Here is a 41832-nt window from a genome sequence, read left to right on the forward strand (position 1 = left end):
CAAAGATCATGTCATTGATTTTTGGGTCAATTATATTATGATGTTTCTCATCGTTGCTGTTCTTTTATGGCTGATTCATAAATTTCCGAAGCGCTGGTGGTTAGCGGGCTGGGCTTTATCTGTGCCATTTACAATTTTTTTAACGTTTGTACAGCCTGTTTTAATTGATCCGTTATACAATGACTTTTCTACATTACAAAATAAAGACTTAGAGGAGAAGATTTTAGCAATTGCTGACAGAGCACATATTCCAGCTGAACATGTATATGAAGTGAATATGTCTGAGAAAACGAATGCGCTAAATGCATATGTAACGGGAATTGGCTCAAATTCCCGAATTGTATTATGGAATACAACGCTCCAGCAACTGAAAGATAAAGAGATTTTATTTATTATGGCTCATGAAATGGGACATTACGTTATGAAACATATATATTGGGGCGTGGCAAGTTATATTGTATTAACATTTATAGGGATGTATTTGATTTACCGTATTATAAACATGTGTGTACGGAAATGGGGAGACACATTACAAATTTCGAAAGTAGCATGTTTCTCCATTCTACCATTGTTTTTCCTGATTTCTTCCGTATTATCTTTTGCGGTGAGCCCGCTATCTAACTATGTATCTCGTATAGAAGAGCGAGCGGCTGATCAATATGCGTTAGATATGACGAAGGATGGAAAGTCTGGGGTAAAAACATTTCAATATTTATCAAAAACAGGATTAAGTCAAGTGAACCCGCCGGCGTTAGTGAAGTTTTTCTTATATACACATCCGCCGATTTTTGAGAGAATTCATGCGTTTGAGGAGTATGATAAGCAGAAGAAATGAGGAGCAGCGAGTGAGCTGCTTCTTTATTTATGTGAATATAGAATCAAAACCTTTCTTTTTGGATGGGAGAGAGGATCCGCTCATGCGTAGAAGCGGTCAGAGCCTTTTTTAGCCCCATGCCGTGTGAAAACAGAATGAGAAGACGAGTGTGGGACTAAGCTTCCTTATCATAAAATACAACCAAATGATGTGTGGGTGGATGCCTCTAATTCAAAACTCTATAACACATTACAACAAAAACCTGTAAATGGACGTTGGAAAAGCGCTGAAAACATGAATATTCCAGCATATGACTATGGTTTTGTGATCGACTATAATACTGAACGTACTCCAGGTAAAGGGAGTGCAATTTTCTTCCATGTATCTAATACATGGACTGCTGGATGTACTGATATATCTAAACAAAAGGTGATTGATATTTTAAAATGGCTCGATCCAGCTAAAAAACCAGTCATCATCCAAACTCCAGAGAGTGAATTGGTTAATTATTAAGATATATCAGATTACATACATATAAATAATACTAAAATAACACCACAACGCTATATGTGTCGTGGTGTTATTTTGTTTTACTCATTTTATCCCACTATTCGCAGGAAATAGGACCCGCTGGTTAAAGCTTCACTTTATTTAAGAATATGTTTCTTGCGCCAGCAGTTGAACTAATTTTAGGGAGCAGAATTGGTTAGCATTATGGATATTCAAGTATCTTTATATGTCTTTTTTTACATTTTATTCCTCGTAGTGTAAAATGAAAATTAAGAATATTAAGGGAAACAGAGCGGAGATGTATGTTTCAAATTAATGGGGGTTGTTTATATTGTTTCAAAAGAGCATGACAAATATGTTATTCCAAACAAAATCATTGCCAGCTATAAAAATGATCATATCGATGTCTATTTTTGGCTCCATCGGATTTTTTTCAGTGAAAACAAATTTACCATCATTTGAATTGGTATTTGTTCGCTGTATTTGTGCGACTATATTTTTAGCGTTATGCTGGCTTGCGACAGGGCAGTTTAAAGAAGAGAAGTGGAACAGAAAAGAAGTACTACAAATACTAGCTTGCGGCGTTTTTCTTGTTTTTAACTGGGTGTTTTTATTTAAAGCTTTTGAGGTCATGTCAGTGACGATTGCGATCTCTGTGTATCATCTTGCACCAATTATCGTATTAATGATTGGGAGTGTCGTGTTTAAAGAAAGATTAACAATGTTATCTATTATTTCGATTCTGATTTGTTTTGGTGGCACTGTGTTAGTCGCAGGTGTGGATGGGAGTGTCTCTATAGAGAAACTGATGTCTTCCGGGATGGTTTGGGCACTTCTTGCAGCGTTGTTTTATGCATTTACCACTTTATTGGGGAAAGGGATTAAACAAACAAGTGCATATGCGATGACATTTTTGCAAACTTTTTTAGGCATATTTCTATTATTACCATTTGTAGACTTTGGAGAATTTCAAGGTTTGACGCAAAGTAATTGGATTGCAATTATAGCAACAGGACTGATTCATACTGGTTTTGTTTATTATTTATTTTTTGATAGTTTACGAGATTTACCAACACGTTTAATTTCCATATTAGTCTTTTTAGATCCTGGAGTGGCTATTTTACTTGATACAGTATTTACAGGGTTTCGTCCAACTACAATGCAGATAGTAGGAATTATCCTTATTTTTGTTGGTATGGCATTTACTTTTCGGAAACCGAAAGCAGGAAAAAAAGGAGCAAATAGAGAAGCTTCCTAGTAAGAGGCTTACATACAATTCGAATTTCTAACATGGATAGAGAGCGAAACTGCTCTCCTTTAATCGTGAAGCTCACAATAATAGATGTTACAGATTGTTCGCTTTATCATATGGTTTGGAAGTGCATCATATGTAATATAGATAATCAGATTCAGTCTATTATTTTTCTATTTTAAAATAGAATTGAAGGAGAGAGAGCCATGAAGAAGAAAATATTTCGTGCAATGGCTGTAGTGGGGATTATGAGCAGTATGTTTGTAAGTGCAAATGCGATGTCTGTAAAAGCAGAAGAATATCCAGAGATGAAGGTATTTGAAGATGTCCCACAAAGTCACTGGGCATTTGATGCGATTTACGATTTATCCTATCACAACATTATTGAAGGATATGGAAATAAAAGGTTTGGTGTGGGGGATCCGGTGACACGTGAACAAGTAGCGGCCGTCATTTATCGTACGCTAAAAATAGAAAAGCAAGGTGCATTGAATAATCCATATAGAGACCTTCATACAAATTCAACAATGTTTTTAGAAGAAATTTTGGCATTAACAGAGCGTGGAATCCTTAAAGGGGATGAAAGTGGTAACTTCAGGCCAAAAGCATCATTAACTCGTGCAGAAATGGCGCAAGTTCTTACGAGAGCATTTGAATTTGAGATAAAGCAAAAGCATACGTTTCGTGATGTACCGAAAAATTTCTGGGGGACAGATGCGATTAGTGCCCTGCAATCAAACAACGTTGTATTTGGAACAGGGAACGGGAAGTTTGAACCAGGAATGACTGTAACACGTGAACAATACGCACAGTTTTTATACAACGGAATTATTAATTATCATTTGAAGGAAGAACAAAGTGAAAAATAGAGTAGAAGAGAGTTCTCTTCGTTACTATAAAAAAGCACAATGATAGAATCGTTGTGCTTTTTGGTTTTTTAAAAGAATAACAGGATTTTAAGGTGTATTTTATATTTATAACGGATATTTTGTTGAAAACTGCCTGTTTTGTTGGTTTTTCATCAAAATAATCATTTTACATTAAATTTATTATCAATCTACTAAACAAAACATAAGGTGTAATATGATTCACAAAGTTGTCACTACTAATATAAAAAACTATATTGTGTCTGTTTTGTTAATTATTTATAGTAAAGTGAAAATACATATGCATAGGGGGGCAATTTTGTGAACAAAAAGTTTTTAAAAGTCGTAACATCATTAACAATTATGGGTGGCGTTTTGTTAAGTACAGATAGTGCTATTGCAAAGGCTGAAGAGAAGGTAGTCCAAAAAGCAGATCAAATCGTATTTAATGACGTTCCAATGGGACACTGGGCATACGATGCGATTTATGATCTAGCAAATGAAGGAATTATTAAAGGGTATGGAAATGGAAAATTTGGTTTGGGAGATAATGTAACGCGTGAACAAGTAGCTGCATTAATCTATCGTATTTTTGAGATAGAACCACAAGATGAATATGGTAATCCGTATGGAGATATTGATGAAAATTCAACAATGTTTCCAGAAGAAATTTTAGCTTTAACAGAGCTAGGAATTTTTCAAGGGGATGAAAATGGAAACTTTAGACCGAAAGCTACATTAACGCGTGCAGAGATGGCACAAGTTATTACGAATGCTTTTGAATTAGAAGTGAAAGCTCCACATAACTTTACTGATGTTCCAGCGGGCCATTGGGCAAATGATGCAATTAGCGCAGTACAATCAAATTACATTGCACAAGGGGTTGGAGAAAGGAAATTTTCCCCAAGTATGAAAGTAACGCGTGAACAATATGCGCAGTTTTTATACAATGCAATCATAAATGATCCTTCTGCAGAATAAGGAAAAGTGAATGTATAAAAAAAGGCAGGTGTTATATAACACCTGCCTTTTTATTGTATGAAAAAGTGAATAAAATCAATGTTTCACAAAAAATAAGTTAAATTTTCAAAAAACTCCTTCCTTTTCTGGAAATTTGTTATATAATATAAAACATAAAATCAAATCTGTTATAAAACAGTTTTAAAAAGGAGATGCTAATATGTCGACGCAAACTTCACGGGTTACATTCGCTCTAGAAGTATTACCGGCGTATGGAGAAATTTTGACACCGGAAGCGCTCACTTTTTTAAAAGAGCTGCATGAGAATTTTAATACACGCCGTAAAGACTTACTGCAAAAACGTGTGGAAAAGCAAAAAAGAATTGATGCAGGGGAGTTTCCAAGTTTTTTATCAGAAACAGCGCATGTACGTGCTGGAGATTGGACGATTGCCCCGCTCCCAAAAGATTTAGAAGATCGCCGGGTGGAGATTACAGGGCCAGTCGATCGAAAGATGGTCATTAATGCTTTAAATTCAGGTGCACATCTCTTTATGGCAGACTTTGAAGATTCGAACTCACCGACGTGGCACAATGCGATGGATGGACAGATTAATTTAAGAGATGCAGTGAGGGGAACGATTTCATATAAGAATCCTAACGGCAAGGAATATCGTTTAAATGATAAAACAGCTGTACTTATCGTTCGTCCACGCGGTTGGCATTTAGAAGAGAAACATGTGTTAGTTGCTGGGGAAAAGATGTCAGGTAGTCTTGTTGATTTTGGTTTGTACTTTTTCCATAATGCAAAAACATTATTAGAAAAAGGAAGCGGGCCATATTTTTACTTACCAAAAATGGAAAGCTATTTGGAAGCGAGATTGTGGAATGACGTTTTTATTTTTGCACAGAAATATATCGGGATTCCGAACGGGACGATTAAAGCAACTGTATTATTAGAAACCATCCACGCTTCTTTTGAAATGGATGAAATTTTATATGAGCTTCGTGACCACTCAGCAGGACTAAATTGCGGGCGTTGGGATTATATTTTTAGCTTCTTAAAGGCTTTTCGTAACCATAATGAATTTTTACTTCCAGACAGGGCGCAAGTTACGATGACAGCACCATTTATGCGCAACTATTCCTTAAAAGTAATTCAAACGTGCCATCGCCGGAATGCACCAGCAATTGGTGGAATGGCAGCGCAAATTCCGATTAAAAATAATCCGGAAGCAAATGAAGTTGCTTTTGAAAAAGTTCGTATGGATAAAGAACGGGAGGCTTTAGATGGACATGATGGGACTTGGGTTGCCCATCCGGGACTTGTACCGGTTGCAATGGAAGTGTTCGATCACATTATGAAAACGCCGAATCAAATTTTTAGAAAGCGGGAAGAGATTCATGTGACAGAAAAGGATTTGTTAGAAGTACCAGTGGGAACGATTACAGAAGAAGGACTTCGCACGAATATTAGCGTTGGTATTCAATATATTGCGTCGTGGTTGAGCGGCCGCGGGGCAGCACCAATTTATAATTTGATGGAAGATGCAGCAACGGCAGAAATCTCACGTGCGCAAGTATGGCAATGGATTCGTCATGAGGGCGGGAAGCTGAATGACGGTCGTAAAATTACATTTACATTAATGGAAGAATTAAAGGCTGAAGAGCTAGCGAAAATAGAACGAGAGATTGGTAAGGAACAATTTGAGAAGGGTAGATTTGTAGAAGCAACAAAATTGTTTACTGATTTAGTGCGTAATGATGAGTTTGAAACATTTTTAACATTACCGGGTTATGAGATTTTATAAAAAAGAAAAGGGGATGGAAGAGATGACAAACGAAAGAATACAAAAGTTACAAGAAAGCTGGGAGTTAGATGAACGTTGGAAAGGGGTAACGCGTCCTTATTCTGCTGAGGATGTCATTCGTCTTCGAGGATCGATTGATATTGAGCATACATTAGCACGTCGCGGGGCGGAGAAACTTTGGCAATCACTTCATACAGAAGATTACATTAATGCGCTTGGTGCGTTAACAGGAAACCAAGCGATGCAACAAGTAAAAGCAGGATTAAAAGCAATTTATTTAAGTGGTTGGCAAGTGGCAGCGGATGCCAATCTATCCGGGCACATGTATCCAGACCAAAGTTTATATCCAGCGAACAGTGTACCAGCTGTTGTAAAACGTATTAATCAAACATTGCAACGTGCGGATCAAATTCAGCACATGGAAGGCAGTGGTGATACAGATTATTTCGTTCCGATTGTTGCCGATGCTGAAGCGGGATTTGGCGGACAATTAAACGTGTTTGAATTAATGAAAGGTATGATTGAAGCGGGTGCATCAGGCGTGCACTTTGAAGATCAATTATCTTCAGAGAAAAAATGCGGACATTTAGGCGGAAAAGTATTACTACCAACGCAAACAGCGGTACGTAATTTAATTTCTGCGCGCTTAGCTGCGGATGTAATGGGGACGCCAACAATTATTGTAGCAAGAACGGATGCGGATGCGGCTGATTTAATTACGAGTGATATTGATCCAGTTGATCAAGAATTCATTACAGGAGAGAGAACGCCAGAAGGATTCTACCGAACAAAAGCAGGGCTTGATCAAGCGATTGCGCGCGGTTTAGCATATGCGCCGTATGCAGATCTTGTTTGGTGTGAAACATCTGAACCGAATTTAGAAGATGCGAAACGTTTTGCGGAAGCAATTCATGAGAAATATCCAGGGAAATTACTAGCGTATAACTGTTCGCCATCCTTTAACTGGAAACAAAAATTAGATGAAAAAACAATCGCAACCTTCCAAAAAGAAATTGCTTCATACGGATACAAATTCCAATTCGTAACACTTGCAGGATTCCATGCATTAAACTACGGCATGTTTGAATTAGCACGCGGTTATAAAGAACGCGGCATGGCAGCATATTCTGAACTGCAACAAGCAGAATTTGCAGCAGAAGAGCACGGCTATTCTGCAACGCGTCATCAACGCGAAGTCGGAACAGGCTATTTTGATGAAGTAGCACAAGTGATTACGGGCGGAACATCTTCCACAACGGCTCTGAAAGGGTCTACGGAAGAGGCGCAGTTTACGAAATAGGTGAAGAAGTGGGTGTCTTTTAGGGGCACCTGCTTTTTTAGGTGGAAGAGGGCATCCGGCCGTGCATAGAAGCGGTCAGATCCTTCTCCTGCCCCACGCCAAGTGCAAACAAACAGAGAAAACAAGTGCAGATGAATTTTTGTTCTGCGTAGTAGCGGATTATATGTCGAAAGATCAAAATGAATGTATATAGTGAGGAGTACCAAAAATTAGAAAATTAGATTTTCAAAAAATATTGTACATTCTATTTTAAGTATGCTATGATTATCTCAGTTGAATAACTAAATCAAGCAATCCATATATTATCAAGTGCTGAAAACGAACGAGAAAAAGTATGTGAGAACTGTTTTATGTTTCGTATTTGATAATGTGTGGATTCTTTTTTTACGTATGAAGACTAAAAAAAATGTATATTTTCTTAGGAGGAAATAATTATGACAGTAACAGGACAAGTAAAATGGTTTAACAACGAAAAAGGTTTCGGTTTCATCGAAGTTCCAGGCGGCAACGATGTATTCGTTCACTTCTCTGCAATCACAACTGAAGGTTTCAAATCTTTAGAAGAAGGCGAAAAAGTTAGCTTCGAAATCGAAGATGGCAACCGCGGACCTCAAGCTAAAAACGTTGTAAAACTATAATTTTATAGTACGTGATAAAAAAGGATGGCTTATGCCATCCTTTTTTTGTGCGCTTAGGGTTGTTTTACTATGTTACAAATATTTCAAAAAGAAAAGATTGTATTTTTCTACAGCATTACATCTTTTTAAGTTAAGAGAATAAGTGGATTTTATGCGGATATTTATATGAAGAAATATGATAGGTTTTTAAAGTTTTATAAGAAAATGTAAAATATTTGAAAATATGAACAATTCCGGTCTTTAAATGGTACAATTATCCATGCAGCTGCTATTATGAATTGTAAGAAAAAATAATGAAGGAGCGAGTGTAGGATGGGTGAACAAGTAGAACGCTATGTCGAAAACTATGTCGTAAATAAGAAAACTATGGCCTTACTTCCAATTATTTTAAGTGAAAAACGTATTGTAACACGAGTGGTTGAAGTCGAAGACTCTTTTTTTATGTATCAAAAACCTCTTGATATTGTAGAACAAAGTTGTCGCAAGCACGGATCTAGTTTTTTAGGTAGAAAAGACGGCACAAAAGAATTGACACGTATCACGCACAAAGCACCCATTGCAATTAGTCCGACAGATCAGCTTTACTTTTTTCCTACGTATTCTTATTCTAGAAAGGAATGTGCATGGTTGTCGCACTTTCATATTGCAAATAATAAAGAACTAGCAGATGGTAACTTAATCATTCGATTCATTAATGGTCTCGCAGTGAAATTAGAAATATCAAAGAGCAGTTTTGAGAATCAACAAAACCGAACCGCAAAACTTCGGACAGAGTATGAGGATCGGAAAAATAAGCAAGGTAGGCTTCAGTTTAAGCAAGTTGATAAAGATGATGAATCTACACTCAAGCCTGCTTATGAAAAAGCGTATCTTGTGAAAGAAGAAGACATCTAATAAGAAAAAGGGTGGATAATCCATCCTTTTTTTATTTCTCAATATATAAATACGGATTGGAAGACCAATATAAAACCTTTCCTTTTGGGTGGGAAAGAGGATCCGCTCATGTACAGAAGTGGTCAGAGCCTTTTTTAGCCCCATGCCATGTAAAAACAGAAGGAGATAATGAGTGAAAGTCTCTTTCTGTTCTTCAGAGCCACAATTTATATGTTTGAAAATCAAAGTGGATTTATATATGTAAAATCGTGTCAAATATTGTTAGATTATCATACAATAATAATAAAGGATTTTTACATAAAAATATGGAACTTTAATAAATACATCTCCATATGTCGTATCTACCATTTCCTCTTTCCAATAAGCAATGATAAAGTAGGGGTAGGAATATAGCAAAGGGGTAAATTGTAGAATGGATTTTCAAACAATCAAAGAATACTTTTCAGAAGAAAATATGGAGCAAATTGTAACAAGTTATCGAGCATTTGGACCGCTCCTCGGTATTGGTTTGCCGATGATAGAGGCGATTATCCCGGCACTGCCACTTATTTTATTTGTGATGGCGAATGCAGTTGCTTTCGGGTTATGGCTTGGATTTTTGTATTCGTGGCTTGGGTCGGTTCTTGGTGCATTAATTGTATTTTCGGTTATTCGTCGGTTTGGACGAGGGCGGTTCTTCTCGTTTGTGAATAAACATCCGAAAGTGCGCAAAGCGATGGGATGGATTGAACGAAAAGGATTCGCACCTATTTTTATCTTATTTTGTTTTCCTTTTACGCCGTCTGCACTTATTAATGTTGTGGCGGGCTTATCACGTATTAGCAGAAGACAATTTGTGTTAGCACTAGCGCTTGGAAAGTTAGTCATGATTTTTATTTTAAGTTATATTGGGCATGATTTAACTTCTTTTATTTATAAGCCTGTGAAAACAATTATTGTGATAGGTGTTATTTTTATTTTATGGTATGTCGGTAAGAAGATTGAAGTAAAGCTAGAACTACATTAAGACTATTCTTCACTGTAAGTAAGGCTCCATTATAGAAAAGGGTGAGGGGAGAGGCAGATGAAGCGAGCTTTGAAAAAAGAAGGTCTAGAATGGATGAGGACAATCCTTATAGGCGTGCTATTAGCTGTTTTTTTTCGAACGTTTTTCTTCTCAACGTATGTTGTAGAGGGGAAGTCAATGATGCCGACACTTCAAGATGGAAATATGCTCGTTGTGAATAAGGTTAGTTATCAAGTTGGAGATTTGAACAGATTTGATGTTGTCGTGTTTCATGCGAATAAAAAAGAAGACTATGTAAAGCGAATTATTGGTTTACCGGGTGACCAGATTGAATATAAACATGACAAATTGTATATAAACGGTCAATTTATTGATGAGCCTTATTTGGAAACATATAAGAGAGAAGCGGAAGGCCGGCAGTTGACAGGTGATTTTACGTTAGAAGAATTAACGAGAGAAAAGGCTGTTCCAAGGGGATATATTTTTGTGATTGGTGATAATCGTCTCGGTAGCTGGGATAGCCGGCATTTTGGCTTTGTGAAAGCAGATACTGTTGTCGGGAAAGTGGACTTACGTTATTGGCCGATTAATGAAGTGCAAACGAACTTTTCAAAGGGAAAATAAGGGGGAAAAGACAAACAAAACAATTTTTGTTTGTCTTTTTGTTGTGGAGGGAAAAGATAAATGAAATTTTACCCCGCATTAACGGGCAGTAAGATCCCCTCCTCAATATTCAGAGAGAAACGAGGGCGATAGGTAGGAGAACAACTGCTCGTAAATGCCCGATTGGTGAAGGTTAATAATCAGTGGGGAATGAAGAAAATCCCACTGATTAAAGTTTCACTTTATCGGGGCAAATTCAAATATATCGACCGTTTCTCAACATATGTCGGCGATTTTTCAATATATCAACGTTTCGACAAGGAATATCGACCATCCAGCAAAAAACGACAAAAAACAGGAGCCAGCAGGATCCTATTTTTTTGTGTTATAATACAAGGATGATATCAAACTAATGTTCGTTATGTCAGTGAAAGGTGGGGATTACATGTCGCTTCGATTTGTGATTGGACGAGCTGGAAGTGGAAAAAGTACATTTTGTTTACACGAAGTACAAGAAGAGTTAAAACAGCGTCCAAGAGGCGAAACCATTTTATATCTTGTCCCGGAACAAATGACGTTCCAAACGCAACAAGCATTAATAGGGAATGAAGAAGTTAGTGGCTCTATCAGGGCGCAAGTATTTAGTTTTTCAAGGTTAGCATGGAAGGTTCTGCAAGAAGTTGGTGGCATGGGCCGTCTTCATATTGATGAGGCGGGCGTACATATGCTACTGCGCAAAATTGTAGAATCGCGTAAAGAAGGATTGTATGTGTTTCAAAAAGCAGCAGAACAAAATGGCTTTTTTGAACATTTAGGCGGCATGATTGCCGAGTTTAAACGTTACAATGTCACACCATCGAATGTATATGAGATGTGGCAACAGTTAGATGCTCATAGCAAAGGCGATGAGCAAAAGTTATTAGCAAATAAAATGTACGACCTTCAGCTTTTATATGATGATTTTGAACGTGCTTTAATTGGTAAATATTTAGATTCAGAAGATTACCTGCAGTTGCTTGTAGAAAAGCTTCCGCAGTCTGACTATGTAAAAGGTGCGGAAATTTATATAGATGGGTTTCATTCGTTTTCACCGCAGGAATTAGAGATTATAAGGCAGCTTATGATTTGCGGAGCAAGAATAACAGTTACGTTAACAGTAGATGAAAAAACGTTAGCGCAACCAGTAAGTGAACTAGATTTGTTTTATCAAACGGTACTTACGTATGAAAAGGTAAAACAATTAGCGCGTGAGGAAAAAGTTGCGGTGGAAAGTACGATTTCGATGAGAGAACAGCCACGTTTTCTTTCACCGGCACTAGCTCATTTAGAGGCTGAGTTTGAAACTCGCCCGTCTAAGAAGTTTCAAAGTGAACCAGATATTACATTATATACAGCGGCAAACTTGCGAGCGGAAGCTGAAGGAGTGGCCCGTGAAATTCGTAGACTTGTTGCGGAAGAGGAGTATCGCTACAGAGATATTACGGTTCTTCTTCGCAATGGAGAAAGTTATTATGATGTCATGAAAACGTTGTTTACTGATTATGATATTCCGCACTTTATTGATGAGAAGCGTCCGATGTCACATCATCCACTTATTGAATGCATTCGTTCTGCGCTAGAAGTCATTAGTGGGAATTGGCGTTATGATGCGATTTTTCGCTGCGTAAAAACGGAACTGTTATACCCGCTAGATGTGAGAAAAGAAGTAATGCGTGAAGAAATGGATGAGTTTGAAAATTACTGTCTAGCATATGGCGTACAAGGAAAGAGATGGACGGCAGATGAACCGTGGACGTATCGTCGTTATCGTTCGCTAGACGGAGTAAATGGAATGCAAACAGATAGCGAACGTGAAATGGAAGAGAAAATAAATCGCCTTCGTGACGTGGTAAGAACACCAATTATTCGTCTGCAAAAGCGTTTAAAACGTGCGAATTCGGTAGTGCAAATGTGTGAAACGGTATATTTATTTTTAGAAGAAATGGATGTTCCGAAGAAATTAGAAGATTTACGTATGCGTGCAGAGGCAGAAGGGAATTTCCTATTTGCGAGTGATCATGATCAAGTATGGGAAGAAGTCATGAATCTTCTCGATACATTTGTGGAAATGCTTGGCGAAGAAAAGATGTCTCGTGCAATGTTTATCGATGTAATGACAACTGGACTTGAGGCACTTCAATTTGCCAATATCCCGCCTTCTTTAGATCAAGTACTCATTGCAAATATTGATCGCTCTCGCTTATCAGATATTCGCGTTGCTTTTGTAATTGGTGCGAATGAAGGGATTATTCCAGCAGCCCCTTCAGATGAAGGGATGTTATCAGATGAAGAGAGGGAACTTCTCGCCACAGCTGGTGTAGAATTAGCGCCAACAACAAGGCAGACTTTATTAGAAGAGCAATTTGTTATTTATCAAACAGTAACTCGTGCATCTGAGAAGTTATATATTTCTTGTCCACTTGCGGATGAAGAAGGGAAAACATTACTTTCATCTAGCTTTATTAAGAAAGTGAAAAGAATGTTTCCGTCTGTCAAAGAGGTATTCATAACGAATGATGTGAATGATTTGTCTCGTCAGGCGCAAATTTCGTATGTAGCAACGCCAGAGGTTACCTTGTCGTATGTAACGCAGCAATTACAAAACTGGAAACGATATGGTTTTGAAGGGAACCTTGATTTTTGGTGGGATGTGTATAACTTCTATGTGACCTCGCCTGAGTGGAAACAAAAAAGTACTCGCGTATTATCTAGTTTATTTTATCGGAACCGCGCGCAGAAACTTAGCCCCGTTGTAAGTAGAGAGCTATACGGAGATAAAATTAAAGGAAGCGTCTCTCGTATGGAACTATTTAATCGCTGCGCGTATGCTCATTTTGCGCAGCATGGATTATCGCTAAGAGAGCGTGATATTTTCAAATTAGATGCACCGGATATCGGCGAATTATTCCATGCGGCATTAAAGAAAATTGCAGATAAGTTACTCAGAGAAAATCGCACTTGGGCTGATTTATCGATAAAAGAGTGTGAGCATCTTTCTGCCTTAGTAATTGAAGAAATTGCACCGCTATTGCAAAGACAAATTTTATTAAGTTCAAATCGGAATCATTATTTAAAACAAAAACTGCAGCAAATCATTTTCCGTACATCACTTATCCTTCGTGAACATGCAAAGTCTAGTAGATTCGTGCCAGTTGATTTAGAGGTTCCATTTGGTATGGGCGGCACAGGTTCACTTCCGCCGATGGAGTTTACACTCGCAAACGGTGTGAAAATGGAAGTCGTTGGCCGCATCGATCGCGTAGATAAAGCAGAAGATGAAAACGGCACGTTCCTTCGCATTATTGATTATAAATCGAGTACAAAAGCTTTAGATTTAACGGAAGTGTATTACGGTTTAGCACTTCAAATGTTAACGTATTTAGATGTTGTTATTTCAAATGCGAATACGTGGATGAAAAAGGATCAGGCGGCACTGCCTGCTGGAGTCTTATATTTCCATATTCATAACCCAATTGTGGAGATGAAAGGCGACGCCTCGGAAGAAGAGATTGAAAAGGAAATTTTAAAGAAATTTAAAATGAAAGGTCTTGTGCTAGGAGATGCCGATGTTGTTCGTTTAATGGACAATAAGCTAAGTACGGGAAGTTCAGATATTATTTCTGCCGGTTTGAAAAAAGATGGTAGTTTTAGTGCGCGTTCTAGTATTGCAAGTGAGCAAGAATTTACAACCTTACAGCAATATGTGCATCATACATTTGAAACTATCGGAAAAGACATTACAGAAGGAGTCATTGATATCGCGCCGTATAAAATGGGGAATAAAGCAGCTTGTACATTCTGTAATTTCCGCTCTGTTTGTCAGTTTGATGAATCACTGGAAGATAACAAGTTCCGCACATTAAAAGATATGAAAGATAGTGAAGCGATGGAAAAAATGAGAGAGGAGGTTGGCGGCGAATGATAGAGAATTGGCCACAAAAGCCTGAAGGTAGTCAATGGACAGATGATCAATGGAAGGCTGTTGTCAGAGATGGCCGTGATATTTTAGTCGCGGCGGCAGCTGGGTCGGGAAAGACAGCTGTACTTGTAGAAAGAATAATTCGCAAAATTATTAATGCCGAGAATCCAGTAGATGTGGATCGTTTGCTTGTCGTAACATTTACAAATGCAGCAGCGCAAGAGATGAAGAACAGAATTGGTGAAGCGTTAGAAAAAGTATTAATTGATGAACCAGGATCACAGCACATTCGGAAACAGCTCAGTTTATTAAATAAAGCATCGATTTCAACCATTCACTCGTTCTGTTTACAAGTTATTCGAACGTATTATTATATGCTTGATGTCGATCCGCGTTTTCGCATTGCAAACCAGACAGAAAATGAATTATTAAAAGAAGAAGTATTAGATGACATTTTAGAAGAGGAATATGGAACAGAGGGAAATGATATTTTCTTTGAGCTCGTTGATCGCTATACGAGTGACCGAAGTGATGATGATTTGCAGCGTATGATTTTAGCGCTTCATACAGAATCGAGGGCACATCCAAATCCAGAGAACTGGTTGGATAAGCTTGTTGAAGCATATGATGTGGAAGGAAAGTCGATTGAAGATTTAGCGTATGCGTCTTATTTATTAGAAGATGTGAAATTTCAGCTAGAAACTGCTGAAAAGCATGTTCAAAAAGCAATTGAACTTGCTATGCTTCCAGACGGGCCAGCACCGCGTGTTGAAACGTTGCAGGCAGATCTTGTTTTACTTGGAACGCTATCTAGTGCAGCTCATCAGTCTTGGACAAGTGTATATGAAGCGATGCAAAATGTTTCCTGGCAAACGTTAAAGCGCATTAAGAAGAGTGACTATAATGAAGAGATTGTCAAACAAGTAGATTCACTTCGAAATAAAGCAAAAGATGAAGTGAAAAAACTACAAGAAGAATTATTTAGCAGGAAACCAGAAAGCTTTTTACGAGATTTTAAGGAGATGCACCCTGTACTAGAAAAGCTTGTCCAGATTGTAAAAGTATTTACGGAGCGCTTCCAAACGATCAAGCGCGATAAAGGAATGGTTGATTTCACCGATTTAGAGCATTTTTGCTTACAAATTTTAAGTGAACGTACAGAAAATAGTGAATTGCGACCATCACCAGTTGCAATGCAATATCGCAATAAATTTGCTGAAGTACTTGTCGATGAATATCAAGATACAAACTTTGTGCAAGAATCGATTATTAAGTTTGTAACGAAAGACTCTGAGCAAGAAGGTAATCTGTTCATGGTCGGCGACGTGAAGCAATCTATATATCGATTTCGATTAGCAGAGCCTGGCTTATTCTTAGGGAAATATAAACGTTTTACGCCTGAAGGAATAGACGGCGGTATGAAGATTGATTTAGCAAAAAACTTCCGTAGTCGTCATGAAGTGTTAGCGGGTACGAACTTTATTTTTAAACAAATTATGGGCGAAACTGTTGGGGAAATTGACTATGATGCTGACGCTGAACTAAAGTTAGGTGCAAGTTACCCAGAAGGGGAAGATGTAGCAGCCGAGCTGCTATGTATTCATCAGTCTGAGGGGGAAGAATCAGCAGAAGGAGAAGACGGTGTAGAAGTAGAAAAAGCGCAGCTTGAAGCACGCTTAATGGCGCAAAGAATTAAAGCGATGGTTGATTCAGGTTATGAAGTATATGATCGTAAAACAGATAGTATGCGCCCGGTAAAATATCGTGATTTTGTCATTTTACTTCGTTCGATGCCGTGGGCCCCTCAAATTATGGAAGAGTTAAAGTTGCAAGGTATTCCTGTTTACGCTGAGCTGGCGACAGGTTATTTTGAAGCGACAGAAGTGACCGTTATGATGAATGTGTTTCGGGTAATTGATAATCCGATGCAAGATATTCCGCTTGCGGCTGTACTTCGTTCCCCAATTGTTGGATTAAACGATGAGGAACTTGCGATGCTTCGTGCTCATGAAAAGAAAGGTTCGTTTTATGAAGTGTTGCGTTCCTTCTTACAAGGAGCACCGCTTGAGGAAGAGATAGAATTACACGGAAAACTACAATGGTTCTATAACCTTCTGCAAGGATGGCGTGAATTTGCACGTCAGCAGTCACTTTCTGATTTAATTTGGAAAGTATATCGTGAGACAGGCTATTATGACTTTGTTGGTGGTCTTCCGGCGGGAAAACAACGCCAAGCAAATTTACGTGTATTATACGACAGAGCAAGGCAGTATGAAGCAACATCTTTCCGCGGATTATTCCGTTTCCTTCGTTTTATTGAGCGTATTTTAGATCGCGGAGATGATATGGGAACAGCGAGAGCGCTTGGTGAACAAGAAGATGTTGTGCGAATTATGACGATTCATAAAAGTAAAGGGTTAGAGTTTCCAGTTGTATTTGTAGCGGGGCTTGGGCGCCGTTTTAATACACAAGATTTAATGAAGAGGTTCTTACTGCACAAAGATTTCGGTTTTGGATCGCAGTTTATTGATCCTCGTAAACGAATTAAATATACGACGTTATCACAATTAGCTATTAAGCGTAAAATGAAGATGGAATTGATTGCGGAAGAGATGCGCGTATTATATGTTGCTTTAACGCGTGCGAAAGAAAAATTGATTTTAATTGGTACAGTGAAAGACAAAGAGAAAGAAATTGAAAAGTGGCTTGATGCAAGGGAGCATACAGATTGGTTGTTACCAGATTACGTTCGTGCGGGAGCATCTTGTTACTTAGACTGGATTGCACCGTCACTATATAGACATCGTGATAGTGAGATGCTTCTTGAACTTGGACAAGGAAATATACCAAATGAAATTTATGAATACGGTGCGAGCTGGAAAGTGGAAGTCGTTGATGGTAGAACTTTGCTTGCACCTGAACCAGTGCAAGAAGAAAAGCAAGAATTGTTAGAAGCGCTTCGTGAGAAAAAGTCGGTTCCACTAGAAAGTGAACGAAAAGAAGAAGTGTATGCCCGTTTAACATGGGAATATGCGCATAAAGGTGCAACAGCGCACCGGGCGAAGCAGTCTGTTACGGAGATAAAGCGGAATTATCAATCGGAAGATGGAAGTGATAATACCTTTATTAAAAAACTTCGTTCTCCTATAAAAACGCGTCCTCGTTTTATGGAGAAAAAGGGATTAACCTATGCCGAACGAGGAACAGCTGTCCACGCCGTTATGCAGCATGTTAATTTACAAAAACCGATTACACCAGAAGTAATGCAAGAACAAATTGCGGAAATGGTAAATAAAGAATTACTGACATTTGAGCAAGCAGAAGAAATTGCGATTGATCGCATTGTAGCCTTTTTTGATACAGATCTTGGTAAGCGTGTGTTAGCTGCGAAAAGTGTAGAACGTGAAGTACCATTTACGATGATGCTTTCAGCAGAAGAGGCATATCAAGATTGGCAAGGTCAGACCAAAGAATCTGTACTTGTCCAAGGGGTTATTGATTGTATGATAGAAGAGGAAGATGGGATTGTATTAATTGATTTTAAAACAGATACAATTGAAGGACGTTTTCCAGGGGGATATGATCAAGCAAGACCTATTTTAGAAGAGCGTTATAAAGCACAGCTTTCGTTATACGCGAAAGCACTAGAGAAAAGCTTGCATCATCCTGTAAAAGAAAAATATTTATACTTCTTTGACGGAGGGTACATACTGCGTATAGAAGATAGTATGTGATGTAAAACAAATTTGGCTACAAGCTCAAATTTATATACATCTATTTTAGATTTCGATATATACGCCGCTCACGTGAAGAAGAAAAGGTGGCGCCCTCGTTTTTTATTTGGAACGGAGCAGGAAAAGGGTCTGACCGCTTCTATGCATGGCTGGATCCTCCCTCCCACCTAAAAAGAAAAGGGTTTATATCGGTTTTTTAACTTGCGAAAAGTGTACAAATAAGAAAATGAAACAAACGAAAAAAAGTAGGGGGCTTCCTCCTACTTTTTTTCATGCTGTTCCCGCCTGATTTTGATCCGCAACATCTGAATCGAATGTATTCGTTGCACTGACACCGTTAAATGTATTGACTACAAAACCAACATTGGATGCTCCTGAACCGTTATACGCCTTTGTATTTTCTTTTGGAGAGACATTATAGAAGTCACCTAAGTTAAAAGAGCCATTACTATTTTGAACAACGAGATTCCCAACGACAGAGGGCATGTGATTCACCTACCTAAGCACTTTTCTTTAACATTACTATATGATTTATTCGTTGAAAGGTTCATCTGTAATATACTGGCGGATTTGGTGAATGCGTGAATTATTAAATGCATAATCAACTGATCCAATTTGAAAGCAAGCGGAATTTAATAAGGTACGAACTGTAACATCACCTACTTCAATAAAGGGACATTCATTTATAATATTCATTTTGACATCCGTTGACCGGGTAGGGATTGTGATTTCATCATCTGTAAAGATTTTATAAGCTTCCAATTTCCCTTCACCTTTTAAATAGTAAGGAATTTCACGGTGTACAACAAGAGCTCGGCTTATTAATTCCATCTGATTTGCATCGCCAATTTGAAAAACCCCAGAAGCCCCCATAGAGACAATATTTGTCTGATGAACAACTGAAATGTGTCGAAGCATGGAGAGACCTCCTTAACTTGGCGTAGTAGGCACTTCCGTTACAAGTGGTACAAATGCACCTTCAATAAGAGATTCGAAAGGTGTATCGAGAATAGAAGAGAGAATTAAAAGGTTCGCATCACCAATTAAAAAAAGGGCAGATGAAGAAACCCCGTTCATTTTGATCTGCCCAACCTTTATTTCACGATTCACAACGGTAAAATTCATACATATTTACTCCTTTCGGAAGTTGCTAGGAATGTGTTGAATAAAGGAAAGGAATGCTTTATCGATATCTTGTTTCATAGCTTGAATAATTACTTCTTTCATATACTGAGGATTTGATGTAATGTCCTCATACGGCTGTACTTGTGATAAATAATAAGGGAGGCGATGTTCCATTTGTTTTTTTATATCGTCAATCATCATTTGTCGATACATATCATCAAGTGGTGTTCGCTCTTCATGTTCAAAATGAAGAATTCTGCTGTAGGCTTCTTCATCTAAATAGCGATGCATCTCTTGAATAATATCTTGATAAAAATCAGGGTTTGTTTGTGTTTCTGGATTTACTTTTAATGTTTCGGTATCTACTTGAAAATCTTCAATTTGTTGATCTGTCGTAGCGAATGGGTTTAAGCCGATATTTAATGTGCCATTTAAGTTCTCCACTTTTAGTTGATCGAATTTATATTCTACTTTTCCTATAGAAGAGGAGGGACGGCTTTTTAGTTCATCAAGCTCTTCTGTTAATGTCCGTACTTGTTCTTCTAATGCACGGATTGTTTCTTGCTGTTGTTGAAGAACTTGTTGAAATTGTTGTAGGTAAATGTATATATCTTGATTCACTATGTGAAACCTCCTTTTCAATAGGGAGGGTGTGTATACTTGCTCTATATGTTTATGATAAAAGTGGCTTAAGAAGAACTCATCATCGGTTTAATAGAAATAATTTGTCCTTTGGCTGTTAAGGGGCGAAGTGGCTCTGTAAATCCCCCGGTATTGGAAAGCTTAGATAATGCTTTAATGCTACCGGCAGTTCCAATTTGAAAAACGGAAGATGTTGTAATACTTTCAATTTTGATGTTGTTAATGATAATACTTTGCTGTACATAAAAGTTCACTTTTGATTCGCCTCCTTTAGGTTGATCCAATTATAGCTTGATCGATGACGTCTGTATCATTAACTGTCGTCGTATTTTGATAATTGTATACCGAAACATTTTCACCTACATTAAAAGAACCAGCTCCTGCAAAAGCACGAGAATAACTAATTGGTCTGATTGCAAATACATCTCCAATATGAAAAATACCACTTGATCCAATATTAACAATATGAATATGTCCAACCATTGCTGGCATAGCAAACACCTTTCATAAATGAAATTTTTTATTGCGGGTATCATGTATGTTCAATATGAAAAATAAATATTCTTTTCTATTATTGTATGGGCGTTTTCATTAAAATGTGTTTTTTATTTAAAATAAAAGACACACACTTCAGTGTGTGTGTTTGTCTATCGTATAAGTTGGGGCTAAACCTTCTTGCAAAAGCCAAACCACATTTAAGAGCCTGTCCAGTTCTTGGCTACAATTCACTGTTTTTTGAGAAGTTATTCCATAGCGCTCAGCAAAATACATCATTTTTTCACGTTTTTTTTCAATCGCTTGCTCAAACATAGAATAATCGGCTCCATCTCTTTATAAATTTTTATGTATATATGTAGTACATATTATACAAAAATTCCATAAAAAAGAAATACATTCGATAAAAAAAGTAAAAATTCTACATTTTATTCCAAAATAGTATTTGACGTTGTAAAAGATAAAGAATTTTGTAAAAATTAAAATGGATTGGCAGGGTTTTTTTGAAGGAATGCGAATACAATTACAGTGTATGAGTTTTAGGATGGAGAGTGGAAATAGTGCGATTTGTGACGGTGAAGAAGGAAGAAAAAGTATTTGTTGGTATTGTGGATGAGCACGAAGAAACGGTGCTGCATATGAGAGAAGCACAAAGGCAAAAAGGCGAAAAAATTACAGTTCCTATTACAATGTTAGAGTGTATCGAACAAGGAAATGCCTTTATTGAAAAAGCAAAAGAAATTGTAAATTGGGCAAAAGAGAATGAAACAACGGCATATTATCCCCTGCAAGACGTTAAAATATTAGCACCTATTCCAAGGCCGAGAAAGAATATTCTTTGCGTCGGAAAAAATTATCGTGATCATGCGATAGAAATGAGCGGGGAGGAATCGGTTCCGAAAGATATCATGATTTTTACAAAGGCGCCAACGACAGTTATTGGGAATGGAGAAAAGATCCATAGTCATCCGCATGCAACGAATGAACTAGATTATGAAGGTGAGCTCGCAATTGTAATTGGAAAACGTGGAAAACAAATTGCGAAAGAGAAGGCGCTTGAATATGTTTTCGGCTATACGATTGTAAATGACGTAACGGCTCGAGATATTCAAAGAAAACATAAACAATTTTTCTTAGGAAAAAGTTTTGATACATTTTGTCCAATGGGCCCATATTTAGTTCATAAGACGGGAATTGAAAATCCCAACAAATTAAACATTGAAACAAAAGTGAACGGGGAAGTTCGTCAAACTTCAAATACTGCAAATATGATGTTTTTGGTAGAAGATATTATTTCTATCGTAAGTAAAGGGATGACGTTAGAGCCTGGGGACATAATCGCGACTGGAACACCAGCTGGAGTTGGAAAAGGATTTACTCCGCCAAAGTTTTTACATGCTGGTGATGAAGTGACAATTAAGGTACAACATATTGGAACACTTCAAAACGAAGTTAAATAGTAGTTTCTCTATTTGGCTCATCCCTATATTATTTGCGTTTCATAATGCTGAGGAATATTATTTCTTTCCTGAAATGAAATATTTACAGCCGATTCGTATGGAAGAGAATGTGGGACAAAAACAATATTTTTTCATGGCGTTATGTATATTAACAACTATTGTTTTTCTTCTTGTATGTATTCATTCTATATGTAAAAAGAAAGTCACACTTTATATATTACTTGTTATGCAAGCAATGATTTTTATGAATGGATGGTTTCATGTAGCCGGGGCGATTGTAATAGAAAGATACGTTCCAGGATTGATAACAGCGTTGGTATTGATTATACCGTTTTCATTGTTTTGGTTTCGGGAAGGGATAAGAAGTGATTGGTGGAAATTGAAACATGTGATTGTCTCCTGCGTAGTAGGTGTATTGCTTCTACTTCCGGTTATCGTTGGTATATTACTTTTCTCAAAAGTGATTGTTTCATAAAACAAGCTGCCTTTTACGAGGCAGCTTGTTTAAATTAAGATAATACCGCTTTAATTTTTTGGAATGCCCACTCTAAATCTTCTTCAGAGATTACAAGAGGTGGTGCAATGCGGATTACATTTTCGTGTGTTTCTTTACATAAAAGACCAGCTTCTTTTAATTTTTCGCAATATGGACGAGCAGGCTCGTTCAATTCGATGCCGATAAATAATCCTTTACCGCGGATTTCTGTAATCATTGGGTTATCAATTTCTTTTAATTGTCCTACTAATTTTTCTCCTAATTGAAGAGAGCGCTCTGTTAATTTTTCATCTTCTAATACTTCAAGAGCTGCGATAGAAACAGCACATGCAAGTGGGTTACCACCGAATGTAGAACCGTGAGAACCTGGCTCGAATACGCCTAAAATATCGCGGTTTGCAGCAACGCAAGAGATTGGGAATACACCGCCGCCAAGTGCTTTACCAAGTATGTACATGTCAGGAATTACATTGTCCCAATCACATGCAAATAATTTACCTGTACGACCTAAACCAGTTTGGATTTCGTCAGCTACAAATAAAACATTCTCTTCTTTACAGATATCATATGCTTCTTTTAAGAATCCAGCTGGTGGAATGTTAATACCTGCTTCACCTTGAATTGGTTCTAAAATAAATGCAGCTGTATTTGGGGTAATTGCTGCTTTTAATGCGTCTAAATCACCGTAAGGAATTACAACAATGCCAGGAAGCATTGGTCCGAAGCCGCGCTTGTATTCTTCGTTGGATGACATGGAAACAGCGCCCATTGTACGACCATGGAAGTTATCTTCACAAACGATAATTTCAGCTCTATTTGCTTCTACTTTTTTCACATCATATGCCCAGCGGCGTGCGGTTTTGATTGCGGTTTCAACAGCTTCCGCACCTGTATTCATTGGAAGTACCATATCTTTATGTGTTAATTTCGCAACTTTTTCGTACCAAGGACCTAATTGATCGCTATGGAAAGCACGAGAAGTTAACGTAACACGATTAGCTTGTTCGATTAACGCATTAATAATTTTCGGATGGCGATGTCCTTGGTTTACCGCAGAATATGCACTAAGTAAGTCCATATAGCGATTTCCTTCAGGATCTTCTACCCAAACACCTTCCGCTTTAGAAATAACGATTGGAAGCGGATGATAGTTATGTGCACCGTATGTGTCTGTTAGTTCGATAATATCTTTTGTTTGAATCATGATTGTTCCCCCTTTTGTTATTACAAGAAGTTTGTAAATACTCTAAATATTATATCATTTAAATTGGAAAAAGCGAAACATTTCCTAAAAAAGAAATGGTCGTGGTATCATATAAAATGAGAAAGTGTGAAAAAGAGGAGGTAGGGATTCATGACACACATGCATATTACAGCGTGGGCATTAGGGCTTATTTTATTCTTTGTGGCGTATTCGATGTATACGGCAGGGAGAAAAGGTAAAGGCGTACATATGGGGCTTCGTCTTATGTATATCGTCATCATTGTAACAGGTTTCTTACTGTATCAAGGCATTATGAAAACAGCAACAGGTGACATGCACATGTGGTATGGCCTAAAAATGTTAATTGGTGTTTGGGTTATTGCTGCAATGGAAATGATTCTTGTGAAAACAAGTAAAAACAAGAAAACAGGGGCATTCTGGGGTCAATTTATTATCGCACTTGTCGTTGTATTATATCTTGGATTACGATTACCAATCGGATTTTCGCCGTTTGCGTAAAAAGAAGCCATCTTATTTTTCTGTATAGAAGAATGAGGTGGTTTTTTGTTTCCTTTGACAAATTACAGTACAAAGAAATTGTAACAAAATAAAGAGAATCGCTTATCTATATTCAATGAGCGATTCTCTTTATTTTATTATTATGTAGCATCTACATGTAATTCCTCACCATTTGTTTTTATAAACTTAAATATATTCTTATTACAAGTGGAAGAACGAACGTAATGATGGTGCAGCGAGCAAATCATCTCTTCGTTATCAAATAAGAGAAGGTTTACACCTTCACAAGGCTCTTCTTTCGGTTGAAACGATAAGAAATTATGACAATAGATACAATCATATAAAGAATAATTGAATGACTGCAATGTTTCTGCAAATAATGAAAAAGTGGAATCAGGTAGTTCTTCTAACCATTCATGATAACTGAGTAGCAGTTTTTTACGAATTCGTATCATCTCACCATTTTGCAATGGATGATGTTCATTTGCGATTTGCAATATATCCTGTTCGTAGAATCTTGCCGGTAGCCAATTGTTGTTATATAAAACTTCAAATCCATCTTCAATAATATCATCAAGCAAAAATGCTTCATCATTTTCATCGTCAAAGAATATCCATTCATTGTTTATATATTCCACATTCCCAATTGTATGAGCACGTGGCTGGTTATACAAAATATGTTTGCGTTGTTTCATTCGTGATTTCTCCTTTTATCAAAGTACTTATTCTTGTTATGGACAGTTCAGGCATTCTTTATAACTATGGAACACCTAAAGAAAATTGGGCATAGAATAAAAACACGTTTCATACAGTGAAACTTCCATCAGTGGGGTGCTTTATCCCCCGCTGATGGTTAGTTGAACCAATCGGGCATTAACGTGCAGTTTCCCCGTTCAGCCTCTTTGGTCTATTCGGATTTTGAACGGGGATTACTGCACGTTAATGCGGGGTAAAGTTATACGGATATAAGATAGGAAGGATGATTGATATGTGCGGGATTACAGGATGGATTGATTATAAGCGGTCGTTAGAAGGTGAAAGAGAGACGGTTACGAAGATGGCAGAAACACTTGCGAAGAGGGGGCCAGATGATACGAATGTCTGGGTAAAAAGGCATGTTGCTTTCGGGCATAAACGGTTAATTGTAGTTGACCCTGAGGGCGGGAAACAGCCGATGACATGTAGGTGTATGAAAGAAGAAGAGAATTATACAATTTGCTATAACGGGGAGCTTTATAATACAGAAGATATTCGTAAAGAATTACTGCAAAGAGGCTATACGTTTAAAGGGCATTCTGATACAGAAGTGTTATTAGCATCTTATATAGAGTGGAAAGAAGAATGCGTCGATCATCTAAATGGGATATATGCATTTGCGGTTTGGGATGAGAAAAAAGAACAAGTATTTATTGCAAAGGATCGACTAGGGGTTAAACCATTATTTTACAAATATGATAATGGCAGATTATTATTTGCATCGGAGTTAAAAGCTATTTTAGCTCATCCAGATATAAAGACAGAAGTAACGACAGAAGGACTTTCAGAAGTATTTGGATTAGGACCGTCTCGAACACCTGGACATGGTATTTATGCAGGAATTCAGGAACTTCGTCCGGGGCACGCTCTTACATTTTCAAAAGATGGATTATGTATATGGCGCTATTGGAATGTTGAGAGTAAAAAACATGAACATTCATTTGAAGAGACTGTAGAACACACGCGCTTTTTACTCCAAGATGCGATTACAAGACAATTGGTTTCAGATGTACCATTATGTACATTTTTGTCAGGCGGGGTAGATTCAAGTGCCATTACTGCATTTGCAGCAAAGGCATATGAAAGAGAAGGAAAAGGGAAGTTACACACGTATTCGATTGATTACGAAGATAATGAGAAATATTTTAAAGCGAACGCTTTTCAGCCGAATTCGGATGCGCCATTTATTGATTTGATGACAGAAACATTTGGTACGATTCATCACCGCTGTGTGATTTCCAACGAACAGTTAGCCGAATATTTAACAGAAGCGGTACTCGTGCGTGATTTACCTGGTATGGCAGATATCGACTCTTCATTATTATGGTTTTGCCGAGAAATTAAACAAGATTTTGTCGTTGGTTTGTCGGGCGAATGTGCGGATGAAATCTTTGGCGGTTATCCGTGGTTTTATCGGGAAGATGATTTGCAATCAAGTGCATTTCCATGGATGCGTTCGACAGAGGCGCGTGAGCAACTTCTGAAAAAAGAATGGCGTAATAAATTAAACTTAAGGGAATATGTACAAAGGCGCTACGAAGAATCTATACAGGAAGTACCGATTTTAGAAGGAGAAAGTGCAATTGAAGCAAAAAGACGGCAACTATTTTATTTAAATATGGTTTGGTTTATGACAACATTATTAGACAGAAAAGATCGGATGAGTATGGGAGCGAGCTTAGAAGTACGTGTTCCGTTTGCAGATCATCGCCTTGTCGAATATGCGTGGAATATTCCTTGGGAAATGAAAATGTATAAAAACCGCGAAAAAGGTCTACTGCGTAAGGCATTAGAAGGGGTATTACCAAATGATATATTATATAGAAAGAAAAGTCCGTATCCGAAAACGCATAATCCGCATTACACAAAAGCAGTAACTGTGTGGTTAGAGGATTTACTAACAGATAAAAATTCTATTTTGCATGAGTTGTTTGATAAACAGCAATTACAAGGATTAATCCAATCAGGTGGGAGTGCATTTCAAACACCATGGTTTGGTCAGTTGATGACCGGACCGCAGCTATTGGCGCACTTAGCACAAATTCACGTTTGGTTTAAGGAGTATGGGGTGAATATTAAAGAATAGGGAAAAGCGGCTTACAATTATTGTGAGCCGCTTTTTTTCGTTATTTCACTTGAATATAAACATATTTATTATATTTTCCATCCTCCGTCGTTGCAGTTAAAACAACACGTCCAGGTTTCAATCCTTTTGCATAAGTTGCACCATTTTGATTTTCAAGTGTAACGATGCTCGAGTCGCTACTTTTCCATGTTATTTTTTTATTTGATGCATTCTCAGGAAGAACAGAAGCAGATACAGGTTTGGAATCTCCTTGTGTAAGTTGGAAAGATCGTTCATCTACTGTAATTCCTGTAACAGGTACATGATTTAGCCCAACAGTTACTTTACATGTTGCTACATATTCACCAGTAGCAGTTGTTACAGTGATTGTTGTTGTACCAGCTTTTTCAGCAGTGATAATTGCCTTGTCATCCGTTGCTTTTATTGTTGCGATAGTTGGATCATCACTCTTCCAAGTCAATTTTTTATTTGTAACATTAGGATCAATCTTTGCGGTAATTTCAAACGATTCTCCTTCTTTTAAGGCATGTTCGGACTCACTAAGTTTAATACTAGTTGAGAATGTTTCTAATAAATTTTCAGGCGCTTTTGCATCCCAAGTTGTTGGTTTATTTGAGCGAAGTGCTTGCGCTACAATCGCTGCTGTATCCATATTTGTCATTGGAGCAGTAATGGTTGTTTTAGCTGGAATTCCAGGACCATTTGCTGCCCAGAAAATCGTTTTTTCTTCAGGAGATTCTCCGCCGTGACCGTAGCCTTTCCCGCCGTGATCTGTCGTCATAATAATAAGGCTGTCTTCTAGTAAACCAGCGTCACGAATTGCATCTAATACGATACCTACATTTTTATCGGTTTTTTCAATTTGTTTCATATATGCCGGGCTTCCATAACCTTGAGAATGACCAGCGCCATCAATATCATCAAAATGAATGAATGTGACTTCCGTATCTTTTCCGTCCGTTTTAATATAATTTGCGATTTTTGGTGCCAACTGATCATCTCGAACAGACTCTAAGTGAGCGCCTACGGATTGTTCGATAATCCCTATATTAATTGGACTCCATGCAGAGAATGAAGCTGTTTTTACATATGGTCGTTCTTGTTTTAGTACTTTCATAAATGATGGATAAGGTGAGTTTTCAGGATACGCTTGGGACCCTGCGGTTGTATTATTGATATTTGTTTTATCAGGTGTTACCCCATGCAAGATTCCGCCCCAGTTTTGAGCGCTAATTGTTGGTGAAAGAGCTTGAGCGTTATAAGTGCTTGCGCTGCCCTCAATAAAACTTTTAATGTTAGGAGCATTCGCATCTTTGACGGCAATCCCAGCTCCGTCTAACCCAATAATAAAGACACGTTTGTACGGATAATTTGTAGATTGTTTTAGTCGTTCCTCAAGAGGGAGGGTATCTTTTTCATCAATTTTTCCGTCTCCATTTAAATCAGCGTGCTTAATTTCATTCCAGTTTTGACTATTTTCATCTGATCCGATGTATTGTTTTACAAAGTTTACATCACTTTGTTCAAGCAAGCCATCCCGTGTTACATCTAAAGAATTTGAAACAGTTAGTTCTGCATTTGCGACTTTTTTTCCGTCTTCAGAAAGAGCTTGAATTGTTGTTTTCCCTATGCTTTTTCCAATTACTTTTACTTTTCCATCTATCGTTTCAACGTCTGCGATGTCTTTATTGCTGCTTGTCCAAGTTACATTTTTATTTGTTGCATCGGACGGCTTGATGTCGGCTTTTACATATGTGTAACCATCAACGTTTAAATGAATAGTCGGTTGATCAATTGAAATGTCAGTAACAGAGATAGGAGGAGCAGACAGATACATCTTTTGAACATCTTCAGCTGTTACTGCCTTTTTTAGAATCGATACTTCATCTAATGCCGCATTGAAGTTATTGCCGAATAAGTTTCCTTTGCCATCGACACCGATTTTTGTTGTGTAATTCGTATCGATTGTACCTTTCATTTTACTAATATCAATTTGTTTTTCTAACTTGCCATCTTTATAAATCGTTGCATATCCATTACGATCATGAGAAATCACAATATGATGCCAAGCATTATCAGCAACATTTGGGATAGAAGCATCAAGACGAGAGCTGCCAGATGTTTTGAAATTCCAAAGGAGAGCTTTATCCTTTAAACCGATAAACCAACCTAAGTTCCCGCCGCTTTGCCAATCTTTATTTGAAATGATAGCAGGATCAGCGTTTACACCTGAAGAGTTCACCCAAAAGGCTACTGTGAAATTTGTACTTTCTCCAAATTTTAATTGCGTTGTATCCCCTAAGTCGATGTAAGAAGCGTTTTTCTGTGATGTTGATTTGAAGTTGAGAGCTTTATTTACGCGCCCATCTGTAAAAGAAGGGCTTCCATTTTTATATGAAATACTATGATTGGAAGCGGAACTATCATTTAGATTTTCTTCAAATGATAGCTTCATAATTTCCTCAGAAAGGTGTTCTTGTTGCGCTTGCATTGCTTGATTAGGTGCTTCTGCTAAAACGTTAAATGGAATTGTAGTGGATAGGATTGTACTCATTGTAAGGGTAGAAATCAGTGCTGCTTTTTTAATAAAAGGCTGTTTCATTATAATTCCTCCTCATATGCTTGTTAGAATTCAACGGTTATCCGTTTGCTTTTCTAAGTTACATAGTAAAGTGCAAATTTTGAGGAATCATAACTGCAATATTGAGAATTTTTTAAGGTGATGTGAAGTTCCACAGTTATTGGGAGAACATATATTTATCAAATTAAGAATTATTTTCATTTGACAAATTTGTGGCAGGGTAGATTTAGAGAATGTTAATTCTCTATCTATTTTTAATCACCTAAAACATAGCGTCTGTAAAGGTTTATTAAAATGAAAGTGTAACGAAAAGATAACTTTGATTACCATTAAACGATTTTTATTTCGTGATAATTAAAAATATTTCATTTTTGTTACAAAAATGTATTGATTATATTAAAACATCGTAATATAATTCTGGTTGTGGAAATAAAATCTAAAATTATTCATTATTTGGGGGATATGGAAAATGAAGAAAACCATTTTACCAGTTTTAATGTCTGCAATGTTTGTAGTTCCTGCAGTATCTCATGCTGAAAACCAAGAAGCTGTAAAACAACTTGCTCCAAAAGCAGAACAGGCAATGCAGAAAACAGGTTGGGTAAAAGAGGGGAATACATGGTATTTCTATGATCAAAATGGCGTGAAGAAAACAGGTTGGTTAAGTGATGGGGGAAAATGGTACTACTTTGATGGAAACGGAAAAATGAAAACGGGTTATATTGTAGATCAATATGAAGGTTACTTACTAGGAGCAGACGGTGCGATGTATGCCGATAAAGGTTGGGTTCAGTATGGTGGAAAGTGGTATTATGTACATCAAGGTGGAAAGCTACACCACGGATTACTTGAATATAATGGGAAAACTTATTTTTTAAATCCAGATAATGGGGAAACGTTTACGAAAGCTTGGATTGGAGAATATCGTACAGGTAACTATTTTCTCGAAGATGGATCCATGGCAATAGGTTGGACTTTAATTGATAATAAGTGGTACTACTTTAATGATAAGGGGCTTAGTTATAATGGTTGGCTAAACTATAAAGGAAGCTGGTACTACTTTATTGGTGGTAAGATGCAAACAGGTTGGATTGAAGATAATGGGAATTGGTACTATATGAACGCAGACGGAACGATGAAAACAGGGTGGTTAAAAGATAAGGGTACGTGGTACTACTTAAATGCAAATGGCACAATGAAAAGCACAGCAAATGGGTGGAACGAAGGTTGGTTAGATGAAGGAGGAAAGCGTTACATCTTTGATGACAGTGGTGCTATGCGGACAGGGAAATTAGCTGAAGGCGGTACTAGTTGGCACTTTAATTCAGATGGCTCAATGGTAACAGGATGGAAACAACTAGACGGTGAATGGTATTACTTTGATGATGAAACTGGTGCAAATAAGCAAGGATGGTTTAGTTATAATGGAAAGTGGTATTACTTTTTTGATGTGATGCAAACAGGATGGCTACAAGAAAATGGTGAATGGTATTATTTACAGTCTAGCGGTGCAATGGCAACAGGTAAACATTTCATTGATGGAAAATGGTATTCATTCAAAGATAATGGCGCTATGATGTAACGAAAGTTTTTTATGAGTATGTAGGATACTAGATACATATTTTAAGAGATTTTTACAATGAAAGAAGACACTCTCACAAGTGTCTTCTTTATTCTTTTCTATGAATCTATAGAAAAGAAATAAAAAGGGACAGACCTTCCAAGGAAAGAGATCTGTCCGAGAGTAAATATAGTGAATGAATCAATTCCTCATTTAGCAAACACATGATTACCGATTACTGCAACGGTTTGACGCGTGGTAATCCATTTGTCAGTAGAAGTTTTTGGGTTATAGAAATAAAGCCAATCAGAATTACTTCCTTTCGTAGAGATTGCTTCCTCTACTGCCATTCTTGCTTCATGGGTTGCTGGTTGATTAATCCTTCCATCTGTAACTGGAGTAAAGGAATAGCCATATTTAATAGGTTCATAAATTACATCGGTAATTGTATTTGGAAATTCTGTTGAATTAACGCGATTTAATATAACTTTTGCCACTGCAACTTTCCCAGCGTAAGGCTCTCCTCCGGCTTCGGCAGTAACCAAACGAGCCATTAAGTCCATTTCTTGTTCTGAAATGCCTGTCGTAATGATTAAGTGTTGACCTGCATAAATTCGGTCACCGTTTGTATGGTTAGCTTGTTTAATTGCTTGTATGGATACATTGTATCGTTTTGCGATAGCTCCTAATGTATCTCCTCGTTGAACCTGATAAACAGCTTGAGCTGAATGATTGGAAGCTGCTACATCTTTTTGCGGTGTAGATTCGCTTGATGAAGGCGAGGCTGGAATGGTTAACTGTTCTCCAATATAAATTCGATCATTCGTCTTATGATTTGCTTGTTTCATTGCCTGAACTGAAACGCCATATTGGTTACTAACATCCCAGAGAGTGTCATTCTTTTTAACAGTATAAATCGTTGCGGCATCGGCCGTTCCTTGATTAGATACAAGTGTAATTGTTGCAGCAGATATAGGCAGCAAATGTTTCATCTTATGTAACTTCATTTGAAAAAAACCTCCTGAAAATCGTTGAGATATCCTTATTTTGAATATAAATTCATAAACTAGTATAATTATTGCTAATTTATGGTTAAGTCATTTATATACTAACAAATTGAAAGAGTATCGTCATTAATTGTATATCAATATTTAAACGATATACTTGAAGTCGAATATTGCAATGGAATTATATACCACTAATTATTTTTATACATCTTTCATTCATTTTATTGTGATTTTATAATATTAAACTTAGTAAGTCTTACACCATAAGCTTTCGTAGCTGCACCTAAGGAAAGATGCAATATATGCGGAAACTTTGTGTCTCTATTCATTAATCCGCCGCTTTGACGATTGGTCGTCTTGTATAAGGGCGCTACCGGACTTTTATATTGTTGTATTCTTTTGTTGAACGAGAGGAACTGTTTTTATTAGGTCAGAAATAGTAGAATCCCCCATCTCAAGATTATGTAGAGGTGGGGATCAACTGTCCGTAAAAGCCCAATTGGTGAGGGTTAATAATCAGTGAAGGGGGAGGACCCCCCACTGATTAAAGTTTCACTTTATGTTAAAATCAAATAGCAATCGTGCGATAAGGGGATAGTGAAGCGCACATCAAAGTATAAATATCAAACTTGGAAAAATTAAACAAATCAATCTTCGATAGTTAGTAGGGTGTTGAAAGGGAAAATAAGTTCAACAGAAAGGAGACATTTTAATATGACGATTTCAGAAAAAAATGTAAGGATTTGCGATAAAGGGCACAAATATTATAAAAGTAGCGATTGTCCAACCTGTCCGATTTGTGAGCAAGAACGCAAACCTGATCATGGATTTCTTTCTTTACTATCGGCACCAGCAAGAAGAGCGTTTGAACACAATGGAATTACTTCTTTGCAACAACTATCAACATATAGTGAAAAAGAGATTTTGCGATTTCATGGTATGGGACCAGCATCTTTACCTAAACTGAGAACTGCTTTGCAGGAAAATGGGTTATCATTCAAAAATTAAATATCAAGAACGATTATACTTACGGAAATGTAAGATAGTGAAATAAGACATATGAGTAAAACGCCTGGATTTAGTTAAATCCAGGCGTTTTTGTATGAGTAGTATGCACCGATAGCACTCCTGTATCATATTCGTCTTATATAGATCGAAGCAAACCAGAATATGAAAAGGTATTAAATAAATTGTCAAATAAAATTCATAATCATATTATAAAAAATACTTATTTAGAATTATTATTTTGACGTACTCATTATCAATTGTTATACTGGAAACAAATGTTCTTGAAAAAGATTCTCATTTCTGATATTGAGGTGAATATAGATGAATAAGAAGAAAATAGGTTTACTTGTGATGGCGTATGGAACGCCAGAGTCATTAGAAGGTGTGGAGGCATATTATACGCATATACGTCACGGTCGTAAGCCATCTCAAGAAGCACTTGATGATTTAGTGGAGCGCTATAAAGCGATTGGTGGCATTTCACCGCTTGCGAAGATTACAAAGGAGCAAGCTAGAAAGTTAACAAATGAGTTAAATAAGTGTTTTTCAGAATTTGAATTTGTATGCTATTTAGGATTAAAGCATATCGCACCTTTTATTGAAGATGCAGTAGAAGAAATGAAACAAGACGGTATTGAGGAAGCAATTAGTATTGTGTTAGCACCTCATTATTCAACGTTTAGTATTAAAGCGTACAACGAACGTGCCCGAAAGGTTTCTGAGAGTATAAATGGTCCCGTTATAGAACCAATTGAACAATGGTACGACGAACCAAAATTTATTGCTTATTGGGCAAATGAAATCAAAGAAACATTTACTAGAATTGCAGATAGGGAGAAAGCTGTTGTCATTTTTTCAGCGCATAGTTTACCAGAAAAAATTATTGCGGCGGGAGACCCATATGTGAAACAACTGCAGCATACAGCAGATTTAATTGCTAAGGTAGCAGGTACCCAGCATTATACAATCGGCTGGCAAAGTGCAGGAAATACACGGGATCCATGGATTGGACCGGATGTACAAGATGTAACGAAAGATTTATATGAAAAGCATGGTTATGAATCTTTTGTATACTGTCCTGTCGGATTTGTAGCAGAACATTTAGAAGTGCTGTATGACAATGATTATGAGTGTAAAGTTGTGACAGATGAATTAGGTGTATCCTATTTCAGACCAGCTATGCCGAATGCACAAGACTCATTTATTGATTGTTTAGTAGAAATTGTTTCCAAAAAAGTGAATGAAATAATTGACAAAAAAGCAATTTTGAACAATAATTAATTTATAATAATTTTAAATAAGTAATTATTATCATAAAATAATAGGAGGTTCCCCCTGATGAATCCAAATAATCGCTTAACAACAAACCAAGGTGCTCCAGTAGGAGATAACCAAAATTCGCGTACAGCTGGTCGCCGTGGACCGGTATTATTAGAAGATTATCATTTAGTAGAAAAGCTTGCTCATTTTGATCGCGAACGTATTCCAGAGCGTGTCGTACATGCGCGTGGTGCAGGTGCTCATGGTGTTTTCGTAACCAAAAATAGTATGAAAACATATACGAAAGCAGCATTTTTGCAAAACGCGGGAACAGAAACGCCTGTATTTGTTCGTTTTTCAACAGTTATTCATGGTCAAGGTTCTCCAGAAACAGCTCGTGACCCACGCGGATTCGCTGTGAAGTTTTATACAGAAGAAGGAAACTATGATATCGTTGGTAATCATTTACCTGTTTTCTTCATTCGTGATGCAATTAAATTCCCCGATATGGTACATTCTTTAAAACCAGCACCAGATACAAATATTCAAACGCCAGATCGTTACTGGGACTTCATGACATTGTCTCCAGAGTCTACACATATGATGACATGGGTATTCTCAGATTACGGTACGCCAGCAAACTATCGTCAAATGGAAGGATTCGGAGTACATTCATTTAAATGGATCAATGCAGAAGGAAAAATTGTTTACATTAAATATCATTGGAAACCACAACAAGGTGTTCGTAACTTAAATGCAAAAGAAGTAGAACAAGTACAAGGAAAAGACTTCAACCATGCAACTCGTGACTTATTTGATGCGATTGAAAAAGGAAATTATCCAAAATGGGATCTTCACGTACAAGTGATGCAATTAGATGAAACGGATTCTTTAGACTTTGATCCGTTAGATCCGACAAAAGTATGGCCAGAGGATCGCTTCCCATTAATGGAAGTAGGAACAATGACATTGAATCGTAACCCGCAAAACTTCTTTGCGGAAGTAGAGCAAGTAGCGTTTACTCCGAGTGCGACTGTACCTGGTATTGAACCATCTGAAGATAAATTATTACAAGGACGTTTATTCTCTTATCCAGATACACAGCGTTACCGTCTTGGTGCGAACTACTTACAAATTCCAGTAAACTGCCCATATGCAGCTGTTCGTAACCAACAACGTGATGGTGCCATGCAAATGAATCAACAACCATCAACAATTAACTACGAGCCAAGTCGTCATGCGGAAAACCCAGTTGAAGATCCAGCGTACCGTGATTCAACTATGAAGCTTGAAGGCTATGTATCTCGTGAAAAAATTGATAAACCAAACGACTTCAAGCAAGCGGGTGAGCGTTACCGTTCATTCTCTAAAGAAGAACAAGATAACTTAATTGCCAACTTAACAAACGACTTAAAAGATGTGCATGAGCAAACAAAATTACTTGCGATTTGCAACTTCTTCCGTGCGGATCGTGATTACGGTATGCGTTTAGCGAAAGCGTTAAATGTTGATATTTCAGCGTATGTAGGGAAACCTGCGAAGTAATAACAGTCTTCATTCTTAAATGAAACAAACAACATAAAACATACCTTTTTAGGTAGGAGAGAGGATTTGACCGTGCGTAGAAGCCGTCAAATCCTTTTTTCTACCCTATGCCAAGTTAAAAGAAAGTGAGAAAACGAGAGTAGATCATCTTGTAGCGGTGATTTATATAGGTATGTCTACGAATAGAATGAATAAAAACGACAACTGATTTTCAGGCACTTTGTATTTAAAAATATCTATAAAAACTTTATTTTTTGTTACATCTTTTACTGTCTAAATTTTAATTGAAATATCGATTTTAATGGTAAATATATACATATATGTTAAAAATACATAGGCATCTGTACAAAGGAATATAATGCAAGGAATACTTTTGCAGAGGAGAGAAGAGATGCCTAAAAATATGAACAATCAATTAACAACTGAGCAAATGATTAATATTATTAGAAATGGTCTTATAAATTCGCAATCTCCTAAACATATTATTATTGTTGGTGCAGGAATGGCTGGACTTGTTGCAGCATCTTTATTAAAGGACACTGGACATAAAGTCACTATTCTAGAAGCAGATGATAGAATAGGGGGACGTGTTTATACTTTGCGCTCCCCTTTTAGTGATGGGTTATTTTTTAACGCAGGGCCAATGCGCATTCCTGATGTACATTCTTTAACATTAGAGTATATTAAAAAGTTCGCATTGCCTACGAACCTATTTATTAATCGAACTCCGATGGATATCATTTACGCAAATGGCATCAAAACGCGTCTTGATATGTTTGAACGTAATCCAAGTATTTTAAAATATCCAGTTGCTCCAAATGAAAAAGGGAAAACGGCTGAAGATCTAATGCTTTCAGTACTACAACCGATCATTAATTTCATTAAACAAGATCCAACAAGAAATTGGGCTATTGTAGAAAAACAATATAAAAAATATTCATTAGGTTTTTTCTTAAACTCATATTTTTCAAACGGTGCAATTGATATGATTGGTGTACTTCTTGATATGGAAGCATTTATGGGGATGTCTTTAGTTGAAGTATTACGAGAAATGGCATTCTTCACATCAACCACTCGTTTCTATGAGATAACAGGCGGTATGGATCTATTACCGCGGGCATTTCTACCACAACTAAAAGAAGATATTCTGTTCCATCAAAAAATGATAAAAATTGTCCAATCCCAAAACAGTGTAACCATCCATTCCATTCATCAAAAAACCTCAGAGCATTTCACAATAACAGGTGATCTTACTATAGTGACTATACCCTTTTCAACATTGCGATTTGTAAAAGTCGAACCATACGATTCTTTTTCCTATTATAAACGAAGAGCAATTCGCGAACTCAACTATATGTCCGCAACCAAAATTGCAATCGAGTTTAAAAGCAGATTTTGGGAAAGAGAAGGTCAATATGGTGGTAGATCTATCACTGACCTCCCAATTCGATTTACGTATTTCCCAAGCTACGGGATTGGTACAACAGGACCTGCTGTGGTTCTGGCTAGTTATACATGGGCGGATGAAGCTTTAATATGGGATAGTTTATCTGAAAAAGAGCGTATTCAATATGCGTTAATGAACTTGGCAGAAATTTATGGAAACCAGGTTTATTTTGAGTTCATATCAGGATCTTCCTTTAGCTGGAGTCAAAACCCTTATTCTGCTGGATCTTTCACGGCTTTTGAACCGGGACAGGAATTAGAATTATACCCTTATATTCATACACCTGAAGGGAAAGTGCACTTTGCTGGTGAACATACGACGCTTACCCATGGGTGGATGCAAGGAGGGATTGAATCGGGGATTCGGGTTGCGTATGAAGTGAATAATTTGCCGAACGTACCATAACTTGGATCATCGGTAGTTGAAAAAGTTTTTGTAAGTGATAAAGAAATAAGTGCAAAACCTAAAGAGGTGAATAAATGGGGAAGAAAGTTTTATTCTTTGGTGATATAGGAATTGATGATGCTATAGCACTTATATTTACATACTTAACCGACAAAATTGATATTGTTGGGATTGTTGCCGACTATGGTAATGTATCCCGTGAAATTGCGGCCCGAAATGTTCGATATTTAGCAGGGAAAATTGGAAAAATGGATATTAAAATTATGGGCGGTGCACAAAGATCAATGACTGGAGAAGTTCCAGTCTATTACCCTGAAATTCATGGCTTTCATGGATTAGGTCCAATCGTTCCTCCTTCAGACATACCGGCTGAAGAATTAGAAAATTTCTTTGGAGTTATAGAGATTATTGAAAGATATAAAGAGGAAATTATTATTGTGAATACTGGAAGGTTAACTTCGCTTGCTACGATGTTTATTCTGTATGGAGATTTAATGAAACAAATAAAATCCTATTATATTATGGGGGGAGCTTTTTTGTATCCTGGAAATGTCACTCCTGTATCGGAAGCAAATTTTTATGGAGATCCGGTTGCAGCTAATCTAGTATTTAAGTATGCAAAAAATGTGTCTATCTATCCTCTAAATGTGACGCAAAGAGCGATCGTTACGCCTGAAATGGTGAATTATATTCATTCCAAAGGAAAAACAGATTTAGTGAAACCTTTGCTAGACTATTATTATGATTTTTACAAGAAACGGGTGCCAAATATTCAAGGAAGTCCAGTTCATGACATTCTGCCATTAATGGGGATTATGTATGACGATATGTTTACCTATTATGAATCTCAAATTTTAATCGCTGAAAACGGTACAGCTCGTGGACAAAGTGTTGGGGATTTTCGAAACTTCTTTACTCCTGAAAATTTAGATAATCGTCCCAGGCAGCGTGTTGCTGTAAATTTTGATTATAACAAGTTTTTTAAAGAATTTATGACTGTAATGACAAAAGAGCAATTTTAAAATAAAAACTAAACATAATACGAATGTGGTATAAGGTATCTATTTTTATATTGCTGATACAGTGTTACCGTATGAAAACAAAAATAATTCTTTCATATGAAAAAATTGCTTTCCAAACACTCTAGAAGAATTGAAGTTTTTATCCCTACAAAATATAAAAAATGATAAAAATAAGAAAATAGCCCTTCACCTGACCAAAAAGGGTCAGGTGAAGGGCTATTTTTTTCATGTTTTGGCAGGCTGCGGTGAGATAAGCCTGCATTTGATCGGAACCGAGCGGCAAACTTCCGGTCTGAGGAACACGAACTTTATATGAGGCTAGGTATCACTGATGGACTTTGTATTATTTTATCAAATTGTACTCATGCCTTTACATACTTCCACCTATTTACATAATATATATATATATATATATTTATAGAAAGGAGGATATCTTTGTTTAGTATACAGAGTGTAGATGTCGCTCATTTTTTATTTACCATGGGCTGCCTATTAGCTTTAGCTCACCTATTGGGTTTTTTAGCAGAACGTTTGATGATTCCTCGAGTTATCGGTGAAATATCGGCAGGTCTTGTTCTTGGACCAACATTGTTAGGCTATTTTTTCCCTGACACTTTCCAATGGATGTTTTTAGGTTTCGATGGAGAAGGTAAGTTATTTGGAATTCTTTATCAAATTGGCTTGCTTATGCTCATGTTTAGTTCAGGGTTAAAATTCCAGACAAAATTTAATAAAGAAGATTTTAAAATTACTTCTGCATTAGTTGTGGGGGCAACCATTCCAGCATTTATTGTAGGTTGGTTTGCTGCTGATCTATTAAATGTTACTTCCTACATGGGAAGCGCAAACAGTCCGCTTGCAATCAAGATTGTTATCGCTGTATCTATAGCGGTTACATCCATACCCGTTATATCAAAAATATTTAACGACTTAGGAATCATGCGCACTAGATTTGCCAAAATAGTTCTTGCATGTGCTGGTATACACGATATTATTCTATGGGTGGCTTTAGGATATGCAACAGCAATAGCAAGCCAAGAAGGTATTGTTACATTTAGTTTAGGACTCAAAACGACATTAATAAACCTTAGCTTTATTATCGGAGTACTTTTAACTGCACACTTTTTATTTAATCGCTTCACATTTTTTAAAAATAATTTCCTTTTTAAAGCATCACATCTTGGATATTTCTTATTCACCATGTTCATGTTAGCATCACTTGCAGGGTACCTTCATGTAGAGACCATTTTTGGAGCTCTTCTCGCTGGAATTATGATTAAACTGTCCATTCCAACAGATGAAGTGGATAAAGTTGAATATATTGTTTCAAAAGTTGGTTTTTCTTGGTTTATTCCATTATATTTTGCGATTGTTGGGCTACAATTAGATCTTATTAAACACTTTAATCCATTTTATTTCCTCGGTTTTCTTTTATTTGCTTGTTTCGTACAAACTCTATCTGTTTATCTAACATCAAGGATGATCAAGCAGGATCCTTTAACTAGTCTCAATCTTGCAATAGCCATCAATGACCGTGGAGGTCCAGGAATTGTCCTCGCTTCTATTGCATATTCAACAGGGATTATCAATCAGGAGTTTTTTGCCGTACTCGTTATGTTAGCATTAATGACCTCATTCTTACCTGGTGTTTGGTTCCGTATCGTTCTAAAAAAGAAATGGAGACTAATGCCAGGAGATGAGAATTTAGTTCCAGATCGAAATGAAGATGATTAATAATAAATTCTTTTAGAATAATTTCTAAAATTGCGAAAGGACCATAATTTCCGAAGTTTACCAACTAATACAAGGACGTTATAACAACGGGTGGTTCTATAATAAATCAGATTGATGATCAAGAAAAGTAGATAATCTGAGGGGGAAGGTAACTTCTGGACTTATTCTACTTTTCTTAATAATAATCACATTATTTTAGTTACACCGATTGTAAGATATACAACAATGATGTAGAGCTATATTTCTTATTTCTTTATTTTCCATATCATCCTCAATCTGCGAATCGTTGCCCTACCCGGATAATGCGGATAAATATTATAGTCAACAACCATTGCTTGAAACAGAGTTTTTGTGTGAGAAGAGAAGTAAAGACTTCTCGAAGAAATGCGACAGCTGCTGGATTAAAGTATTGATTCAATCCGTCTGGGCTCATTAGTACCCCAGTGGAAGTTTCTAACCGACTGCACAATTGTGTAAGTGATGTGTTAGCGATTTCCGGACTGAGCCATACGCAAAGGGCAATGAGTTCGTTTGCTTGATATTTACTAGATCGCTGTACAAAGCCAACTTGTCTGGCGATGTCTTGTAGGACTACTGGAGATAGAAAGCGTTGTAATTCTTGTGAGAATAGATGGAATTCTTGCAGAAAGCAAGAGGTCCATAAAAAAACGTCATCCTTTTCGAGTATTTTACTGAAAGAATAACGTTTTTTTTATTTTTTTGGAAACTTGTTTCGTTAGCTTGATGGGCATGTTGTGGCACCTATTTAAGGGAAAATATGGATGAATTCTAATAAATACTATATAATAATAAATGGGAGGGGATAAAATTGCTAGATCAAATCACTTGGGGAACGCCAGCCAGCTTATTATGCTTAGGATTCTTTTTTGCAGGGGTAGGAATCTTCTTAAGAAGTATTACGTCATATACGAAAAATAAATAAAAGTTCAAAAAACAAAAAAATTTCCGTTTAGGGGATACTTTAAAATCTTAGGTTGATGGGCGATGGGGTACCACCCCACATCCATCAACTTAAGGTATATTTTCATACAAAATGCGGTCTTTTCATATAGTTTATTATTATCTTTTATAGATTTTATAAAAGTGGGCATATCAAATAAACCCTGACGGGTT

At 37.0% G+C, this 41832-nt stretch carries 35 protein-coding genes and 2 pseudogenes (1 of these 37 cut by a window edge); 24 read left to right on the plus strand and 13 right to left on the minus strand.

The features are described 5' to 3' along the window. The 13 genes and pseudogenes from AAIE21_RS24055 to addA all read left to right on the plus strand — a co-directional run. Positions 1-835, plus strand: the 3' portion of a protein-coding gene (locus tag AAIE21_RS24055; RefSeq protein ID WP_343269080.1) for a M48 family metallopeptidase. Its footprint begins 428 nt before the window's first position; 835 of the gene's 1263 nt are visible here — the last part of the coding sequence; its start codon lies off the left edge, out of view; it ends in the stop codon at positions 833-835. Between the two features lie 150 nt (positions 836-985). Then, positions 986-1327: pseudogene (locus tag AAIE21_RS24060) on the plus strand (hypothetical protein); the annotation flags it as partial. A gap of 352 nt (positions 1328-1679) precedes the next feature. Continuing rightward, complete coding sequence (locus AAIE21_RS24065) at positions 1680-2582, plus strand: DMT family transporter (RefSeq protein WP_343269110.1); 903 nt, start codon at positions 1680-1682, stop codon at positions 2580-2582. A 200-nt stretch (positions 2583-2782) separates the two neighbouring features. Beyond that, positions 2783-3445 (plus strand): S-layer homology domain-containing protein, encoded by a 663-nt coding sequence (locus tag AAIE21_RS24070; RefSeq protein ID WP_343269081.1) that lies wholly within the window; start codon positions 2783-2785, stop codon positions 3443-3445. A gap of 318 nt (positions 3446-3763) precedes the next feature. Further along, positions 3764-4423, plus strand: coding sequence for an S-layer homology domain-containing protein (locus AAIE21_RS24075; protein ID WP_343269082.1), 660 nt, complete (start codon positions 3764-3766; stop codon positions 4421-4423). A gap of 199 nt (positions 4424-4622) precedes the next feature. Next, positions 4623-6212 (plus strand): malate synthase A, encoded by a 1590-nt coding sequence (gene aceB / locus AAIE21_RS24080; RefSeq protein ID WP_343269083.1) that lies wholly within the window; start codon positions 4623-4625, stop codon positions 6210-6212. Positions 6213-6234: 22 nt separating this feature from the next. Beyond that, positions 6235-7512 (plus strand): isocitrate lyase, encoded by a 1278-nt coding sequence (gene aceA / locus AAIE21_RS24085; protein WP_343269084.1) that lies wholly within the window; start codon positions 6235-6237, stop codon positions 7510-7512. 434 nt (positions 7513-7946) lie between these two features. Then, the gene (locus tag AAIE21_RS24090) at positions 7947-8150 is read left to right on the plus strand and encodes a cold-shock protein (protein WP_003195857.1); all 204 of its coding nucleotides are present in this window, start codon (positions 7947-7949) and stop codon (positions 8148-8150) included. Positions 8151-8462: 312 nt separating this feature from the next. After that, positions 8463-9044 (plus strand): competence protein ComK, encoded by a 582-nt coding sequence (locus tag AAIE21_RS24095; protein WP_343269085.1) that lies wholly within the window; start codon positions 8463-8465, stop codon positions 9042-9044. A 412-nt stretch (positions 9045-9456) separates the two neighbouring features. After that, positions 9457-10050: a TVP38/TMEM64 family protein gene (locus AAIE21_RS24100; RefSeq protein ID WP_343269086.1), complete on the plus strand. Its 594-nt coding sequence runs from the start codon at positions 9457-9459 to the stop codon at positions 10048-10050. A 57-nt stretch (positions 10051-10107) separates the two neighbouring features. Next, positions 10108-10674 (plus strand): signal peptidase I, encoded by a 567-nt coding sequence (lepB, locus tag AAIE21_RS24105; protein WP_343269087.1) that lies wholly within the window; start codon positions 10108-10110, stop codon positions 10672-10674. Positions 10675-11098: 424 nt separating this feature from the next. Beyond that, the gene (gene addB / locus AAIE21_RS24110) at positions 11099-14614 is read left to right on the plus strand and encodes a helicase-exonuclease AddAB subunit AddB (RefSeq protein WP_343269088.1); all 3516 of its coding nucleotides are present in this window, start codon (positions 11099-11101) and stop codon (positions 14612-14614) included. Beyond that, on the plus strand, positions 14611-18345 hold the full coding sequence (gene addA / locus AAIE21_RS24115; protein ID WP_343269089.1) for a helicase-exonuclease AddAB subunit AddA: 3735 nt from the start codon (positions 14611-14613) through the stop codon (positions 18343-18345). Before addB ends, addA begins: the two co-directional genes overlap by 4 nt. A 270-nt stretch (positions 18346-18615) precedes the next feature. Here the strand turns inward: addA and gerPF are convergent, their stop codons facing one another. From gerPF to AAIE21_RS24150, 7 genes are all read right to left on the minus strand, one after another. Next, positions 18616-18831, minus strand: coding sequence for a spore germination protein GerPF (gerPF, locus tag AAIE21_RS24120; RefSeq protein WP_336450941.1), 216 nt, complete (start codon positions 18829-18831; stop codon positions 18616-18618). A gap of 45 nt (positions 18832-18876) precedes the next feature. Beyond that, positions 18877-19263, minus strand: coding sequence for a spore germination protein GerPE (locus tag AAIE21_RS24125; protein ID WP_343269090.1), 387 nt, complete (start codon positions 19261-19263; stop codon positions 18877-18879). Positions 19264-19275: 12 nt separating this feature from the next. Then, a complete protein-coding gene (locus AAIE21_RS24130; RefSeq protein WP_343269091.1) occupies positions 19276-19470 on the minus strand; it encodes a spore gernimation protein GerPD in 195 nt (64 codons plus the stop codon). 6 nt (positions 19471-19476) lie between these two features. Beyond that, the gene (gerPC, locus tag AAIE21_RS24135; protein ID WP_343269092.1) at positions 19477-20091 is read right to left on the minus strand and encodes a spore germination protein GerPC; all 615 of its coding nucleotides are present in this window, start codon (positions 20089-20091) and stop codon (positions 19477-19479) included. 68 nt (positions 20092-20159) lie between these two features. Continuing rightward, positions 20160-20366, minus strand: a complete 207-nt coding sequence (locus tag AAIE21_RS24140; RefSeq protein WP_336450945.1) for a spore germination protein GerPB — start codon at positions 20364-20366, stop codon at positions 20160-20162. A 16-nt stretch (positions 20367-20382) separates the two neighbouring features. Continuing rightward, on the minus strand, positions 20383-20604 hold the full coding sequence (locus AAIE21_RS24145; RefSeq protein ID WP_017152880.1) for a spore germination protein: 222 nt from the start codon (positions 20602-20604) through the stop codon (positions 20383-20385). A gap of 138 nt (positions 20605-20742) precedes the next feature. Beyond that, on the minus strand, positions 20743-20922 hold the full coding sequence (locus tag AAIE21_RS24150) for an aspartyl-phosphate phosphatase Spo0E family protein (protein WP_343269093.1): 180 nt from the start codon (positions 20920-20922) through the stop codon (positions 20743-20745). 245 nt (positions 20923-21167) lie between these two features. Here AAIE21_RS24150 and AAIE21_RS24155 point away from each other — a divergent pair, with 245 nt between their 5' ends. Both AAIE21_RS24155 and AAIE21_RS24160 read left to right on the plus strand, forming a co-directional pair. After that, positions 21168-22067 carry a fumarylacetoacetate hydrolase family protein gene (locus AAIE21_RS24155; protein WP_343269094.1) on the plus strand — a complete coding sequence of 300 codons (900 nt, stop codon included), beginning with the start codon at positions 21168-21170 and terminating at the stop codon, positions 22065-22067. Continuing rightward, positions 22039-22542 carry an HXXEE domain-containing protein gene (locus tag AAIE21_RS24160; RefSeq protein WP_343269095.1) on the plus strand — a complete coding sequence of 168 codons (504 nt, stop codon included), beginning with the start codon at positions 22039-22041 and terminating at the stop codon, positions 22540-22542. The genes AAIE21_RS24155 and AAIE21_RS24160 overlap by 29 nt, the downstream gene beginning before the upstream one ends. 34 nt (positions 22543-22576) lie before the next feature. Here AAIE21_RS24160 and rocD read toward each other — a convergent pair whose 3' ends face one another. Next, positions 22577-23767: an ornithine aminotransferase gene (gene rocD / locus AAIE21_RS24165; protein ID WP_343269096.1), complete on the minus strand. Its 1191-nt coding sequence runs from the start codon at positions 23765-23767 to the stop codon at positions 22577-22579. A 150-nt stretch (positions 23768-23917) separates the two neighbouring features. Here rocD and AAIE21_RS24170 point away from each other — a divergent pair, with 150 nt between their 5' ends. Further along, positions 23918-24286, plus strand: coding sequence for a YisL family protein (locus AAIE21_RS24170; protein ID WP_343269097.1), 369 nt, complete (start codon positions 23918-23920; stop codon positions 24284-24286). A 140-nt stretch (positions 24287-24426) separates the two neighbouring features. On the opposite strand, the gene AAIE21_RS24175 is transcribed toward AAIE21_RS24170, so the two are convergent. Further along, a complete protein-coding gene (locus tag AAIE21_RS24175) occupies positions 24427-24981 on the minus strand; it encodes a DUF2777 domain-containing protein (protein ID WP_343269098.1) in 555 nt (184 codons plus the stop codon). A 293-nt stretch (positions 24982-25274) separates the two neighbouring features. Between AAIE21_RS24175 and asnB the strand changes: the two genes are divergently transcribed. After that, positions 25275-27128 (plus strand): asparagine synthase (glutamine-hydrolyzing), encoded by a 1854-nt coding sequence (asnB, locus tag AAIE21_RS24180; RefSeq protein WP_343269099.1) that lies wholly within the window; start codon positions 25275-25277, stop codon positions 27126-27128. Between the two features lie 40 nt (positions 27129-27168). Here the strand turns inward: asnB and AAIE21_RS24185 are convergent, their stop codons facing one another. Beyond that, positions 27169-29730: an Ig-like domain-containing protein gene (locus AAIE21_RS24185; RefSeq protein ID WP_343269100.1), complete on the minus strand. Its 2562-nt coding sequence runs from the start codon at positions 29728-29730 to the stop codon at positions 27169-27171. Between the two features lie 448 nt (positions 29731-30178). Between AAIE21_RS24185 and AAIE21_RS24190 the strand changes: the two genes are divergently transcribed. Further along, on the plus strand, positions 30179-31291 hold the full coding sequence (locus AAIE21_RS24190; protein WP_343269101.1) for a glucan-binding protein: 1113 nt from the start codon (positions 30179-30181) through the stop codon (positions 31289-31291). 188 nt (positions 31292-31479) lie between these two features. Here AAIE21_RS24190 and AAIE21_RS24195 read toward each other — a convergent pair whose 3' ends face one another. Continuing rightward, positions 31480-32277: a cell wall hydrolase gene (locus tag AAIE21_RS24195; RefSeq protein ID WP_343269102.1), complete on the minus strand. Its 798-nt coding sequence runs from the start codon at positions 32275-32277 to the stop codon at positions 31480-31482. 714 nt (positions 32278-32991) lie between these two features. On the opposite strand from AAIE21_RS24195, the gene AAIE21_RS24200 reads away from it, so the two are divergent. From AAIE21_RS24200 to AAIE21_RS24225, 6 genes are all read left to right on the plus strand, one after another. Beyond that, positions 32992-33285 carry an RNA polymerase alpha subunit C-terminal domain-containing protein gene (locus AAIE21_RS24200; protein WP_343269103.1) on the plus strand — a complete coding sequence of 98 codons (294 nt, stop codon included), beginning with the start codon at positions 32992-32994 and terminating at the stop codon, positions 33283-33285. A 321-nt stretch (positions 33286-33606) separates the two neighbouring features. Continuing rightward, positions 33607-34566, plus strand: a complete 960-nt coding sequence (gene hemH, locus AAIE21_RS24205) for a ferrochelatase (protein WP_343269104.1) — start codon at positions 33607-33609, stop codon at positions 34564-34566. 57 nt (positions 34567-34623) lie between these two features. Continuing rightward, the gene (gene katB / locus AAIE21_RS24210; RefSeq protein WP_343269105.1) at positions 34624-36090 is read left to right on the plus strand and encodes a catalase KatB; all 1467 of its coding nucleotides are present in this window, start codon (positions 34624-34626) and stop codon (positions 36088-36090) included. Positions 36091-36520: 430 nt separating this feature from the next. Further along, on the plus strand, positions 36521-37942 hold the full coding sequence (locus AAIE21_RS24215; protein WP_481858710.1) for a flavin monoamine oxidase family protein: 1422 nt from the start codon (positions 36521-36523) through the stop codon (positions 37940-37942). Between the two features lie 74 nt (positions 37943-38016). Beyond that, positions 38017-38964, plus strand: coding sequence for a nucleoside hydrolase (locus tag AAIE21_RS24220; RefSeq protein ID WP_343269106.1), 948 nt, complete (start codon positions 38017-38019; stop codon positions 38962-38964). A gap of 435 nt (positions 38965-39399) precedes the next feature. Beyond that, positions 39400-40698: a cation:proton antiporter gene (locus tag AAIE21_RS24225; protein WP_343269107.1), complete on the plus strand. Its 1299-nt coding sequence runs from the start codon at positions 39400-39402 to the stop codon at positions 40696-40698. A gap of 340 nt (positions 40699-41038) precedes the next feature. Here the strand turns inward: AAIE21_RS24225 and AAIE21_RS24230 are convergent. Both AAIE21_RS24230 and AAIE21_RS24235 read right to left on the minus strand, forming a co-directional pair. Further along, positions 41039-41360 (minus strand): annotated as a pseudogene (locus AAIE21_RS24230) (IS4 family transposase); the annotation flags it as partial. 285 nt (positions 41361-41645) lie between these two features. Further along, the coding region (locus tag AAIE21_RS24235; RefSeq protein WP_343269108.1) for a hypothetical protein at positions 41646-41832 on the minus strand (187 nt) is incomplete at its 5' end.

This window comes from Paenibacillus sp. 102 (genome assembly GCF_039549175.1).
In the GTDB taxonomy this organism is placed as follows: Bacteria; Bacillota; Bacilli; order Bacillales; family Bacillaceae_G; genus Bacillus_A.

Coding starts and splice junctions, on each gene's coding strand:
- hemH (WP_343269104.1), top strand. CDS start 33,607: ATGAATAAGAAGAAAATAGGTTTACTTGTGATGGCGTATGGAACGCCA.
- aceB (WP_343269083.1), top strand. CDS start 4,623: ATGTCGACGCAAACTTCACGGGTTACATTCGCTCTAGAAGTATTACCG.
- AAIE21_RS24190 (WP_343269101.1), top strand. CDS start 30,179: ATGAAGAAAACCATTTTACCAGTTTTAATGTCTGCAATGTTTGTAGTT.
- AAIE21_RS24170 (WP_343269097.1), top strand. CDS start 23,918: ATGACACACATGCATATTACAGCGTGGGCATTAGGGCTTATTTTATTC.
- AAIE21_RS24200 (WP_343269103.1), top strand. CDS start 32,992: ATGACGATTTCAGAAAAAAATGTAAGGATTTGCGATAAAGGGCACAAA.
- AAIE21_RS24220 (WP_343269106.1), top strand. CDS start 38,017: ATGGGGAAGAAAGTTTTATTCTTTGGTGATATAGGAATTGATGATGCT.
- AAIE21_RS24185 (WP_343269100.1), bottom strand. CDS start 29,730: ATGAAACAGCCTTTTATTAAAAAAGCAGCACTGATTTCTACCCTTACA.
- aceA (WP_343269084.1), top strand. CDS start 6,235: ATGACAAACGAAAGAATACAAAAGTTACAAGAAAGCTGGGAGTTAGAT.
- lepB (WP_343269087.1), top strand. CDS start 10,108: ATGAAGCGAGCTTTGAAAAAAGAAGGTCTAGAATGGATGAGGACAATC.
- AAIE21_RS24100 (WP_343269086.1), top strand. CDS start 9,457: ATGGATTTTCAAACAATCAAAGAATACTTTTCAGAAGAAAATATGGAG.
- katB (WP_343269105.1), top strand. CDS start 34,624: ATGAATCCAAATAATCGCTTAACAACAAACCAAGGTGCTCCAGTAGGA.
- addB (WP_343269088.1), top strand. CDS start 11,099: ATGTCGCTTCGATTTGTGATTGGACGAGCTGGAAGTGGAAAAAGTACA.
- AAIE21_RS24145 (WP_017152880.1), bottom strand. CDS start 20,604: ATGCCAGCAATGGTTGGACATATTCATATTGTTAATATTGGATCAAGT.
- AAIE21_RS24130 (WP_343269091.1), bottom strand. CDS start 19,470: ATGAATTTTACCGTTGTGAATCGTGAAATAAAGGTTGGGCAGATCAAA.
- asnB (WP_343269099.1), top strand. CDS start 25,275: ATGTGCGGGATTACAGGATGGATTGATTATAAGCGGTCGTTAGAAGGT.
- gerPF (WP_336450941.1), bottom strand. CDS start 18,831: ATGCCCTCTGTCGTTGGGAATCTCGTTGTTCAAAATAGTAATGGCTCT.
- AAIE21_RS24095 (WP_343269085.1), top strand. CDS start 8,463: ATGGGTGAACAAGTAGAACGCTATGTCGAAAACTATGTCGTAAATAAG.
- AAIE21_RS24195 (WP_343269102.1), bottom strand. CDS start 32,277: ATGAAGTTACATAAGATGAAACATTTGCTGCCTATATCTGCTGCAACA.
- addA (WP_343269089.1), top strand. CDS start 14,611: ATGATAGAGAATTGGCCACAAAAGCCTGAAGGTAGTCAATGGACAGAT.
- AAIE21_RS24090 (WP_003195857.1), top strand. CDS start 7,947: ATGACAGTAACAGGACAAGTAAAATGGTTTAACAACGAAAAAGGTTTC.
- AAIE21_RS24070 (WP_343269081.1), top strand. CDS start 2,783: ATGAAGAAGAAAATATTTCGTGCAATGGCTGTAGTGGGGATTATGAGC.
- AAIE21_RS24125 (WP_343269090.1), bottom strand. CDS start 19,263: ATGCTTCGACACATTTCAGTTGTTCATCAGACAAATATTGTCTCTATG.
- AAIE21_RS24215 (WP_481858710.1), top strand. CDS start 36,521: ATGATTAATATTATTAGAAATGGTCTTATAAATTCGCAATCTCCTAAA.
- AAIE21_RS24065 (WP_343269110.1), top strand. CDS start 1,680: ATGTTATTCCAAACAAAATCATTGCCAGCTATAAAAATGATCATATCG.
- AAIE21_RS24175 (WP_343269098.1), bottom strand. CDS start 24,981: ATGAAACAACGCAAACATATTTTGTATAACCAGCCACGTGCTCATACA.
- rocD (WP_343269096.1), bottom strand. CDS start 23,767: ATGATTCAAACAAAAGATATTATCGAACTAACAGACACATACGGTGCA.
- AAIE21_RS24150 (WP_343269093.1), bottom strand. CDS start 20,922: ATGTTTGAGCAAGCGATTGAAAAAAAACGTGAAAAAATGATGTATTTT.